The 57,671-nt window shown below is 56.5% G+C and carries 49 protein-coding genes and 1 tRNA gene (2 of these 50 running past the window's edge); 22 read left to right on the top strand and 28 right to left on the bottom strand.

Features of this window, described 5'->3' with window-relative positions:
- On the bottom strand, positions 1–233 hold the 5' portion of the coding sequence (locus ACWKXT_RS13800) for a YicS family protein (protein WP_454528164.1). The gene continues 64 nt to the left of window position 1, outside the view; only the first 233 of its 297 coding nucleotides appear in the window; it begins with the start codon at positions 231–233; the stop codon falls past the left edge of the window.
- A gap of 140 nt (positions 234–373) precedes the next feature.
- On the opposite strand from ACWKXT_RS13800, the gene ACWKXT_RS13795 reads away from it, so the two are divergent.
- From ACWKXT_RS13795 to ACWKXT_RS13755, 9 genes are all read left to right on the top strand, one after another.
- A complete protein-coding gene (locus ACWKXT_RS13795; protein WP_454532658.1) occupies positions 374–793 on the top strand; it encodes a GNAT family N-acetyltransferase in 420 nt (139 codons plus the stop codon).
- Between the two features lie 129 nt (positions 794–922).
- Positions 923–1,183 (top strand): antitoxin, encoded by a 261-nt coding sequence (locus ACWKXT_RS13790; protein WP_039260382.1) that lies wholly within the window; start codon positions 923–925, stop codon positions 1,181–1,183.
- 3 nt (positions 1,184–1,186) lie between these two features.
- Positions 1,187–1,585 carry a type II toxin-antitoxin system VapC family toxin gene (locus tag ACWKXT_RS13785; RefSeq protein ID WP_259386844.1) on the top strand — a complete coding sequence of 133 codons (399 nt, stop codon included), beginning with the start codon at positions 1,187–1,189 and terminating at the stop codon, positions 1,583–1,585.
- A 139-nt stretch (positions 1,586–1,724) separates the two neighbouring features.
- Positions 1,725–2,525 (top strand): lipoprotein NlpA, encoded by an 801-nt coding sequence (gene nlpA / locus ACWKXT_RS13780; protein ID WP_454532657.1) that lies wholly within the window; start codon positions 1,725–1,727, stop codon positions 2,523–2,525.
- 122 nt (positions 2,526–2,647) lie between these two features.
- Complete coding sequence (locus ACWKXT_RS13775; protein ID WP_454528168.1) at positions 2,648–3,427, top strand: MBL fold metallo-hydrolase; 780 nt, start codon at positions 2,648–2,650, stop codon at positions 3,425–3,427.
- A gap of 26 nt (positions 3,428–3,453) precedes the next feature.
- Positions 3,454–4,407 carry a GlxA family transcriptional regulator gene (locus ACWKXT_RS13770; RefSeq protein WP_454528169.1) on the top strand — a complete coding sequence of 318 codons (954 nt, stop codon included), beginning with the start codon at positions 3,454–3,456 and terminating at the stop codon, positions 4,405–4,407.
- A 236-nt stretch (positions 4,408–4,643) separates the two neighbouring features.
- Positions 4,644–6,284, top strand: coding sequence for a ShlB/FhaC/HecB family hemolysin secretion/activation protein (locus ACWKXT_RS13765; protein ID WP_454532656.1), 1,641 nt, complete (start codon positions 4,644–4,646; stop codon positions 6,282–6,284).
- Between the two features lie 14 nt (positions 6,285–6,298).
- Positions 6,299–18,340 carry a hemagglutinin repeat-containing protein gene (locus ACWKXT_RS13760; RefSeq protein WP_454532655.1) on the top strand — a complete coding sequence of 4,014 codons (12,042 nt, stop codon included), beginning with the start codon at positions 6,299–6,301 and terminating at the stop codon, positions 18,338–18,340.
- 11 nt (positions 18,341–18,351) lie between these two features.
- Positions 18,352–18,672, top strand: a complete 321-nt coding sequence (locus tag ACWKXT_RS13755) for a hypothetical protein (protein WP_447783231.1) — start codon at positions 18,352–18,354, stop codon at positions 18,670–18,672.
- 413 nt (positions 18,673–19,085) lie between these two features.
- On the opposite strand, the gene ACWKXT_RS13750 is transcribed toward ACWKXT_RS13755, so the two are convergent.
- From ACWKXT_RS13750 to ACWKXT_RS13735, 4 genes are all read right to left on the bottom strand, one after another.
- A complete protein-coding gene (locus ACWKXT_RS13750) occupies positions 19,086–20,174 on the bottom strand; it encodes an AAA family ATPase (protein ID WP_454532654.1) in 1,089 nt (362 codons plus the stop codon).
- Positions 20,175–20,320: 146 nt separating this feature from the next.
- Positions 20,321–21,280 (bottom strand): YbgA family protein, encoded by a 960-nt coding sequence (locus tag ACWKXT_RS13745; RefSeq protein ID WP_454532653.1) that lies wholly within the window; start codon positions 21,278–21,280, stop codon positions 20,321–20,323.
- 102 nt (positions 21,281–21,382) lie between these two features.
- Complete coding sequence (gene uraH / locus ACWKXT_RS13740; protein WP_454528180.1) at positions 21,383–21,793, bottom strand: hydroxyisourate hydrolase; 411 nt, start codon at positions 21,791–21,793, stop codon at positions 21,383–21,385.
- Positions 21,794–21,892: 99 nt separating this feature from the next.
- A complete protein-coding gene (locus ACWKXT_RS13735) occupies positions 21,893–22,618 on the bottom strand; it encodes a MerR family transcriptional regulator (RefSeq protein WP_454528181.1) in 726 nt (241 codons plus the stop codon).
- 117 nt (positions 22,619–22,735) lie between these two features.
- On the opposite strand from ACWKXT_RS13735, the gene ACWKXT_RS13730 reads away from it, so the two are divergent.
- Together ACWKXT_RS13730 and ACWKXT_RS13725 are read left to right on the top strand one after the other, a co-directional pair.
- Entirely contained in the window at positions 22,736–23,260 is a 525-nt protein-coding gene (locus ACWKXT_RS13730) for a lipocalin family protein (protein ID WP_454528182.1), read from the top strand.
- A 215-nt stretch (positions 23,261–23,475) separates the two neighbouring features.
- The gene (locus ACWKXT_RS13725) at positions 23,476–23,919 is read left to right on the top strand and encodes an acetyltransferase (protein WP_454532652.1); all 444 of its coding nucleotides are present in this window, start codon (positions 23,476–23,478) and stop codon (positions 23,917–23,919) included.
- Between the two features lie 32 nt (positions 23,920–23,951).
- Here ACWKXT_RS13725 and ACWKXT_RS13720 read toward each other — a convergent pair whose 3' ends face one another.
- The 4 genes from ACWKXT_RS13720 to ACWKXT_RS13705 all read right to left on the bottom strand — a co-directional run bounded on the left by ACWKXT_RS13720 (position 23,952) and on the right by ACWKXT_RS13705 (position 26,497).
- Positions 23,952–24,539, bottom strand: a complete 588-nt coding sequence (locus ACWKXT_RS13720; protein WP_454532651.1) for a hypothetical protein — start codon at positions 24,537–24,539, stop codon at positions 23,952–23,954.
- Positions 24,536–24,805 carry a hypothetical protein gene (locus ACWKXT_RS13715; RefSeq protein ID WP_454532650.1) on the bottom strand — a complete coding sequence of 90 codons (270 nt, stop codon included), beginning with the start codon at positions 24,803–24,805 and terminating at the stop codon, positions 24,536–24,538. The genes ACWKXT_RS13720 and ACWKXT_RS13715 overlap by 4 nt, the downstream gene beginning before the upstream one ends.
- Positions 24,806–25,068: 263 nt before the next feature.
- On the bottom strand, positions 25,069–26,097 hold the full coding sequence (locus ACWKXT_RS13710; RefSeq protein ID WP_454532649.1) for a virulence RhuM family protein: 1,029 nt from the start codon (positions 26,095–26,097) through the stop codon (positions 25,069–25,071).
- Between the two features lie 58 nt (positions 26,098–26,155).
- The gene (locus tag ACWKXT_RS13705) at positions 26,156–26,497 is read right to left on the bottom strand and encodes a SymE family type I addiction module toxin (protein ID WP_454532648.1); all 342 of its coding nucleotides are present in this window, start codon (positions 26,495–26,497) and stop codon (positions 26,156–26,158) included.
- A gap of 128 nt (positions 26,498–26,625) precedes the next feature.
- Here ACWKXT_RS13705 and ACWKXT_RS13700 point away from each other — a divergent pair, with 128 nt between their 5' ends.
- Entirely contained in the window at positions 26,626–26,787 is a 162-nt protein-coding gene (locus ACWKXT_RS13700; protein ID WP_205924953.1) for a YlcI/YnfO family protein, read from the top strand.
- Positions 26,788–27,267: 480 nt separating this feature from the next.
- Here the strand turns inward: ACWKXT_RS13700 and ACWKXT_RS13695 are convergent.
- Positions 27,268–27,362: transfer RNA gene (locus tag ACWKXT_RS13695), tRNA-Sec, on the bottom strand.
- A gap of 289 nt (positions 27,363–27,651) precedes the next feature.
- On the opposite strand from ACWKXT_RS13695, the gene ACWKXT_RS13690 reads away from it, so the two are divergent.
- Together ACWKXT_RS13690 and yicI are read left to right on the top strand one after the other, a co-directional pair.
- The gene (locus tag ACWKXT_RS13690) at positions 27,652–29,043 is read left to right on the top strand and encodes a glycoside-pentoside-hexuronide family transporter (RefSeq protein WP_454532647.1); all 1,392 of its coding nucleotides are present in this window, start codon (positions 27,652–27,654) and stop codon (positions 29,041–29,043) included.
- A gap of 12 nt (positions 29,044–29,055) precedes the next feature.
- Positions 29,056–31,374, top strand: coding sequence for an alpha-xylosidase (gene yicI, locus ACWKXT_RS13685; protein WP_454532646.1), 2,319 nt, complete (start codon positions 29,056–29,058; stop codon positions 31,372–31,374).
- 60 nt (positions 31,375–31,434) lie between these two features.
- Here the strand turns inward: yicI and ACWKXT_RS13680 are convergent, their stop codons facing one another.
- The gene (locus ACWKXT_RS13680) at positions 31,435–33,138 is read right to left on the bottom strand and encodes an AsmA family protein (RefSeq protein ID WP_454528191.1); all 1,704 of its coding nucleotides are present in this window, start codon (positions 33,136–33,138) and stop codon (positions 31,435–31,437) included.
- 119 nt (positions 33,139–33,257) lie between these two features.
- Complete coding sequence (xanP, locus tag ACWKXT_RS13675; protein WP_014881972.1) at positions 33,258–34,649, bottom strand: xanthine/proton symporter XanP; 1,392 nt, start codon at positions 34,647–34,649, stop codon at positions 33,258–33,260.
- Between the two features lie 225 nt (positions 34,650–34,874).
- Between xanP and gltS the strand changes: the two genes are divergently transcribed.
- A complete protein-coding gene (gltS, locus tag ACWKXT_RS13670) occupies positions 34,875–36,077 on the top strand; it encodes a sodium/glutamate symporter (RefSeq protein ID WP_454528192.1) in 1,203 nt (400 codons plus the stop codon).
- 2 nt (positions 36,078–36,079) lie between these two features.
- On the opposite strand, the gene recG is transcribed toward gltS, so the two are convergent.
- From recG to gmk, 5 genes are read right to left on the bottom strand one after another with little or no spacing between them, the layout of a single operon-like run.
- Positions 36,080–38,161: an ATP-dependent DNA helicase RecG gene (gene recG, locus ACWKXT_RS13665; RefSeq protein WP_454528193.1), complete on the bottom strand. Its 2,082-nt coding sequence runs from the start codon at positions 38,159–38,161 to the stop codon at positions 36,080–36,082.
- 3 nt (positions 38,162–38,164) lie between these two features.
- Complete coding sequence (gene trmH, locus ACWKXT_RS13660; RefSeq protein WP_454532645.1) at positions 38,165–38,854, bottom strand: tRNA (guanosine(18)-2'-O)-methyltransferase TrmH; 690 nt, start codon at positions 38,852–38,854, stop codon at positions 38,165–38,167.
- Positions 38,855–38,858: 4 nt separating this feature from the next.
- Positions 38,859–40,973: a bifunctional GTP diphosphokinase/guanosine-3',5'-bis pyrophosphate 3'-pyrophosphohydrolase gene (gene spoT / locus ACWKXT_RS13655; protein ID WP_028015011.1), complete on the bottom strand. Its 2,115-nt coding sequence runs from the start codon at positions 40,971–40,973 to the stop codon at positions 38,859–38,861.
- Between the two features lie 19 nt (positions 40,974–40,992).
- The gene (gene rpoZ, locus ACWKXT_RS13650; RefSeq protein WP_000135058.1) at positions 40,993–41,268 is read right to left on the bottom strand and encodes a DNA-directed RNA polymerase subunit omega; all 276 of its coding nucleotides are present in this window, start codon (positions 41,266–41,268) and stop codon (positions 40,993–40,995) included.
- Between the two features lie 54 nt (positions 41,269–41,322).
- Positions 41,323–41,946 carry a guanylate kinase gene (gmk, locus tag ACWKXT_RS13645; RefSeq protein WP_080329821.1) on the bottom strand — a complete coding sequence of 208 codons (624 nt, stop codon included), beginning with the start codon at positions 41,944–41,946 and terminating at the stop codon, positions 41,323–41,325.
- 251 nt (positions 41,947–42,197) lie between these two features.
- Here gmk and ligB point away from each other — a divergent pair, with 251 nt between their 5' ends.
- Positions 42,198–43,877: an NAD-dependent DNA ligase LigB gene (gene ligB / locus ACWKXT_RS13640; RefSeq protein WP_454532644.1), complete on the top strand. Its 1,680-nt coding sequence runs from the start codon at positions 42,198–42,200 to the stop codon at positions 43,875–43,877.
- Here ligB and ACWKXT_RS13635 read toward each other — a convergent pair.
- Both ACWKXT_RS13635 and ACWKXT_RS13630 read right to left on the bottom strand, forming a co-directional pair.
- Positions 43,871–44,488, bottom strand: a complete 618-nt coding sequence (locus ACWKXT_RS13635; protein ID WP_454532643.1) for a trimeric intracellular cation channel family protein — start codon at positions 44,486–44,488, stop codon at positions 43,871–43,873. The two genes, ligB and ACWKXT_RS13635, sit on opposite strands and share 7 nt — an antisense overlap.
- A gap of 205 nt (positions 44,489–44,693) precedes the next feature.
- The gene (locus ACWKXT_RS13630) at positions 44,694–45,557 is read right to left on the bottom strand and encodes a YicC/YloC family endoribonuclease (RefSeq protein ID WP_454528197.1); all 864 of its coding nucleotides are present in this window, start codon (positions 45,555–45,557) and stop codon (positions 44,694–44,696) included.
- 125 nt (positions 45,558–45,682) lie between these two features.
- Between ACWKXT_RS13630 and rph the strand changes: the two genes are divergently transcribed.
- The gene (gene rph / locus ACWKXT_RS13625) at positions 45,683–46,399 is read left to right on the top strand and encodes a ribonuclease PH (RefSeq protein WP_010426431.1); all 717 of its coding nucleotides are present in this window, start codon (positions 45,683–45,685) and stop codon (positions 46,397–46,399) included.
- A 68-nt stretch (positions 46,400–46,467) separates the two neighbouring features.
- Positions 46,468–47,109: an orotate phosphoribosyltransferase gene (gene pyrE, locus ACWKXT_RS13620; protein ID WP_080329823.1), complete on the top strand. Its 642-nt coding sequence runs from the start codon at positions 46,468–46,470 to the stop codon at positions 47,107–47,109.
- 40 nt (positions 47,110–47,149) lie between these two features.
- Here the strand turns inward: pyrE and slmA are convergent, their stop codons facing one another.
- The 3 genes from slmA to coaBC all read right to left on the bottom strand — a co-directional run bounded on the left by slmA (position 47,150) and on the right by coaBC (position 49,514).
- Positions 47,150–47,746 (bottom strand): nucleoid occlusion factor SlmA, encoded by a 597-nt coding sequence (slmA, locus tag ACWKXT_RS13615; RefSeq protein ID WP_152082716.1) that lies wholly within the window; start codon positions 47,744–47,746, stop codon positions 47,150–47,152.
- 120 nt (positions 47,747–47,866) lie between these two features.
- Complete coding sequence (gene dut, locus ACWKXT_RS13610) at positions 47,867–48,325, bottom strand: dUTP diphosphatase (RefSeq protein ID WP_015570042.1); 459 nt, start codon at positions 48,323–48,325, stop codon at positions 47,867–47,869.
- A complete protein-coding gene (gene coaBC / locus ACWKXT_RS13605; RefSeq protein WP_454528281.1) occupies positions 48,303–49,514 on the bottom strand; it encodes a bifunctional phosphopantothenoylcysteine decarboxylase/phosphopantothenate--cysteine ligase CoaBC in 1,212 nt (403 codons plus the stop codon). Before coaBC ends, dut begins: the two co-directional genes overlap by 23 nt.
- Before the next feature lie 173 nt (positions 49,515–49,687).
- On the opposite strand from coaBC, the gene radC reads away from it, so the two are divergent.
- The 4 genes from radC (at position 49,688) to mutM (ending at position 51,883) form a co-directional block, all read left to right on the top strand.
- Positions 49,688–50,356 (top strand): RadC family protein, encoded by a 669-nt coding sequence (gene radC, locus ACWKXT_RS13600; protein WP_218728003.1) that lies wholly within the window; start codon positions 49,688–49,690, stop codon positions 50,354–50,356.
- A 218-nt stretch (positions 50,357–50,574) separates the two neighbouring features.
- On the top strand, positions 50,575–50,811 hold the full coding sequence (gene rpmB, locus ACWKXT_RS13595) for a 50S ribosomal protein L28 (protein WP_002436699.1): 237 nt from the start codon (positions 50,575–50,577) through the stop codon (positions 50,809–50,811).
- A gap of 22 nt (positions 50,812–50,833) precedes the next feature.
- Positions 50,834–51,001 carry a 50S ribosomal protein L33 gene (gene rpmG, locus ACWKXT_RS13590; RefSeq protein ID WP_003024094.1) on the top strand — a complete coding sequence of 56 codons (168 nt, stop codon included), beginning with the start codon at positions 50,834–50,836 and terminating at the stop codon, positions 50,999–51,001.
- Positions 51,002–51,073: 72 nt separating this feature from the next.
- Positions 51,074–51,883: a bifunctional DNA-formamidopyrimidine glycosylase/DNA-(apurinic or apyrimidinic site) lyase gene (mutM, locus tag ACWKXT_RS13585; RefSeq protein ID WP_454528199.1), complete on the top strand. Its 810-nt coding sequence runs from the start codon at positions 51,074–51,076 to the stop codon at positions 51,881–51,883.
- A gap of 2 nt (positions 51,884–51,885) precedes the next feature.
- Here mutM and coaD read toward each other — a convergent pair whose 3' ends face one another.
- The 6 genes from coaD to ACWKXT_RS13555 form a co-directional block, all read right to left on the bottom strand.
- Positions 51,886–52,365, bottom strand: coding sequence for a pantetheine-phosphate adenylyltransferase (gene coaD / locus ACWKXT_RS13580; protein ID WP_454532642.1), 480 nt, complete (start codon positions 52,363–52,365; stop codon positions 51,886–51,888).
- A gap of 3 nt (positions 52,366–52,368) precedes the next feature.
- On the bottom strand, positions 52,369–53,139 hold the full coding sequence (locus ACWKXT_RS13575; protein ID WP_454528200.1) for a glycosyltransferase family 2 protein: 771 nt from the start codon (positions 53,137–53,139) through the stop codon (positions 52,369–52,371).
- A complete protein-coding gene (gene waaA, locus ACWKXT_RS13570; protein WP_080329829.1) occupies positions 53,139–54,413 on the bottom strand; it encodes a lipid IV(A) 3-deoxy-D-manno-octulosonic acid transferase in 1,275 nt (424 codons plus the stop codon). The genes ACWKXT_RS13575 and waaA overlap by 1 nt, the downstream gene beginning before the upstream one ends.
- A gap of 66 nt (positions 54,414–54,479) precedes the next feature.
- Positions 54,480–55,469, bottom strand: a complete 990-nt coding sequence (locus ACWKXT_RS13565; RefSeq protein ID WP_454528201.1) for a glycosyltransferase — start codon at positions 55,467–55,469, stop codon at positions 54,480–54,482.
- Positions 55,470–55,480: 11 nt separating this feature from the next.
- Positions 55,481–56,581 carry a glycosyltransferase gene (locus tag ACWKXT_RS13560; RefSeq protein WP_454528202.1) on the bottom strand — a complete coding sequence of 367 codons (1,101 nt, stop codon included), beginning with the start codon at positions 56,579–56,581 and terminating at the stop codon, positions 55,481–55,483.
- Positions 56,582–56,583: 2 nt separating this feature from the next.
- On the bottom strand, positions 56,584–57,671 hold the 3' portion of the coding sequence (locus ACWKXT_RS13555) for a glycosyltransferase family 4 protein (protein ID WP_454532641.1). 40 nt of this gene lie beyond the right edge of the window; only the last 1,088 of its 1,128 coding nucleotides appear in the window; its start codon lies off the right edge, out of view — the gene reads right to left on this strand; its stop codon occupies positions 56,584–56,586.

The raw sequence follows: 57,671 nt of genomic DNA, 5'->3' as shown, positions 1-57,671 counted from the left end.
TTCACGGCGGTAACGGCGTTTTTGATCAGCAGCTGGTTGGCCTCCGACGACAAAATCATCGCCTGCCAGGCCTTATCGCTCTGTTTTTTCTGTGGCGTACAGGCTTTCTTAATATCTTTAAGGACCTGCTGTTTTATTTGCGCCTCTTTCGCCGGGTCGTCCTTTTCCTGTGCATGGACAAATGCGGCGAAGAGCAGACAAACCAGCAGGCAGACCAGGTGCGCAGCTTTCATCAACAACCCCCTGTAGAAGTCACATGCTTCCCATGAAATATATCGTTACATTCAGTGTCGCGACGCCAGCCGAAAGTATGAATTTTCTCCAGGGTGTGGGTATGCGATAGTGAAACGGCAGAAAAAATAAGGAGAAAAATATGCATCTGAGCATTACTGATAACGTCACGACGCAGGAGAAAGAGGAGTTACTGACAGGACTGAGGGCTTTTAACGGGCAGTTTCTCGATCTGACAAACTTTAGCGGCGATATTGGCGTTTACGTGAGGGACGATAAAGGCGTCATGCTCGGCGGGCTAATCGGGGTGCGAAAAGGCGACTGGCTGAATATCGACTATCTCTGGGTAAGCGACACCGTGCGGGGTACCGGCGTGGGTAGCCAGCTCATCAGAACGGCCGAAGAGGAAGCCAGACGCAAAGGCTGCAAGCACGCGCTGGTGGATACCGTCAGCTTCCAGGCGCGTCCGTTCTATGAAAAACAGGGGTACCAGCTGCAGATGTCTTTGCAGGATTATCCTTATCCGGGCATGCAGCGGCATTATCTGGCGAAAGCGCTTTAAGTCCGCTGCGGTGATTATGGATTCTGCTATTTATTGCGAGTCGCTTTCCTAATTTGAAGCGTGCTGCTTGTCTTCTTTTCAGGCCCTGGCGCATGCTTTGACCTGGTCAAGTAAACCATGGAGATGGCAATGGAACGCACAGCAAAACTCTTCAAAAAGGGGCGGAATCAGGCCGTGATGCTGCCTGCTGAATTCGCGTTTGATACGGAAAGCGTCTACATCCGGCGGGATGAGGAGGGGAATGTCGTTTTGACAGCGAGATCGGAGAAAGAGCGGCATAGAGATAACTTCTTACGTTTATTGAAGCAGACCCATGTTCCTGATTCATTTCTGAGCAAAGAGGAACGTAATCAGAGCTATACAACAAGAGATCCATTTGAAGGGCTCTAGAATATGCTGCATATGTTGGATACAAACATGGTTAGCCATCTCGTTAGACAACATCCTGGGGTGTTGGAACAATATTCTCGCACCCCAACCGAAAAAATGTGTATTTCAAGCGTAACGGAGGCTGAATTGCTTTATGGGATAGCCAAAAAGCAAAACGACACATTACAAAAAACCATACTGGAATTTCTTAAAACCATCACGATTTGCGACTGGGACAGTGACGCCGCCGCAACGTACGGTGAACTCCGTGCTGCAATGGAGAAAAAAGGGAAAGTGATGGGCGATCTCGATCAGCTGATCGCTGCACATGCTATCAGTCGGGGGACAACGATTGTCACTAACGATCGTGCATTCAGAATGGTGCAGGAGCTTGCCGTCGAGGACTGGACGACAACGTTGTGATCCCTGATGCCCGGTGGCGCAGCGCCACCCGGCAATACCCGCATATAACTTATCCTTCTTATTGATTCTTTTTCGTTTTTTATTTCACCGCCTCGTTGTCGATATAGTCACTACAACATTCAGCAAAAGGAACTGTCTCGTGAAACGTCGATTGGGTGCTCTGATACTCGCTGGCCTGCTGCTGGCAGGGTGCGATCAAAGTGGCAGCGATGCCAAACACATTAAAGTGGGCGTCATCAACGGCGCTGAACAGGACGTGGCGGAAGTCGCCAAAAAGGTGGCAAAAGAGAAATATGGCCTGGACGTGGAACTGGTCGGCTTCAGCGGCTCGCTGTTGCCCAACGATGCCACAAATCAGGGAGAGCTGGATGCCAACGTCTTCCAGCATCGCCCGTTCCTCGCAGAAGATAACAAGGCGCATGGCTACAAGCTGGTGGCTGTGGCGAACACTTTTGTTTTCCCGATGGCCGGCTATTCCCGCAAAATCAAATCCGTGTCTGACCTGAAGGACGGGGCGACCATTGCCATTCCAAACGACCCGACCAACCTTGGCCGCGCGCTGTTGCTGCTGCAAAAAGAGAAGCTCATTACCCTGAAGCCGGACACCGGCCTGCTGCCGACGGCGCTGGATATCACCGCCAACCCAAAACAGCTGAAAATCATGGAACTGGAAGGGGCACAGCTGCCGCGCGTGCTGGACGATCCGAAAGTGGATGTCGCCATCATCAGCACCACCTATATTCAGCAAACCGGGCTGTCGCCGGTGCATGACAGCGTCTTTATTGAAGATAAAAATTCGCCGTACGTGAACATCGTGGTGACGCGGGAAGACAACAAAGACGCGGAGAACGTGAAGGCGTTTATCCAGTCCTATCAATCACCGGAAGTGGCGAAAACGGCGGAGACGATCTTTAACGGCGGGGCGGTGCCGGGGTGGTAAAGGCACCGGCAGAAAATGCGGTGATGAAATTGGCCCGATTCCATCAGTAATCGCCCTTTAACCCACAGCGTTACGCGCGGCGGCTGGCTATCCTCCTTATCACACCAACCGGAGGATAGCCCATGAACATTACCCAAATTCGCAACGCCACCCTGCTGATTACCTACGCCGGAAAACGCCTTTTAATCGACCCGATGCTGGCCCCGAAAGGCGCTTATCCGGGCTTTCCCGGCACGGCGCATGCCGATATCCGCAACCCGACGGTCGAACTCCCCGTTGACGTCAACACGCTGCTGGACGCCGACGCGGTGATCGTCACCCATACCCATGACGATCACTGGGATCGCACCGCGGCAGAGCTGATCGCCAAAGACAAACCGATCTACGTACAAAACGATCGTGACGCCGCGCTGCTGCGCAGCCAGGGGTTTAACAACCTGACGGTCATGACCGATGCGACCACCTTCGGCGATATCCAGATTACCAAAACGGACGGCGGCCAGCACGGTACCGACCGCGCTTACGCCGTGCCGGAGCTGGCGGAGCGGCTGGGCGAGGCCTGTGGCGTGGTGCTGCGTCATCCTGAAGAGAAGACGCTTTATCTTGCGGGGGATACCATCTGGCGCGAAGAGGTGGCAGCCGATCTGCAAAAGCACCAGCCGGATGTGGTGGTGCTGAACGCGGGCTATGCCCATGTCATCGGCTTTGGGCCGATTATTATGGGGCAGGAGGACGTGCTCAACGTTCATTTCCTGCTGCCGCAGGCCAGCATTGTGGCGAGCCATATGGAGGCGATTAACCACTGCCTGTTGACCCGTAGCGCGCTGCGTGAGTATGTTGAAGCCAACCAGGTGAGCGATGTGGTGAGCATTCCCCAGGATGGCGAAACCGTTATATTCTGAGTGTGTTTACGGGAAAGGAGAGACAGATGTCGCTAATCAACGTCGCGATTGTCGCGGTAGACGGGTTCAGCCCGTTCCACTACTCCGTTCCCTGCATTCTGTTTGGCGATTCGGTCTCCGGCGAAAAGCGCTTTAACGTGACGATCTGCGCCGAAACGCCGGGGTTCCTCACCTCAAAAGACGGGTTCGCCCTCAACGCCACGCAGGACTACACCGCCATCGGGCAGGCCGATATTGTCGTCGTTCCCTACTGGCAGCACGTCCTTGAACGGCCGCCTCAGTCGCTGCTCGACAGCCTGGTACAGGCGAGAGACAACGGCGCAGAAATTGTCGGGCTATGTCTGGGGTCGTTTGTGCTGGCTTATGCGGGCATCCTCGACGGTAAACGGGCCGCCACTCACTGGGAGTTTGAACACCAGTTTCAATCGCTCTTTCCGAACGTCCAGCTGGATATCAATGCCCTCTACGTGGATGACGGCAATATCATCACTTCTGCCGGAACCGCGGCCGCGCTGGACTGCTGCCTGTATATCATTCGCCAGCGCTTTGGCAGCGTGGTCGCCAACCAGATTGCCCGTCGGATGATTGTACCGCCCCACCGCGAGGGCGGGCAGGCGCAGTTCATCGCCCAGCCGGTACCTAAAGATACCCGTGACGGACGCATTAACTGTCTGATCGACTATCTGCAGCAGCACATCACCGAACCGCATAGCCTGGACTCGCTGGCAGAGGTGGTTTCGATGAGCCGCCGCACGCTGACCCGTCATTTTATTAAAGCCACGGGGATGAGCGTCGCCGACTGGCTTACCGCCGAGCGCCTGCGGCGCAGCCAGATTTTACTTGAAGCCGGAAATATGCCCGTTGAGAGCGTGGCGGAGCTGGTAGGATTTAATTCCGCCGTCACCTGGCGACAGCAGTTTAAGGCGCGCTTTGGGGTCAGTCCGGCGGAGTGGCGAAAAACGTTTCGTCTGCATATTTAATGTATTACAGCTAACTTAAGATTTAAGGGATAGTTAAATATTTCTGATTTTTGTTAAGCGACTTATTACGTTTCTAAAATAATCTTTTTTAAGATGCCATAACTTAAATTAGATATACTCGCCTTAAGAATGCTCTTATATTGTACAAATTATAATTGCGTCTTAATTTTGTGGCATGGATGAACACGTCTAAAATAAAAAACAAAATAATTTCATTTAGAAATTATGCTACTGCTATGTTCCTGGGGGCGCTATTTTCAGCGAGCGCTCACGCTGCGCCGCTATCGCCAGCCGATCGCGATGCCATTCAGCAGCAACAGCAACAGCTTTTACTCCAAAACCAGCAACAGCGTGAAGAGCTGGAGCGGAGTATTCCCCTGCCTGCACCCGCCAGACCACGGCCTGTTACCGGCTCCGGGCCTTGTTTCACCATTAACAGCATTACGCTTTCCGGCGCGACCTTAATCTCCCCAAAAACCCAGCATAGCCTTGTTGCGCCGTGGCAGGGCCAGTGTCTGGATATGGCGAAAATAACGGAACTTCTCGCCCATATTTCTGACTGGTATATCAGCCGGGGATATATTACCAGCCGCGCTTTTCTCACCGAGCAGGATCTCTCCGGCGGTCAGCTGAATATTGTTGTGCTGGAAGGGCGGCTGGAAGCGATCCGTCTGGAAGGCGAAACGCCGCGAATGCTGAAAATGGCGTTTCCGGGACGCGTGGGGCGTATCCTTAATTTACGTGACATCGAACAAGGCATGGAGCAAATAAACCGTTTGCGCACCGAGCCGGTTCAGATTGAAATTCTGCCGGGGACGCAGGCCGGATATTCGATTGTTAATCTCACGGCAAAACCGGAATTTCCCTTAAGTGCATCCGTAAGCCTGGATAATAGCGGCCAGAAGAGCACCGGTGAAGACCAGCTGAATGGCGTGCTCACCGCGAATAATATGCTGGGGCTGGCGGATAAATGGTTTGTCAGCGGCGGGCGCAGCAGTGATTTTGCCAGCGCGTACGATGCGCAGAATTTCCAGGCGGGCGTCAGCGTGCCGTTTGGCTATGGCTTGCTGGACTACAGCTACGCCTGGAGTAACTACCGCACCACCATCAATAACCAGGGGTTCAACTGGCTCTCTACAGGCGATACAAAAACCCACCGCGTCAACGCGTCGTGGGTGGTTTTCCGTAACGGGGATGTGAAAACCGGCATTGCGGCAGGCGTGGTTCAGCGCTCCAGCCGCAACTGGCTGAACGACGCGCCGCTTCAGAGCAGCACGCGTAACCTCTCCAGCTTGGTCCTGGGGATTACGCACACGCAAAAAATGCTGGGCGGCGTGGCGACCTTCAACCCGACCTGGAGCCACGGCATGCCGTGGTTCAATGCCGAAACCGATGAAAATAAATCCGGGGATATGCCGCGCGCAGAGTTCCGTAAATGGAGCCTGAACGCCAGTTTCCAGCGTCCTGTCGCCCGTAACGCGTGGTGGCTGACCAGCGCCTACGGCCAGTGGTCGCCTGACCGGCTGTACGGCGCCGAGCGGCTGACGCTCGGCGGCGAAAGCTCTGTGCGCGGTTTTAAAGAACAGTACCTGTCCGGGGATAACGGCGGCTACTGGCGTAACGAGCTGGGTTACTCCCTCTTCACCCTCCCGGTGATTGGCGCGGTGAGCGCCACGGTCGCCGTTGACGGCGGCTGGCTGGAAAAAGATCGCCAGGACCGCTTTGCCTCCGGCACGTTGTGGGGAGGCTCGGTGGGGCTGAGCAGCGCAGGGCGCTGGTACAGCAGCCAGATTTCGGTCGGTACGCCGTTGCACTACCCCGACTGGCTCGGCCCGGATCATGTGAGCGTTAACTGGCGCATTGCCTTCACGCTTTAAGAGACTCTACGACTATGGATACCCGTCACCCACCCGTTCGTTTCTCGCAGCGTCTGATCAGCTGGATTGTCTGCGGCCTGATGATCTGGCAGCCGATGGCGCCTGCCGTCGCGGCGACGCTTACGCCGACCGGGCAGACCACGGTGGATCAGGCGGGGAACGGGGTTCCGGTCGTCAATATCGCCACGCCGAACGGGGCGGGCATTTCGCATAACCAGTTCGGTGAGTATAACGTCGGCAAAGAGGGGCTTATCCTCAATAACGGCACGGACCGTTTAACCCAGACCCAGCTGGGCGGGCTTATCCAGAACAACCCCAACCTGCAGGCCGGGCGGGAAGCGAAAGGCATCATCAACGAAGTCACGGGCGCCAGCCGCTCGCAGCTGCAGGGCTACACGGAAGTTGCCGGTAAGGCGGCAAACGTCATGGTGGCCAACCCGTACGGGATCACCTGTAACGGTTGCGGATTTATCAACATCCCCAACGCCACGCTGACCACGGGTAAACCGCAGTTTGACGCTAACGGTAACCTGCTGGCGCTGGATGTAACGAAAGGCGCCATTACGGTTGAAGGTCAGGGGCTGGATGCCAGCAAGAGCGACGCGCTGTCGATTATTGCGCGCGCAACGGAAGTGAACGCCGCGATCCACGCGAACGACCTGACGGTGACGGCAGGGGCGAACCGCGTGGGCGCAGACGGCAGCGTTAAGCCGATTATCGGTGAGGGCGCCGCGCCCGTGGTGGCGGTGGATACCGGCGCGCTCGGCGGGATGTATGCCAACCGTATCCGCCTGGTCTCCAGCGAGACGGGCGTGGGGGTGAACCTCGGCAACCTGAATGCGCGCCAGGGCGATATTCAGCTTGATGCGGGCGGGAAACTGACGGTCACGAACACCCTGGCCAGCGGCTCGATTAGCGCGAATGGCGCGGGGGTGGCCCTCAGCGGCAGCCATCAGGCCGGTGGCGCGCTGAATGTGGCCAGCTCGCAGGATGTGGCACTCAATAACAGCACGCTCGCCAGCAGCGGCGAGATGCGCCTTTCTGGTGAGGGGAAAGTGCAGATCGCGGGCGGCAGTGTGACCAGTAAAGGTGCGTTCAGCGTGGCGGCCGGAAAGGATATCGCGCTGACCCATACCCGCAGTGGAAGCGATACCCGCACGACGCTGACCAGCGGCGGCACGCTGTCAGCCACGGGCAGTGCGATCTCGGCAGGGGAGAACCTGGCGCTGAGCGGCGGACAGCTGGTGCTGGACGGCCAGAGCCGGGCCGATGCCACGGATGATATCCGCCTGACGGGCAGCACTGTCAGTAACCAGGGACAGGTGAATGCGGGGCGCGACCTTATGCTCTCCGGCGACAGGGTGTCAAACGGCGGGCAGCTGGCGGCGAAAGGCCATCTGGATGTGAACGCCGGAGACCTGACGAACGGCGGCACGGCGCAGGGTAACGACGTCACCCTGAAGGGGCAGACGGTGACCAACAACGGCACCCTGCAGAGCGGCGGCAACCTGGCGTTTAGCGCGGGAACCCTGGAGCAACAGGGCACGCTGAGTGCGAAAGGCGATGCGAACGTTACGGCGCAGCAGACCCTGCGTAACCGTGGCAGCCTGCTGGCTGACGGCGCGATGAACGTGACCGCAGGCACCCTTGAACAGAACGGCACCCTGTCCGGCGCGACGGCGCTGACGGCGCAGGCCGATACCCTGACCAGCGGTCAGGCATCCCGTACCACCAGCCAGGGCGATGTCCAGCTTACCGCGACCCGCAGCGCCAGCCTCAACGGGCAGACGGACGCGGCGGGGGCATTAACCGTTTCCACCAGCGATCTGACCACCGGCCTGGATGCCCACCTGCAGAGCGGGCAGGCGCTCACGCTGCAGGCGCAGAATGCCGCGCTGAACGGCACCCAGGCGGCGAAAGGCGCCCTGTCGGTGACGGCGGGCACGATTGCGCACGCCGGGAAATCTACCGGTGACACGCTGAGCTTTAACGCGACCGGCGACCTGACCAGCGGCGGGGAGCTTACCGCCAGCGCCATCACGATCGGCGGACAGAACATCCTCCAGTCCGGCGTCGCAAAAGCGGACCGCATGACCCTGACGGCCTCCGGGCGCATTACCAGCAGCGGCTCTCTGGTTGCCGGTACGCTGGCGCTGGACGCTGCCTCGGTGGAGAACGGCGGGCTGCTGCAGGGAACCACCCTGTTCAATCTGAAAACCGGATCGCTTGCGAATCTGACCGGGGGCTCGGTCTACAGCGCGCAGGATTTAACGCTGAACATACCTGTTCTGGCTAACAGCGGGCTTATCACCACCGACGGCACGCTGCGCGTTAAAGGCGATGCGCTGACAAACCAGGGTGAAATCAACGGCGTCAATCTGAGCAGCGATTACCTCATCCTGACCAACAGCGGAGGCCTGCTGGCGGACGAGCAGGTCACGCTGAACGGCACCACGCTTGTTAACGCGGGCAATATTGCGGCCAGCGACCTGCACGTGACGGCGAACAGCCTGCAAAACCAGGGCACCGTTCAGGGGGAAGATACCCTGACGCTCAGCGTAGCAGACATCACTAACCGCGGCGCGCTGCGCAGCAGCGGAACGCTGACGCTTAACGGCGACGCGCTTGCCAACAGCGGCGAGCTCAGCGCCACCGCGCTGCTGCTGAACCTGACCCGCCAGGCCAGCAACGATGCCGACGGGCGGGTGATTGCCCGGGACGGCCTGACCCTGACCGCCGCCAGCCTGACGAACAACGGGCTGATGGCCGGTACCGACGCCCGGTTCAACAGCGCGTCGGTCATCAACGGCGGCACGTTGCAGGGAACTCATTCCCTGACGGCGACGGGGGCGCAGCTTAGCAACCAGCAGTCGGGCATGCTGCTCTCCGGCGGCGCGCTCGATCTGCACCACGCCACCCTGAACAACGCCGGGCTGCTGCAGGGCAAAACGCTAAACCTGGCCACCGGCGAGTGGATTAACACTGGTAACGCGCTCGGGGAAGCGGGCGTGACGGCGGCGGTGAAGGGCGCACTGACCAACAGCGGTAAGGTGCTCAGCCAGCAGGCGCTCGACGTTCAGGCCGGCAATACCGATAACCGGGGCCAACTGCTGGCGAAAGTGCTGACCCTGCGGGGCGACCTGCAGAACAGCGGCCTGCTTCAGGGCAGCAGCGCGCTGGCCTGGTCCGGCGACACCTTCACGAACCAGACTCAGGGGCAGGTGGCGGGCGGTGAGACCCTGACCCTGAGCGGACAAACCCTCAGCAACGCGGGCAGCCTGCAGGGGCGCAGCGCGAAGCTTGGCGCAGAGAACCTGAGCAACCAGGGCAGCGTTCAGACGCTGGACGCCCTGACGCTTGCCGCAACCGGCAGGCTGGACAACAAAGGGGCTCTGCTCAGCCAGAACCTGTTTACGCTGACGGCGGCGCAGCTGTTTAACGACGGTCAGCTGGCCGGGAAAGCGCTGGCGGTGAACGCCGCGCAGCTGACCAACTCCGGCATTCTGCAGGGTAACGACGCGCTGTCGCTGACCACCCGCGCGCTAAGTAACAGGAATACCGGACAGCTGGTGAGCGGCAGAGACCTGGATTTAAACCTCGATACGCTTGATAACGCCGGTCTGCTGCTGGTGGACGGCGGGTTCACCCTCCGGGGAAGTGGCCTGACTAACCAGGGTGATATTCAGGCGCAGAGCCTGGATCTTAGCCTGAGCAACACCCTGACCAGTACAGGGAACCTCGTTGCCACTGACGATGCCGCGCTTAACGCGACGACGTTGACCAACAGCGGCACGGTGGCGGGCAAAACGCTGACCGCAGGCGCGGCGGAGTTGCGCAACAGCGGCCTGATGCAGGGCAGCAACGCTGTTAACGCCACCGCCGATCGCTTTATCAACGAGCTGAACGGCAAATGGCTCTCCGGCGGCGGCTTCACGCTGAAGGGCGGACAGCTGACGAACGCTGGTACGCTGCAGGGCGCGACGCTGGGCATGACGGGCAGCTCCCTCACCAACAGCGGCACGGTGAACGGGCAGACGGGGCTCGGCGGCACGCTCAGCGGGGCGTTAACGAATACCGGGCTGCTGCAGAGCGGCGGCGCAACCACCTTCACTGCGGACACCCTGGCGAACCCGGGGCGCATCATGGGCGGCACGCTGTCTCTCAACGCCCGCGATCTCAACAACGGCGGGCTGATGCAGGGAACGAACGGCCTGGCGCTCACCGGCACCACGCTGACCACGGGCACGAATTCGCGCACGCTTTCCGGCGGCATGCTGACGCTGGACGCAGGCCAGCTGACCACCCAGGGCACGCTGCAGGGGAACGGCGCAGAGATCAGCGCTACCGACTGGTCGCACGGCGGGTCACTGCTCAGCCAGGGGACGCTGACGGCAAACGCAGGCGGCACGCTGACCTCAACCGGCTCGCTGATGAGCCAGGGCGGGGCGGATATCACCGCACAGACGCTGGATAACCGCGGGCAGCTCCTCAGCGAGGGCGATGTGACGCTCGGCGGCAGCACCCTTACAAACAGCGGCACCGTGCAGGGGAACACCCTCGCGCTGCGTCAGGGCAGCATTAACAACCAGAGCACCCTGACCGGCCTGCAGAGCCTGACCGTTCAGGGGCAGCAGCGGCTGATGGCGCGCATGGCGATGGCCGCGCCGCAACAGAAACTTATTAACGGCGCAGGCGGCAAGCTGCTCACCCAGGGCACCCTGACGATAACGTCCGGTGCGGTGACCAACGCCGGAAGCTGGCAGGCACAGAACATTCTGCTTAACGCCCAGTCGCTCACCAACAGCGGCGCGGTGCAGAGCGCCGACGCGCTGCAGATGACGCTGGCCGACACGCTCACCGGCACCGCAGGTAGCAAGATCACCGCGCTGGGCAGCGCGACGCTGCAGGCCGCCACGCTGGCAAACCAGGGGCAGTGGGCGGCGAAAAACCTGATGCTGAAAAGCGGCACGCTCAGCAACAGCGGCGCCATCAGCGGCGTGAATGGTCTGACCCTCAGCCAGACCGGCGCGGTGAGCCAGCAATCAACCGGGACCCTGCTCTCCGGCGGGGCGCTGAATGTTACGGCGGCCTCCGTCACCAGCGACGGCAAAATCCAGGGGAGCACGCTCGGCATTACCACCGGGACGCTCACCAACGGCGGACGTCTGCAGGGCGATAACGGCGCGACGCTGGCGCTCAGCGGCACGCTGACCAACAACGGCGGGGGCGAAATCGTCAGCCGCGATGGCCTGACGCTGACCACGCCCACATTATTTAACTACGGCCTGATTCAGGGCGGTGGCGAGACGCGCGTGACCGCCTCCTCGCAGGCGCGTAACGACGGCAGGCTGCTTTCCGGCGCCCGCCTGACGCTCGGTACGCCGCAGTTCACCAGCACCGGCTGGCTGCAGGCCACCGACCTTATTCTTAATGCGGCGAACGCCACTAACGGCGGTACGTGGGTGGCCGATCGCGCCACGCTGACCGGCACCACGCTTGCCAGCCAGGGCACCACCCAGGCGGGAGAGTTAACAGTTAACTACGGTCAGTTGAACAACAGCGGCACGCTGCTCGGCAACGCGCAGCTGAACATTAATGCTGACCAGGTGACCCAGAGCGCGGGCGGTAAGCTACTGAGCGGCGGCAACCTGTGGCTGCAGAGCCGGGGGCTGGACCTCACCGGCCAGCTGGTGTCCCTGGGGGATTTAACGCTGCAGCTGACGAACGCGTTTACCAGCCGGACCGCCGTGGCGGCAGGCAGAACCCTGACCATCAGCAGCAGTGGCGACATCGATAACCGCAGCGTGCTGCAGGGGCAGGCGGTGAACCTCAGCGCGGGCGGGCAGCTCAGCAACAACGGACAAATCACCACCGGCGGCGGTACCAGCACGCTCTCCGGCAGCAGCGTGGCGCTGAACGCCGCGGGCGCGGTGCAGGGCGGGGGCGACATCACCGTGGCCAGCCGGAGCAACATTACCGTCGACGGCTTCACCGGCACGCGCGGCTCGCTGACCCTCAGCGCGCCGGGTACCATCGTTAATACCGCTCTGCTGTACGCGGCGAATAACCTGGCGCTGTTTGCCGACAGCATCACCAACCAGCGCGGCGACATCATGGCGGGGAACAACCTGTGGATGCAGCGGGATGCAGCGGGGAATGCCAACAGCCAGGTGGTGAACACGTCGGGGAATATTGAGACGCAGGGTGGCGATATTGGGATTAAGACCGCCAGTTTGTTAAATCGCAGAGATGGTTTAACTGCTTCGACGACGACAAACACTGTGACTTCTACGGCGGAACCAACGCTTGTCGTTAATATTGATGATATGCCTGAAGGTAGTGTCGGCGTCTATTACGACTATCGGTATGTCCATGGCGGAGGGGGGTGTGCTGAGGGACTCTGTGAATCACATTATAAATTTTATTATGCGCCATTTAAGGATTATCTCTCCCGAAAAATTATACTTTCTGAGTCGTTAACAAGTGTAACCAGCCAGGGTGAAGCAGGCCGAATTGCATCCGGACGCGATATAACCATAATTGCTGGTTCATTGAATAATGAAGCCAGCAATGTTCTTGCTAATCGGGATATCAATCTTTCCGGAGGAAGCTTCAATAATCAATCCTGGCAGGATGGGGCAAGCACAGAGTATTTAACTTATACCTTTACGGGTAAGGTGGCTACCGACCCCGTTAGTTATATGGATCAACCATCCGGCGGTGGTGGTGTCGATGTATATATCACTCGTCCTGTCAACAATAACCTTACCTTTGCTTTGACGGGCCATAATACTGAATCTCGGGCTGGTGCAATCTATCGCGCCGTCATCCAGGCAGGTGGCAACGTCACCGCAAACTTCACCAGCAACATCAGCAACACCAATACCACAGCCAATGCAGGTGGCGTCAGCAACGTTATCTCCACGCCGTCCCTGAACACCCTCAGCAACCAGACCATCGGCAGCGGCGTTCAAAAGCAGGGGCTCAACGCTACCGGTACCGTGGCGGTGAACTCGCCGCAGTGGAACGATCAGCTCCAGGGTGCGCTGCAGCAGCTTAACGGCGGTGGCGCGCTGGAAAACAGCGGCGCGTCGGGCACCTCTCTCAGCAACATTGCCACCACGCAGAAAGGCAACGCCAATCTCGGACAGCTGGACGCACTGGCGAACGCCGGAGCCACCACCGCCGATCTCAACACCGCTCAGGGCGGGGCCGTCGGGCACTATCAGGGCCAGCGCGTCGATACCAGCGCTTACCCGCTGCCGTCGGGCAACAACGGCTATTTTGTCTTCTCCGACAACCCGAAAAGCCCGTACCTGATCAACATCAACCCGAAACTGAACGGCCTCGGGCAGCTCGATCCCGCCCTGTTTGCCGACCTGAACGCCATGCTCGGGGTCAAGCCATCGTCCACTGTCCCGCAGGAGACGCGGCTGGCGTTTACCGATGAGAAGCAGTTCCTCGGCTCGTCTTATATGCTGGGCCGCCTCAACCTGAACCCGGACTACGATTACCGTTTCCTGGGCGATGCGGCATTTGATACCCGCTATGTCTCCAACGTGGTGCTCAACCAGACCGGTAACCGCTACCTGAACGGCATCGGCTCCGATCTGGATCAGATGCGCTATCTGATGGATAACGCCGCGGCGGCGCAGCAGTCGCTGGGCCTGCAGTTTGGCGTTTCGCTGACTGCGGATCAGATTGCCGCGCTCGACCACAGCCTGCTGTGGTGGGAGAAAGCCACCGTCAACGGCGAAACGGTGATGGTGCCGAAACTCTACCTGTCGCCGAAGGACGTCACCGTCAATAACGGCAGCGTAATCGCGGGTAACAACGTCACCCTGAAGGGCGGCAGCATCACCAACAGCGGCAGCTCAATGCTGGCGAATAACAGCCTGACGCTCGACAGCCAGAACAGCATCAGCAACCTCAACAACGGCCTGATGAAAGCGGGCGGCGACCTGAACCTGAGCGCCATCGGCGATATCAATAACATCAGCTCCACCATAAGCGGCAAAACGGTCGCGCTGGAGAGCCTGGACGGCAGCATCAACAACCTGACCCAGGTTGAGCAGATTGATATCAACGCCGGAGGGAAGTACGGCAACATCAGCCTGAAAGACACGCTTCTGGGCAACACGGCGTCCATTACCGCGCAGGATGGCCTGTCGCTTGAGGCGGGGAAAAACATCACCGTGACCGGGGCGAACCTGGCCTCTGGCGGCGATATGCTGCTGAACGCGTGGGGCGATATTGCCGTCAACGCGAATCAGATCAACGACGCATACAGTTCCAGCCGGGAGAAAACCGGCCGCTCATCCGTCACGTATCAGGGAAGTAACGTCACCGCGGGCGGCAACCTGCTGGTGAATGCCGGGCACAACCTTGACGTGACCGCCAGCGACCTGAAGGCGGGCGGCAGCGCGGGGCTGAGCGCGGGCAACGATCTCAACCTGAACGCGGCACAGACGAGCGAAAGCAGCCGTAAAGGGAAAAGCGAATCCCACAGCACCGGGCTCGACCGCACCACGATTTCCGCAGGCGATAACCTGGTGCTGAAGGCCGGGCAGGATATCAACGCGCAGGCCGCCGCGCTGGCGGCGGAGAAAAACGTCGGGCTGCAGGCGGGTCGCGACGTGAATCTGGCTGCGGAAGAGACCACGCAGGGCGACAGCTACAGGTCAGGCAAGAAAACCGTTATTAACGAGTCCGTGCGTCAGCAGGGAACCGAGATCGCCAGCGGGGCGAATACGCAGATCCTCGCCGGGCGCGATGTCACCACCGAAGCTGCGCAGGTGACGGCGAAGGGCGATATCGGCGTGGCGGCAGGCCGCGACGTCAGTCTCGATACCGCAACCGAAAGCGATTATCACTACAAAGAGCAGACCAAAACCAAGAAAGGTTTCCTGAGCAAGAAAACCACCCACACCATCGAGGAGGACAGCGCGACGCGTGAATCCGGCTCATTGCTGAGCGGCGACAACGTGCAGGTGGTGGCGGGCAATAACCTGCGGGTGTCAGGCTCCGCCGTGGCGGGCGATGGCGACGTGCAGCTTAAGGCGGGCAACAACGTCGATATCGTGGCGGCCACCAACACCGACACCTCCTGGCGCTTTAAGGAAGAGAAAAAATCTGGCCTGATGGGCTCGGGCGGGATTGGTTTCACCATCGGCAGCAGTAAAAGCACGCACGATCTTCGTGAGAAGGGCACCACCCAGAGCCAGAGCTTCAGTACGGTGGGCTCGACGGGGGGTAACGTCGCGATTTCTGCCGGAAACCAGACCCACATCGGCGGGGCGGATCTTATCGCCGGGAAGGATTTAAGCCTCAGCGGCGACAGCGTCATCATCGAGCCGGGGCACGACAAGCGCACCCGGGATGAAACCTTCGAGCAGAAGAAAAGCGGGCTTACCGTGGCGCTCTCCGGCACCGTCGGTAGCGCTATTAACAATGCCGTGAGCGCGGCGCAGGAGACCAAAGAGCAAAGTGATGGCCGTCTGAAAGCCCTTCAGGCCACCAAAACGGTGCTGTCCGGCGTGCAGGCCGGGCAGGCAGCGGATATGGCGGCAACCACCGGCGACCCGAACGCAATGGGTGTGAGCCTCTCGCTGACGACCCAGAAGTCGAAATCACAGCAGCATGCTGAGAGTGATGCGGTGGCAGGCAGTACGCTGAACGCAGGCAACAATCTCGCCATCACCGCGAACGGCAAAAACAACGGCGTGAACAGCGGCGACATCGTGATTGCGGGCAGCCAGCTGAAAGCCGGGGGCGACACCACGCTGGATGCACAGAACGACATTCTGCTGTCCGGCGCGGCGAATACCCAAAAAACCAGCGGCAAGAACAGCAGCAGCGGTGGCGGCATTGGCGTGAGCATCGGTGCCGGAGGCAACGGCGCGGGTATCAGCGTGTTTGCCAACGTCAACGCCGCGCACGGCAAGGATAAAGGCAACGGTACCGACTGGACCGAAACCACAATCGACAGCGGCAAAAACGTCACCCTAAAAAGCGGGCACGACACCGTGCTTGATGGCGCTCAGGTTAACGGCAATAAAATCGTGGCGGACGTTGGTCACGATCTGCTGATGCGCAGCCAGCAGAACAACAGCGACTACGACAGCAAGCAGACCAGCGTTGCGGCGGGGGGCAGCTTCACCTTCGGCACTATGTCCGGTTCAGGCTATATCAACGCCAGCCAGGACAAGATGAAGAGCCGCTTTGATTCGGTGGCCGAACAGACCGGGCTGTATGCCGGGGACGGCGGATTCGACATCACCGTGGGGCATCACACCCAGCTTGATGGCGCGGTTATCGCCTCTACCGCCACGCCGGACAAAAACAGCCTCGATACCGGGACGCTGGGCTTCAGCGATATCCACAATGAAGCGGACTTTAAAACCTCGCACTCCGGTATCAGCCTGAGCGGCGGCGGCAGCTTCGGGGATAAATTCCAGGGCAACCTGCCGGGCGGCATGATCTCCGCTGCGGGTAATAAAGGTCATAAGGAGGGTACCACACAGGCCGCCGTGGCTGAGGGCTCCCTCACCATCCGCGACAAGGCAAACCAGAAGCAGGACGTGGCCGATCTGAGCCGCGATACCGAACATGCCAACGACAGCATCAGCCCAATCTTCGACAAGGAGAAAGAGCAGAACCGCCTGAACGCAGTCGGGATGATCAGCGACATTGGCAGCCAGGTGGCGGATATTGCCAGGACGCAGGGTGACCTGAACGGGTTGAAGGCGGCAAAGGATAAATACGGTGATATTCCGGCTAACGCGACAGAAAAAGAGCGCCAGGATTATCTGGCGAAACTGCGTGCTACGCCGGAATATAAAGAGACGCAGGAAAAATATGGTACCGGCAGCGATCTGCAGCGCGGCATCCAGGCGGCTACGGCAGCGCTGCAGGGACTGGCGGGCGGCAATATCGGCGGGGCGCTGGCGGGCGCGTCAGCGCCAGAACTGGCGTACATTATCGGTCACCGTGCAGGCATTAATGACAACACGGCGGCAAAAGCGATTGCCCATGCCATCCTCGGCGGCGTAACCGCAGCGCTTCAGGGCAACAGTGCCGCAGCGGGCGCTGCGGGGGCTGCATCCGGCGAACTGGTTGCGACAGCAATTGCCAGACAGCTCTATTCGGTCACAGACCCGTCGAAACTGACGGAAGACCAGAAGCAAACCGTGAGTACGCTGGCGTCTGTTTCAGCGGGTATGGCTGGCGGAATTGCCGGGGGAAATACGGCTGGTGCGGCGGCTGGAGCCAGTGCCGGGAAGAATACTGCGGAGAATAACTATCTTAGCGTGTCTGAAAAGACAGAGCTTGAGCTGGCGAAACAGACTCTCCAGAACAGCAAAGACCCAAAAGAGCGTGAGTTAGCGAAACAGAAATATGACGCTCTGCGCGAGAAAGACATTGCCAGTGATAAAGACGTTATTGATGCCTGCGGTAATGGTAATGCGGGTAGCTCAGCGTGTGCAGGTGCAAGACTAAAAGTCATTGCAACAAAAGAGGGATATGAAGATGGCCCTTATAACTCGAAATATAGCCAACAGTACGCTGATGCGTATGGGCAGATAGTCAATCTCCTTGATATCACCAGTGTTGATGCACAGAATCAGCAGCAGGTGAAAGATGCCATGATTAACTATTTCATGGTCACCAAAGGAGTTGATCGTCAGACCGCAGAAAGCTATACCGAAACTAAGCAGGGTCTGGAGATCATTGCAGCTTCGGTAACGCCTCTGATAGGGCAAGCTGCTTCAAATAAATTAAGCTACCTTGGTGTTGGGAAAAAGATAAACTTTGATGGTGAGTTTTACGCTGTTGAAGGCATGAAATTCAGCAAAAGCTATTATGAGAAGTTATGGTCAGAAGGCAGACCTGCTCCCTTCCTACAAGCAAGAGAAGTTTTGAATAGTAATCCGAAAGTTGAACCAGATCCGAGAGGCGCACCTGGTTACTTAAGATATGAAGGTGCAGGGCTTGAAATGATTTACAACCCGAAAACTGGACAAGTTGGTCACATTCAACCAGTTAAGATTAAATAATGGGAGACGGGATGGATAATTGGCCTGAGTTGCAACGGGATCTTGAGAAATACAGGGATGCTGTTTTATCAATAAAACGTTACATTCGGTTGTATGAAGAGCGTATCGCATCGCTAATTCATCAGATCGGCTGCTCTGATTTTGAAAGCGCTCAATCTCTTTTTGACGAACTTTTCGGTATGCAATCCGAACTTGCCACTATGTTGTATAAATATGAATACGAACCTGAGAAAAGAATTCGAGATTTAATTTATCAACTAGATCGGGATGATCTTTACTCAAGAAAGTATTGGTATGAAAAGTTTAGCGATGGTTTGACATGGCCTGAATAATCTTAATTAGCCGTCTCACCCACCAATCGATGGATGTTGTACTGCGCATCTTTCAGGGGTGTAGTTGAACTACTGTCACCCTCATTGCTGGCTTTTGAAGAGATTAGTGGGGCAAGAGATACTGTTGATTATGTGTTGTTCGTCGTTAAGAACTGTACATAATCCTTATTTGCTATGTCTGCATAGGCCACTTACCCAGAGTTATCGTTGCTAGGGGGGAGCGTGTTCGGTCTAAAAAGGCGCGTTAGGAACAACTGTCAGCAATCTTAGAAAGCTTTAGCATTAATAACTTTTAACTATCTCATTGTAATAGAAAAAATTCATTCGCTCTCAATAACTGTGCCGGATCGAGTTGTTGCTGGTAATAGCTATCTGAGCGAGATGCGGAAAAACAGTCTCCGTACTTCTGGAGACTACCCCAGCCTCTCCACCCGCGTCTCCCCCTCCACCATCGACAGCTGATACAGCGAAAACGATCTGTGCTTCTCAATCAGCTTCGCCAGCTCCGGCGAGTGGCTGGTGAGCCAGATCTGCGAGTAGCGGCTGGCCTCGGCGATTAAGCTCGCCAGCGCGGGCAGCATCTGCGGGTGCAGGCTGTTTTCCGGTTCGTTCAACGCGATAAACGCCGGTGGGCGCGGGCTTAACAGCGCTACCGCCAGGCACAGAAAGCGCAGGGTGCCGTCGGAGAACTCCGCCGGTTCCAGCGGCCTGCTCAGCCCCTCGCGCTGCATCATCATGCGAAAACGTCCGCCGGTGTTGTCGCTGTAAAACACGCAGCCGGGGAAGGCTTGGTCAAGGATGCGCATCAGCAGCAGCTCGTCGCCAATCTCGACGATGGTCTGAAACGCGGCCGCCAGGTTGGCACCGTCGCTGGCCAGCACCGGAGAGCGGAAACCGACCTGCGGGGCGCGCATTGCCGAGCCGATTGATACAGAAAACTCATGATAAAATCGCCAGTTACGCAGGGACTCGCGCATCTGCGACACTTCCGGGTAAAGATGCGGCTCGCCGAGCTGCCCGAACACCGATTCATTCTCATACAGCGTGCCGCTGTGGGTCACTTTCTCGTGATGCACGTTATTCAGAAACACCGCCTGATTCCTGCGCTTCATCAGCTGTGACGACGGTCGGCGGTGCTGGCCGCTCAGCCAGATGGACTCCTCTTTGATCACCGGGTCGAGCTGAAACTGCGAGGGATAGGGCAGCTTCTCCACAAACCCGACCTGCAGCTCGTATTCGTAGGTCTCTGTTTCCACCGCCAGATTCATCCGCCGCAGCTGGTCGCTACGGGTTTTACCTGCCCAGAACACCTTCAGAATGCCGCCCTCGTTCGCCAGCGCCTGGGAAAACAGCCCCTGGGCGGCGCTGTGCATCAGGTGTATCGCCTTGTAAATATTGGATTTACCGGTACCGTTCGGCCCGAAGACGATGTTGAGCTGCTCCAGCTCCAGCGACATATCGCGAATGGAGCGGTAGTTTTGAATGTGCAGGGTGTTGATCACAGGCAGGCCCCTTTTTGCAGAATAAGCCTGTATATAATCACAGTATTTAAGATGAAATGCAAAAAAGAGACGACAGTGAGGATGTCGTCTAAACGGGGTACTGCTTTGGGCCTCTGTGGGTCAAACGGGCCTTCGCATTTTTATCGTCAGGTTACTGCCAGACGCAGACCCAAATCATCAGGATAGGGATCAAAGTAGTTTTGCGTCATCAGATACCGGTCGGGGTATTCGGCCAGGTAGTGCTTCAGCAGCGTGATCGGGGCGAGAATAGGTAACTGTCCGTTGCGATAGTTCAGGATCACGTCGCGCAGCTCGCCGCGCTGGCGGGTGTTCAGCTGGTTACGAAAATACCCCTGAATATGCATCAGCACGTTGGTGTGATTTTTCCGCGAGGCGGGTTTTTTCAGGATGGTCATCAGCTTTTCCCGGTACGCCACGAAGAAGGCGTCCAGGTCTTCCCACTCGTGCAGCGAGGCGACGAACGGGCCGATTTCACGGTAGCCTGCCTGATGGTGCGCCAGCAGCTGGAGCTTGTAGCGGCTGTGGAAGTCCAGCAGCGCGCGGCGGGTGAGGCCATTTTTACGCAGCGTGTTCAGTTCGTGCAGCGCAAAAACGCGCTCGACGAAGTTTTCCCGCAGCACAGGATCGTGCAGGCGTCCGTCTTCTTCCACAGGCAGCCACGGACAGGTTTCAAGGAGGGCAGCGGTGAACAGCCCGACACCCTCCTTGCGGCCCCGGTTGCCGTTTTCATCGTACAGCCGCACGCGTTCTAGGCCGCAGCTTGGGGATTTTGCGCAGACGATAAATCCCGACAGATCGCCGATTTTTGGCAGATAGTCCGCCGTAAAGTCGGCCATTTTCTGCGTGAGGTCATCATGAGGCGGCTTGCTGAAACGGAGCTGCGTTTCGCCGCTGTCCGTCAGCGTCAGGCGTATGGCCGGGCGAGGCGTCGGCAGGCCGATCGCCATTTCCGGGCAGACGGGCCTGAAGCTCACCCACTGGGCCAGCTCATCCATGACGAAGCCCATACGCTTGTGTCCGCCGTCAAAGCGAACGGCGGAGCCGGTCAAACATCCGCTAATACCGAGCACAGGTTTCGTTGTCATGATGTGGTCCTCCCGTTCATACAACTAAAACTTACACAACATGACTAATTTGTCCAAGTATTCGCGGAACTATTTTTTATAATCCTTTAAAATCAATGCGTCTTAACTGCCCTTATAGGTCGAGTAACCGTACTGGCTCAGCAGAAGCGGGATGTGCAGCTTTTCGTTGGTGCGGGTGACGGTAAACAGCACCGGGATCTCCGGGAAGAAGGAGTCCAGCTTTTTGCCGTGGAAGTAATCAGCGGTTTTGAAGGTCACTTTATACACGCCGGGCTGCATATCCTGATCCTGCGGATAGAGCGATTTGATGCGGCCGTCGTGGTCGGTTTTGCCGCTGGCAATTTGAGTCCATTTGTCCTGCTGTTGCTTTTCGAGAGTCACCGTCACATCCGACGGCGGCATCCCGGTTTGCTGGTCGAGAATATGGACGCTCAGCGTGCCAGCAGGGGCGCTAAAGGCAGCAGGGGCAAAGGCCATCGAGGCCAGGATCAGCAGAGGGGCAGTTTTTTTCATGTTGTTTTCCTGTGAAGTTGTCAGTCACAGGAAAACGTTAGCATCTGTCGCGCGGAAAAATATTCAACTTTTCGTGAAGATTCCCGCAGGAGAAAATTATCAGAGGATAATCACTTCAAGCGATACCTGCTGCTGCCACTGCTCCACCTGCTTTTTCCGCCCGGCGGTGAGTTTGCCACTGGTGACCAGAAGCCATTTGCGCTCCGGGAAAATTTCCGGTGCCAGCGCGTCAGGGGGAACCGGCAGGATGTCGATGCGGTGGCCTTGACCGGTGCGCATCAGGGCTTCGAGCCAGATCTCGCACGGGTCGTTCAGGTGCCAGCCGCTGAGCAGAATGTTATCGCCCGGCGCTTTTTTATCGCCTTCGAGGCAAAACGAGGTGTAGGCGATGATGATGCCGTCGAGGATCGCGCGCAGGGTCATGGCGGCGGCGACGTTGGCCGAGACCTGGCTGCGCAGCGGGCGCAACACGTTCGTGACCAGCTCCGGCCTTGGATACTCGCGTCCGGCGTCGTAAATCATCTGGCGCAGGGACTCGACTTTGCCGTCCTGCAGGCGTTGCAGCATGTTCTGCTGCAGGGTTTGCCAGTTGTTGGTCCGCCCCGGCGTCGGGCGTTCCAGCAGCGGTTTGACCTGGCCGATCGGGACGCCTTTTTTTACCCAGTCGAGAATTTTTAGCGCCTGCTGGACGTCCTCGTCGCTGTACTGGCGGTGGCCGCCTTCCGTGCGCTGTGGCTTGAGTAAACCGTAGCGACGCTGCCACGCCCGCAGGGTGGTGGCGGTGATGCCGCTGAGTCTGGCGAATTCGCCGATGGAGTAAGCCATATCCGTGTCCAGAGTGGAGGAATACTCTCAATATACTACGAATTTTCCCGAACGGGATGAAGCGCCGAAACGGTGCACTACACTTAACATCCAACCGTGCAAATGAAAGGAATTCTCATGAAGCTATGGCCTGTTGTGACCGGTGTTGCGATTGCCCTGACGCTGGTCGCCTGTAAATCCCCCACGCCGCCGAAGGGCGTGCAGCCGATTTCCGGTTTTGACGCCAGCCGCTATCTCGGCAAATGGTACGAGGTCGCCCGTCTGGAAAACCGCTTTGAACGCGGGCTGGAGCAGGTGACGGCGACCTACGGCGAGCGCAGCGACGGCGGCATCAGCGTGCTCAACCGGGGTTTTGATCCGGTGAAGAACAAGTGGAACGAGAGCGAGGGGAAAGCGTACTTTACCGGCGAGCCGACCACCGCCGCGCTGAAGGTGTCGTTCTTCGGACCGTTCTACGGCGGGTATAACGTGATTAGGCTGGACGATAAGTACCAGTATGCGCTGGTGAGCGGCCCGAACCGCGACTACCTGTGGATCCTGTCGCGCACGCCGACCATCCCGGATGCGGTGAAGCAGGATTACCTGAACACCGCGCGCAGCCTGGGCTTCCGAACCGATCAGCTGGTGTGGGTGAAGCAGTAAAAATCGTGCTTTCTTCCTGGGGCATTACTGGCTCGCCTGTATAGACTTCCGTTAAAAGCCCAACGGAGAAAGACGACATGAACGGGCGAGCGGAGCCGCCATCCCGGTGCTGGCGGCGCAGGAAGGTATTGTGGTGGTACCGAGGGATGGGGTGATGGGGAACAGATCGCAAAGAGTGGATTGAAATAGTTCGGTTTTCTAATCATGATCCCCCCATGAAAATAGAAACCGCACTCCCCAAACACTTTGAACGTCTGGTCGCGATCTGGGAATCCTCCGTCCGCGCCACCCATCACTTTTTACTGGAAAGCGATATTGCGGCGCTGCGCCCGTTATTGTTCAACGCCTATCTGCCGAACCTCAAGGTTGTGATTGCTCGCGATGACGCAGGCGTTATTCACGGCTTTTTAGGCGTGGATGAAAACTGCATTGAAATGCTGTTTGTTGATGATGCGAGCCGGGGGAAGGGCGTTGGGAAATTGCTGCTGAAACACGCCATCGCAGAGTTTGGTGTAAACGAAGTGGACGTGAATGAGCAGAATCCGCAGGGCGTCGCATTTTATCGCCATATGGGGTTTGAGCAGGTCGGACGCTCGGAACTGGACGGGCAGGGGAATCCGTTTCCACTGTTGCATATGCGGTTGGGTGGGCAGGCTTAACGCCCTCTCCCTCTGGAGAGGGCGTCTGCAAGCTAGTTACTGGTAATTTGCCCGATGATTACGCCACGCACTTTTTCGCCATCGAAGTAATACGAGACCGTATTACTCTGGATGAATCCATTCTGTACTGGCGTCTCCTGATAAAAAAGTATCGCTTTCTTTTTGGCGATCCCTTTCTTGCCGAACAATTCAATTAGATTCCTGTGAGTAGCATTCAACAATGGAACATTCGCGACGGAGACGCTGACAGGTTCCGTTGTTTTAGCACACTCTTTATGAATGCCATCCCTGGCTATAACTAGTGCAGTTAACAATCCTGCACCCATTTCGTTATCAGAAATGAACCAGTAATTGGTGTCATCGTTATCATGAAGGCAGACCCAGCGTGCGGAACTGTCTTTGTTAACTGGTGTGCTGGTGATATCTGACAGGTGAGTAACCTCCATTCGTACGGCTTGCTTGCCTATAGAGATGGTCGGTGAAAGGGGCACTGTTGTAGAAATTTCCGTCAGTGATCCGTCTTCATCGTAATACTCGGTCGCGAAGCCGGTCATTTGCGTTGCTGAGACGTGCGAACTGACTGCAACGAGTAATGGCAATAAACAAAATAAACGCTTCATTTGACTATCAATACCGTATCGTTGCTTTTCCAGATACTCCTTCTGGCACTCAGAGGAGCAAAGATGCAGCCCTCTGAAGAGTCGTCAGGGTGCAAACTGCTTTTACCATTTGCTGCGATTTTTCCGGAGAATTTATCGATTAGTTGTTCTATAGAGTGCATAAACTCAATCATCTCTATTGAACCTTCGCGATTTTTTACATCGACAGATCCTTTACTCCTCCGGCCTGAATTATCCTCAAGCCATAAGTAAACTGATATAGCCATCTCAATCTCCTTTTACAGACTGAGTGAAACTACTCTTCATTAATCATTTAAATTGTGACTTACATTTCAAAACATGAACGCTAAAAAACGTTGGCTGGTTAAACAGAAAGTTATCTTTGTGAAATATGAGTGGCTTGAATTGATGTTAAAAAATTATAAGGTTGATTTATGGCTACTCTTCCATCGCAAGAAAAATGATAACTAGAAAATAGCATCAAATATTGAAATGATGAATATCATTAAATACTGAGCCAGCACCGGGATTAGCGCTTAACCTGTTTATCCCATTTTAATAAGCCGACGATATCTTTCTCACCTTCGGCTTCTTTCAGCAGGCGATGCTTTTTTTCAAACTCAATGTATTCTGAGCACGCCTTTTCATCAGCCGCTTTCTTGCTGATTTTGCCTGCTCCTTCTAAAACGTCCCGGTCGTTAAATTGCAGGAATTGATCGAGCTTGGTTTGCCAGTCTCGTAAAAATACCTGCTTGCGGCGTTTGGCCTGATCTTCAGCAAAATCGAGCCACATATTCACGACGCGATTAAGCTCGCTCACCTCATTCTGAGAAAGATAATTTTTTGCAGTGGTGACATCGCTTTTACGGACTTCTTCGCCTTTATAGCTGGTCAGCCCCATATGCGGTTGAGTGGCGTCCGCACGTTGGTGAATCAACTCAGCAGCGGTGTGGCCCGTGCAGGCAAAATGCAGTTTATTCTGGATAGTCTGGAAGAATTGCGTGGTTTCTTTGAGCGATGGCTGATAGTCAGCGGCTAATGCAAAAATCTCCCTCACGCGAAGATAGACCCGACGTTCGCTGGCCCGTATATCGCGAATGCGTTCCAGCATTTCATCGAAATAGTCAGGTACGGCGGAAGATCCGACAGGCGGGTTTTTCAGGCGCTCGTCGTCCATAACGAAGCCTTTTACCAGATATTCCTGCAGCGTTTGGGTGGCCCACTGGCGGAACTGTGTACCTCGCGTGGAGCGGACGCGATAGCCGATAGCGAGAATGACGGGCAGGCTAAAATATTGAACGTTATATACTTTACCATCGCTGGCAGTTGTTCGGTAAAACCGAACAACTGAATTTTCGACCAGCTCATCCTCATCAAAAATATTCTTGATATGCCCGCTGATCGTTGCTTTGGCTTTGCCGTATAACTCACAGATCGTAGCCTGTGAAAGCCACAACGTATCGCTTTCGAAGCGGCATTCAATGCGAATTTTTCCATCCTTGCTGGCAAACATGACAAACTCACCAGCTGGTGAATTGATTAATTCTTCATATGTCATGCTGCCTCCGCTTCATAAGGTTGATGTCTGTAAGTTCGTAGTATGCCAGATACAGCCGCTAAGCCAGGTGGTTTGTATTTGATTTTGCGAGGCGCTTTCCAGGATGCTGAGTTTTAATCGCTGCAAGCGCGTCCTCAATCTCAATGAGCTTTGCCTTCGTCCGCTTATAATCATCCTGCAACCTCTGCTCCTGCTCGTTATACGCCACCAGAACGATGCACCCTTTCATCACCTTTATCGTGACCTGCTGTCCGGTATCAAATCCCGCGGTGCGCAGCCATTTGCCGGAAAGGATGATTTTAGGTGTGGATTTGTCGAAAACATTCGGGCGGTATCCCACAATTAACGATCGCTCGGTTCCGGATTGGTCGGTGTGTGGGGTAGAATGCGAATCAGCCATAATCAACTCCTTGATAGTTGGTGAGGTTAGACGCCCTTTAGTGCTCCAACACTGCTGGGCGTTGTCAGAATTCCGAATCCATGTGGTAGGTACCACATGCAGATAAATTAACCGAAGTGGTACCTACCATGCAAGAAAAAAAGAAACCAAATTTTGACCGCACAAAGAGCACGATGAAGAACATCCGGTTCGAGGATGAGCTTTTGGAACAGATTGAGAAGGCGGCAGGAAAGGGGAATTTTAGTAAGTGGGTGAAAGAGGCTTGTAGGCTTAGGCTTTTGAGTGAGTAGTCATCAAAGCTTTATAGGTAGTGTGAACGATGAAATAGATGATAAGTTCGGAATATATGTTCCAAACTTATCATTGATGATGATTTTATATTTATCAATTATATGCTTGAAATGAATTAGTCGTTTTTAACCGAATCTGCTTTTAAATTTTTGCGAACTGATTCGTCGTTGCATTTTACCATTACAATTGGGACATAAATGTTGTTTCTTCCCTTCAATTTCCCATGTGTAGTATTTCTTCTTAAAGGGATTATGACAGATATCACACTGTCTGGGCTTCAATATAGCACCAATAATGACCATTAAAATTACAGCACCTATAATCCATTCCATTACAGCTTCCCTTGGTGATATTTTTGAAATGGGGGAAAGAATAACACTCAATATTTAAATGAATAAGTGATCATGTTCACATAAGGTGACTGGAATGGGTGAATCTATTTATAAATGAAGTTTTTTTATTAAAGTGGATGGCATTTTTGGCGGAAGATCACAGGAGTCGAACCTGCCCGGGAACGCTGGCGCCCCCAACTGGATTTGAAGTCCAGCCACCTCACCGGAGATGACGATCTTCCGCGCCTGCATTGCTACATGGAGGCGGGGCGCATTATAGCTACTTTCAGGCATTTACCACATCCCCCCGCACACTTTTTTCACCTCTCTTTTGACCTGTACACCCCTGTTTCAGTTAATTCTTAAGAAAATCCTCAGGTTAGCCTTTTGTGCTGCCAACATTTACCCCGATCACAAAAAACAAGAAACGTAATCTGCTAACCAGAAAACGCAATACCCGCCTTTGAAACAATGGTTTAAAACCAATGCAACCGGTCTCAGCGCCCCCTACAGCGTGAAGGATAAAAAAAGATGAGCGAAGTATTGTCAGTAAAAGAGAAGATTGGCTACGGCATGGGAGACGCCGCCAGCCACATCATTTTTGATAACGTCATGTTGTATATGATGTTTTTCTACACCGATATTTTCGGTATTCCCGCCGGGTTTGTCGGCACCATGTTCCTGCTGGCCCGCGCGCTGGATGCGATCTCCGACCCGTGCATGGGGCTGATTGCCGACCGCACCCGCAGCCGCTGGGGCAAGTTCCGGCCGTGGATTTTGTTCGGCGCGATCCCGTTCGGCATCGTCTGCGTGCTGGCGTATACCACGCCGGACCTGAGCCTCAACGGTAAAATGGTTTACGCCGCCATCACCTACACCCTGCTGACCCTGCTCTATACCGTGGTCAACATCCCGTACTGCGCGCTGGGCGGCGTGATCACCGACGACCCGACGCAGCGTATCTCCCTGCAGTCCTGGCGCTTTGTGCTGGCGACGGCGGGCGGCATGCTCTCCACGGTGCTGATGATGCCGCTGGTGAACCTGATTGGCGGCGACGATAAGGCGTTCGGCTTCCAGGGCGGCATCGCCGTGCTGTCGGTGGTCGCGTTCCTGATGCTGGCGTTCTGCTTCTTCACCACCAAAGAGCGCATCCAGGTGCCGCCGAGCACCACCTCCATGCGTGAAGATCTGCGTGATATCTGGCAAAACGACCAGTGGCGCATCGTCGGCGTGCTGACCATCCTCAACATCCTCGCCGTCTGCGTGCGCGGCGGGGCGATGATGTACTACTGCACCTGGATCATGGGCTCGCCGGAGGTGTTCGTCGCGTTCCTCACCACCTACTGCGTCGGCAACCTGATCGGCTCCGCGCTGGCGAAACCGCTCACCGACTGGAAATGCAAGGTCAGCATCTTCTGGTGGACCAACGCCGCGCTGGCGGTGGTCAGCGTGGCGATGTTCTTCGTGCCGATGCACGCCACCGTGCTGATGTTCGCCTTTATCTTCGTTATCGGTGTGCTGCACCAGCTGGTGACGCCGATCCAGTGGGTGATGATGTCCGATACCGTCGACTACGGCGAATGGACCAACGGCAAACGTCTGACCGGCATCAGCTTTGCGGGCACGCTGTTCGTGCTGAAACTCGGTCTGGCGCTGGGCGGGGCGATGATCGGCTGGATGCTGGCAGGCGGCGGCTATGACGCGGCAGCCAAAACTCAGAACAGCGCGACCATCAGCATCATTATCGGCCTGTTTACCCTGGCCCCAGCGGTCTGTTACGTACTGAGCGCCATTATCGCCAAACGCTATTACACGCTGAAAACTCCCTTCCTGACCAAAATCCTGCGCGAGCTGGCGCAGGGCGCGCGCCGCAATCAGCAGGAGTTTGACACCCTGCCGGTCAGCAAAGAATTGCAGAACTAAGAGGACGTAAGTATGAAAATCAGTGATGGAAACTGGCTTATTCAACCGGGTCTGAACGTGACCTATCCGGTGCAGGTGTTCGACGTGGAGCAGCAGGGCAGTGACCTGGTGGTGTATGTGGCGCCGCGCGACGTGCGCGAACGCACCTGGCAGCTCGACACGTTGATGTTCACGGTGCGCCTGTTTGCCCCACAGGAAGGGATCGTTGGGGTGCGCATCGAACACTTCCAGGGCGCGCTGAATAATGGCCCGCACTATCCGCTGAACGTTCTGAAAGACGTGAAGGTAGAGATTGAAAACAACGCCGAATTTGCCGAGCTGAAAAGCGGCAGCGTCAGCGTGCGCGTTACCAAAGGCGAGTTCTGGGCGCTGGATTTCCTGCGCAACGGCCAGCGTATTACCGGCAGCCAGCTGAAAAACAACGGCTACGTGCAGGATACCAACGCCGACCGCAATTACGTGTTCGAACGTCTGGATCTGGGCGTGGGGGAAACGGTCTACGGCCTCGGCGAGCGCTTTACCGCGCTGGTGCGCAACGGCCAGACGGTCGAAACCTGGAACCGCGACGGCGGCACCAGCACCGAGCAGTCCTACAAAAACATCCCGTTCTACCTGACCAACCGCGGCTACGGCGTGCTGGTGAATCACCCGGAAAACGTCTCGTTTGAAGTCGGCTCCGAGAAGGTCTCCAAAGTGCAGTTCAGCGTCGAAGGCGAGTATCTGGAGTACTTCGTGATCGACGGCCCGACGCCGAAAGCGGTGCTGAACCGCTATACGCAGTTCACCGGGCGTCCGGCGCTGCCGCCTGCCTGGTCGTTCGGCCTGTGGCTGACCACTTCGTTTACCACCAACTACGACGAAGCGACGGTAAACAGCTTTATCGACGGCATGGCCGAACGCGACCTGCCGCTGCACGTGTTCCACTTCGACTGCTTCTGGATGAAGGCCTTCCAGTGGTGCGATTTCGAGTGGGACCCGGTGACCTTCCCGGATCCGGAAGGCATGATCCGCCGCCTGAAAGAGAAAGGGCTGAAGGTCTGCGTGTGGATTAACCCGTATATCGGCCAGAAATCGCCAATCTTCCGGGAGCTGAAAGAGAAGGGCTACCTGCTCAAGCGCCCGGACGGCTCCCTGTGGCAGTGGGACAAATGGCAGCCGGGGCTGGCGATTTACGACTTCACCAACCCGGACGCGTGCCGGTGGTATGCCGACAAGCTGAAAGGCTTTGTCGAGATCGGCGTTGACTGCTTCAAGACCGACTTCGGCGAGCGTATCCCGACCGACGTTCAGTGGTTCGACGGGTCCGATCCGCAGAAGATGCACAACCACTTCGCCTACATCTATAACGAGCTGGTGTGGAACGTGCTGAAAGAGACGGTGGGGGAAAAAGAGGCCGTGCTGTTTGCCCGCTCCGCGTCCGTCGGTGCACAGCAGTTCCCGGTGCACTGGGGCGGCGACTGCTACGCCAACTATGAGTCGATGGCCGAAAGCCTGCGCGGCGGGCTGTCGATTGGCCTGTCCGGCTTCGGTTTCTGGAGCCACGATATCGGCGGGTTCGAAAACACCGCTCCGGCGCACGTCTATAAACGCTGGTGCGCGTTCGGGCTGTTCTCCAGCCACAGCCGCCTGCATGGCAGCAAATCCTACCGCGTGCCGTGGGCGTACGATGACGAGTCCTGCGACGTGGTGCGCCACTTCACCCAGCTGAAATGTCAGCTGATGCCGTATCTGTATCGTCAGGCGGCGCTGGCGCGCGAGTTCGGCACGCCGATGCTGCGGGCGATGATGCTGGAGTTCCCGGACGATCCGGCGTGCGATTACCTCGATCGCCAGTACATGCTGGGGGATGCAATGATGGTGGCACCGGTGTTCTCCGAGGCGGGGGACGTGCAGTTCTATCTGCCGGAAGGCCGCTGGACGCACCTGTGGCACAACGACGAAATTCAGGGCAGCCGCTGGTATAAGCAGCAGCACGATTTCATGAGCCTGCCGGTCTACGTGCGCGACAACACGCTGCTGGCACTGGGCAACAATAACCAGAAGCCGGACTACGCCTGGCACGAGGAGACGGCCTTCCAGCTCTTCAACCTGAGCGATGGCGCAACGGCAGTGAGCGAAGTGCCTGCGGCGGATGGTTCTGTGGTGTTTACGCTGAAGGCGTCACGTCAGGGCGAGGTCGTGACCTTTACCGGCGCGGGAGGCGCGCAAAACTGGTCGGTGTGCTTGCGCAACGTGCAGAAGGTGAGTGGCGTGAAGGGCGGTTCTCACTCAGGCAGCGAGTGGGGCGTGGTGGTGAAAGCGGAGGGGGATGAGGTGGTGGTTCACCTTTAATTCCCCTCACCCTAACCCTCTCCCCAAAGGGGTGAGGGAATGGTTTGCTCCCTCTCCCTTTCAGGGAGAGGGCTGGGGTGAGGGTGGTGTTGAAACCACACCGCCCGTCATGGTCTGCTGCACCTGCTGTTTATCCATATTCACCGCGTTCAGCTTGCCGTTCACCGTCGGCTTAAGCGGGGCATTCGCCTGCACACTGCCGCTGGCGGTCATCTGAATATTGCCGTCGCCCGTAATCGGCAGCGCAGGCCAGCCCCACTGCTGCAGCACGTTGAGCGGCACGCCGCGCCCGTTCAGGCTCACCGTGGTCTGCCGCTGTGGCAGTTGCGAAACCGTCGCTGTGGCTTCCAGAATGCCTTTCTCGGTAAACGCGCTCAGGTCGGTAATGTTCACCGTGGCGGCGTTTGCATTCAGCGCCAGCGACGGACGGCGCACGTCGACGCGGTTAAAGGTTGCCGCCGCGCCGTTCAGGGTTGCGCTGCCGCCCCAGACGCCCCACTGGCGATCTTTGGCCAGCTGCAGGTTTGCGCCATAGCCGTCCAGAGAGGTGATCTGCCACGGGAAGGCGGGATCGATGTCGATCACCAGGTTGCGGCTCAGGCCGAATTTTTGCAGCGTGACGCTGTTAAGCCATTCCGGCAGCGGCTCCATCCACAGCGTTTTCCAGTTTTCAGGCAGGGTGTACTCCAGCCCGGCGATGGCAACATCGTCCAGCACCAGCGCTTTGCCGTCGCGCAGCCAGTTGCCGGACGTGCGCACCATGCCGCCCTCCCAGCGGGAAGTGAACTGGCGCAGCGCCATACCCTGCGGGGAAAACTCCGCATTCAAAATCGGGTCAAACAGATGCAGCGAGCCGTAGATAAACTCGCTGGCGTTCATGGACAGGCGGCCTTCCTGGCTCTGCCAGTCGCCTTTGCTGAGAGTCAGGTTGCGCAGGCTTAAATCGAGGTCGGTCACCGCCCAGTCCGGGCCCTGCAGGCGGGCATCGGTGACCTCCAGACGGCCAATTTGCAGGGAAGGAATGGTGGCCAGCGGTGCAAAGAATGCTTTCAGCGTTTTATCGCTCTGCAGGCGGATCTCGTTCAGGCGCATGGTGTCGATTATCCAGCTTCCGTCGGCGTTACGCAGGGCGGAGCCGGTGAGCGAGCCACGGGCCATATCGGCACCGATGGTGTTCAGCACTACCTCTTTGCCGTTCAACTGGCCGTCAATCAGCACGTTGGTAGCCGGGACGCCGTTCAGGGTCAGCGAACCGGCGCTCATCTGGATCTTCGCGTTTTTACCCAGCACGTTGCCCGCTTCTGGCTGCCATGGGCTGACGCCGCCCGTGACCTTCTGCGCGCTCAGATCCCATTCGGTATTCGGGCTGTTAAAGGCCATATTGTTCAGCTGCAAACGATCGGCCTGGAAAGGCATCGGTGCCGTCTGAGGCGAGAGATTCAGCGTGCCGTCGAACAGGGTGATGGTGTCCATGTGCAGCGGATCGGTAACCTGACGGCTGCTCAGACCGATATCGACTTTTTTCGCCACCAGCGTGGCGGGTTTACCGTCCCGCCCAAAGGTGACATTTTCCAGAATGAGGTGGGAAGGCGATGAAAAGCGGTGATTCATCTTGTCGAAACTGAGTTCGTAGTCGGTATTCACCGTAATCCAGCTGCTGACCTGCGCCGCTCCCCATCGGGTCTGGAGCAGAATATACAGCGCCAGCACGACGATAAGCAGGGCTATCAGCAGATAGACGAGTAGCTTTCCAATAAATTTCATGGTCTTCCATCCCGCAAAACGAACATAAGGGAGTTATGCACGATTTGAGCGCAATGCTCAAGGCGGGAATGGTGTAATTAGATGTCACGGCAGGCATTGACTGCCTGCCGTGAGGGAGATCAGTTCTTTTCAGGCGGGAAAACGAGGTTCAACACGATCGCAGTGATACCGCCCGCGGCGATGCCGGAAGAGAGCAGGTTTTTCACCCAGTCAGGCGCAAACTGCAGGATCAGCGGCTGCTGGGAAACACCCAGACCGACGGCCAGCGACAGCGCGATAATCATGATCGCGCGGCGGTTCAGCGGCTCGCGGGAGACAATGCGTACGCCGGAGGCCGCGATAGTCCCGAACATCACCAGCGTAGCGCCGCCCAGTACCGGTTCAGGGATGTGCTGCACAAAGCCGCTTACCGCCGGGAACAGGCCGAGGACAATCAGCATCAGTGCCACCACAAAACCAACGTAGCGGCTGGCCACGCCGGTCAACTGGATCACGCCGTTGTTCTGGCCGAAGCAGGAGTTCGGAAAGGTGTTGAATACCGCAGAGACAAACGAGTTCAGGCCGTTCGCCAGCACGCCGCCTTTCAGGCGCTTCATGTACAGCGGGCCGGACACTGGCTGCTCGGAGACGTCGGAGGTGGCGGTGATATCACCGATGGTCTCCAGAGAGGTGATCATAAAGACCAGCATCAGCGGCAGGAGCAGACCCCAGTCAATGCCCAGACCGTAGTAGAGCGGCGTGGGGACGGTGATCAGCGCGCTGTTGGTCGGCGCGGTGTTCTCCGGCAGCATCCCCAGCGCCCACGCCAGCAGATAACCCGCCGCCATGGCGATCACCAGTGAGGCGACGCGCAGGTAAGGGTTACGCTGGCGGTTAAGCAGAATGATGATCGCCAGCACCACGCCCGCCAGCAGCAGGTTTTTCGGCGCGCCGAAGGTATGGTCGCTCATTGCCGCGTAGCCGCCGCCGATGGAGGTGAGGCCCACCTGAATCAGCGACAGGCCGATAATCATCACCACCACGCCGGAAACCAGCGGGGTGATCACACGGCGAGCCAGATGCAGCACGCGGGAGATGACCATCTCCGTGCAGCTGGCCAGCATCAGGGTGCCGAACAGCGCCGCCATCATCGTTGGAACATCCGCACCGCCGGTTTTCAGCGCCGTGCCGCCCATGATCAGCGGCGCCACGAAGTTAAAGCTGGTGCCCTGAATCGACAGTAACCCAGACCCAACCGGCCCCCATGCTTTAATTTGAATAATGGAGGCCACGCCGGAGGCGAAGAGGGACATGCTGATGATGTGCTGCGTGTCCTGCGCCGGTAAACCGAGCGCCTGACAAATCAGCAGCGCCGGGGTGATCACCGCAACAAACATTGCCAGAAGATGCTGGCAGGCGGCGAAAAGCGTCTGCGGCAGCGGCGGTCGGTCTTCAAGGCGGTAAATCAGTTCGCTATTTTGCTTCTGCGCAATCGGTTGCGCATCAGGCGACTCTATAGTGTTAACGGACATCGGCGGCAATTCCACGGTGGAAAAGCGGGCATTTTATCTGACCACCTGGTAAAAGCAAACGATTGCCAGCAAAAAAAGGGAAGAAAATCTGCCGCCGTGAGCAGGTTTTCTACAACCCATCGGAAAAAAAAATTACACTTTTTGCGCCGGGGGCTCATGACGAGCGCAAACCGGCCCAGGATAACGCCGCGTGTGTATGGAACACGCGCATAACAGGAGCCTTTTATGATTCATCTCGATACGTTGTCGACCCTTGTTGCCGCAACGCTGGTTCTTCTGCTTGGTCGCAAGCTGGTACACAGTGTTTCCTTTCTGAAAAAGTACACCATTCCTGAACCTGTCGCCGGTGGTCTGCTGGTGGCGCTGGCCCTGCTGATACTGAAAAAAAGCATGGGCTGGGAAATTGATTTTGATATGTCCCTGAAAGACCCGCTGATGCTGGCTTTCTTTGCCACCATCGGCCTGAACGCCAACCTGGCGAGCCTGCGCTCGGGCGGTAAGGTGCTCGGCGTATTTCTGATTGTGGTGGTGGGGCTGCTGCTGATGCAAAACGCGATTGGCATCGGCATGGCAACGCTGCTGGGGCTGGATCCGCTGATGGGGCTGCTGGCGGGGTCAATTACCCTTTCGGGCGGTCACGGCACCGGCGCGGCGTGGAGCAAGCTGTTCATCGAGCGCTACGGTTTTGAAAACGCGACGGAAGTGGCGATGGCCTGCGCCACCTTTGGCCTGGTGCTGGGCGGCCTGATTGGCGGCCCGGTAGCGCGTTATCTGGTGAAGCATTCCACCACGCCGAACGGCAGACCGGACGATGAAATGGTGCCGACCGCGTTCGAAAAGCCGGACGTTGGCCGCAGCATCACTTCACTGGTGATGATTGAAACCATCGCGATGATTGCCATCTGCCTGACCGCGGGCAAAGTGGTTGCGCAATGGCTGGCGGGTTCCGCATTTGAACTGCCGACGTTTGTCTGCGTGCTGTTTATCGGTGTGATCCTGAGCAACGGTCTGGCGCTGATGGGCTTCTACCGCGTGTTTGAACGGGCGGTATCGGTGCTCGGCAACGTCTGCCTGTCGCTGTTCCTGGCGATGGCGCTGATGAGCCTGAAACTGTGGGAGCTGGCCTCGCTGGCGCTGCCGATGGTGGCGATTCTGGCGGTGCAGGCGCTGTTTATGGCGCTCTATGCCATGTTTGTCACCTGGCGCATGATGGGCAAAAACTACGATGCGGCGGTGCTGGCGGCGGGTCACTGCGGGTTTGGCCTGGGGGCTACCCCAACGGCTATCGCCAACATGCAGGCGATCACCGAACGGTTCGGGCCATCGCACATGGCGTTTCTGGTGGTCCCGATGGTTGGCGCATTCTTCATTGATATCGTTAACGCGCTGGTGATCAAGCTGTACCTGATGCTGCCGATATTTGCCTGAGATCAGGCGTTGGAATACCGTTCGGTTTCCGGCATCCAGCGCTCTATTAACGCTGCCGCCTGTTCGGGGTAGCGTTCATGAATATGGCGTGCAAGGCGCTGAACTTCGGGGATCATGGCCTGATCGCGCAGTAAATCCGCCACTTTGAATTCAGCATTACCCGTCTGGCGCGTGCCCAGCAGTTCGCCAGGGCCGCGTATCTCAAGGTCTTTTTGCGCAATCACAAATCCGTCGTTGCTGTCGCGCAGCACCTGCAACCGCATCTGGGCGGTTTTTGAAAGCGGTGCTTTGTAGAGCAGTACGCAGTGGGAAGCCACCGCGCCACGACCAACGCGCCCGCGCAGCTGGTGGAGCTGGGCAAGCCCCAGACGCTCCGGGTTTTCGATGATCATCAGGCTGGAATTTGGCACGTCCACCCCCACTTCGATGACCGTCGTCGCGACCAGCAAATGCAGTTCCCCCTGTTTGAAGGATTGCATCACCGCCTGCTTCTCGGCAGGCTTCATGCGGCCATGCACCAGGCCAACGTTCAGTTCAGGCAGTGCCAGCTTTAGCTCTTCCCACGTCGCTTCGGCAGCCTGCGCTTCCAGCAACTCAGACTCTTCAATCAGGGTGCAGACCCAGTACGCCTGACGCCCTTCCTGCGTACAGGCGTTGCGCACGCGGTCAATGATGTCGCTGCGGCGTGTATCCGGTATCGCAACCGTCGTCACCGGCGTTCGGCCTGGAGGCAGTTCGTCGATGGTGGAGGTATCCAGATCGGCGTAGGCGGTCATCGCCAGGGTGCGCGGGATCGGCGTGGCGGTCATGATCAACTGATGCGGGTGGAAGCCCTGCTGCAGCCCCTTCTCCCACAGCGCCAGACGCTGATGCACGCCAAAGCGGTGCTGTTCGTCGATAATCACCAGCGCGAGGCCGTTAAACTGCACCTGCTCCTGGAAGATAGCGTGCGTGCCGACAATCATCTGCACCTGACCGCTGGCGATGGCTTCCTGCTGCGCAAGACGCGCTTTGCCTTTTTGCTTCCCGGCAAGCCAGCCCACCTCAATCCCGAGCGGTGCGAACCAGGCTCGGAAATTATTGGCGTGCTGCTCGGCCAGCAGCTCGGTCGGCGCCATCAGCGCCACCTGCTTACCGTGGGCGATCGCGCGCAGGGCCGCCAGTGCGGCAACCAGCGTTTTGCCGGAGCCAACGTCGCCCTGCACCAGGCGCATCATCGGCACGTCGAGCGCCATATCGCGTTCGATTTCGGCAGTAACACGCGCCTGCGCGCCAGTCGGTTTAAACGGCAGCGAGGCCAGCAGCTTATCTTTGAGCGCATCATTCTGGCTTAACGGCTGAGCGTGAAAACGCTGCGCGCCCGCGCGAAGCGCCAGCATGCTCAGGTTATGCGCCAGTAATTCCTCAAGGATAAGACGCCGTTGGGCGGGGTGTTTGCCGCTTTCTAAATCGCTGAGCTGCAGCGTTGGTGGCGGGCGATGCAGGGTACGCAGGGCCTCGGGCAGGCTCATCATACCCTGCGCCAGTTCTGGCGGCAGCAGCTCGGCAATGGCGCAGGTATCCAGCAGCTCCAGCGCCTGATCGGTGAGCTTACGCAGCGTCGCCTGCTTGATGCCTTCGGTCGTCGGGTAAACCGGCGTGAGCGTCTCCTGCAGCTCCGGCGTGCTGAGATCGCCCTGTACGCGGTATTCCGGGTGGATCATCTCCGCACCGTATTTTCCGCGTTTGGCTTCGCCATAGGCCAGCACCCTGCGGCCTGTCGCGAGGCTGTTTTTCATCGCCGCGCTGAAGTTGAAAAAACGCATCGTGAGAATGCCGGTGCCGTCGCTGATCTGACAGGTCATCATCCGGCGGCCACCGAAAGTGATGTTGCAGTTCAGGACTTCGCCTTCAACGGTGGCGTAAATGGCGGGAAGAAGATCGCCAATTTTGTAGAGCTGAGTGCGGTCTTCGTAACGCAGGGGGAGGTGAAGCAGGAGATCCTGCACGGTGTGCAGACCAATTTTTGCCAGCTTATTGCTTTGCACCGCGCCCACGCCCGTCAGGCTGTTGAGCGGGATAGCATCCAGCAGGCGGCCTTTCATCGATTATCCGGCGTACTGCATGGTGGCCCACCACTCGGCATCGGCTTCAATCTCGCCCTGCGCGTTGACGTGGGGGTAAGGCAATTTTTTCTGCTTCGCAACGCGAGCCAGCACCGGATAGCCACCTTCAAACAGCAGGCGCTGCTGTTCATCTTCCGGGAGCATACTGTTACTGCGCTCGTACATCCCGGCGTTCTGACGCTGGCGCTGCGCTTCATAGAGAATGAGCGCGGACGCCACGGAGACGTTGAGAGACTGGACCATGCCGATCATCGGAATGATGATGTCACGATCCGCCAGATCCAGCGCTTCCTGGGTGATCCCGGTTTTTTCCTGACCCATCAAAATGCAGGTCGGGCGGGTGTAGTCGATCTCGCGGAAATCTACGGCTTTTGCGGACAGATTAGTGGCAAGGATCTGCATCCCGCGCCCTTTCAGGTGCGTTACGGCATCGCCAATCGTCTGGTGAGATTTGACGGACACCCAGCTGTTACTACCTGCAGCCGCAGAGACCATGATTCGCATCCGGTGACCCGGCCAGACGGCGTGCACTTCATGCACGCCGACGGCGTCTGCGGTACGGACGATGGCAGAGACATTATGCGGTTTATGCACCTGCTCCATGCAAACCGTCAGGTCAGGCTGACGCCTGGCGAGCATTTCGCAGATACGGGCATAACGTTGTGAATTCATAACCCTAGTTTCGGTTTCGGGTGACTTTAATCACGTCCGGCATGACGCGGATCTTGCGCATAATGTTCGCCAGATGCACGCGGTCGCGGGCGGTCAGACGAATAAAGGCGCTATAGACGCGACCATCTTTTTCTTCCGTGTTCAGGCTCTGAATGTTGGAAGAAGCCGTGTTGATGGCTGCCGTCAGGTTCGCCAGCGCACCCTGGTGGTTGAACATATCCACCTTAATTTCGGTGATAAACTCCTGCGCCGTCTCTTTATCCCACTCGACCGCCATAAATTTCTCGGCTTCTTTCTGGTAGCCGCGAATGTTACGACAGGATTCATGATGGATAACCAGCCCTTTGCCCGGGCTGACGTGCGCAATAATCGGGTCGCCAGGGATTGGACGGCAACATTTTGCGAAGGTGATCAGCACCCCGTCCGCGCCTTTGATCGGCAGATGGGCATGGCCGGAAGCCCCTGGAGCCGAAGGCGTCGCTTCGCCCTGCTGCAGGTTTTTCGCTACCACGACGCTCATCGCGTTACCCAGACCAATTTCCGCCAGCAGATCGTCCAGAGACGTGAGCTTCATTCGGTCGAGTTCGCGCTGAATATGCTCCGGTGGGATCTCAGCCAGCTTACGGCTGCCGCCCAGCGCGTGGTTGAGCAGACGACGCCCCAGGCTGACGGAATCATCACGCTTGAGGTTCTTCAACAGCTGACGAATTTTAGCGCGCGCTTTGGAGCTCACGACAAAGTTCAGCCAGGCCGCGTTCGGACGTGCGCCCGGCGCGGTAATAATTTCGACCGTCTGGCCGCTGGAGAGCGGCTGAGACAGCGGGTAAGGCTGTCTGTCGACGCGTGCGCCAACGCAGGCATGCCCGATATCGGTATGCACGGCGTAAGCGAAGTCGACCGGCGTTGCGCCCGCAGGCAGTTCGACAATGCGACCTTCTGGGGTGAAAACGTAAATCTCATCCGGGAAGAGATCGGATTTAACGCTTTCGATAAATTCGAACGAGCTACCCGCACTCTGCTGAAGTTCCAGCAGGCTCTGCATCCAGCGCTGGGCGCGAATTTGTGCGGTCGTGCTGCTTTCGCCACCGTGTTCTTTGTAAGCCCAGTGTGCGGCTACACCCATCTCTGCCATCTGGTCCATGTCTTCGGTGCGGATCTGCACTTCAACAGGCACGCCGTGCGGACCGATCATCGAGGTATGCAATGATTGATAGCCGTTCGCTTTTGGAATAGCGATGTAATCTTTCATGCGCCCCGGACGCGGTTTGTAGAGGCTGTGCATCTGCCCCAGCACGCGATAGCAGGTGTCTGAATCATGAACAATGACGCGGAAGGCGTAGATATCCATGATCGAGTGAAAACGCTGCTCTTTGAGCACCATTTTGCAGTAGATGGAGTAAAGATGTTTTTCGCGACCGCTGACGCGGCACGGAATTCCCGCTTCCTGTAAACGCCCTTCAATTTCCGAGAGGATCTTTTGAATCATCTCTTTACGGTTACCGCGTGCGGCTTTCACCACCTCTTTAATCACGCGATAGCGGTTCGGGTACAACGCTTCAAAACCCAGCTCTTCCAGCTCGGTTTTGATGTGATGAATACCTAAACGGTGCGCCAGCGGACTGTAAATTTCGAGGGTTTCACGGGCAATGCGGCGACGTTTATCCGGGCGAAGTGAGCCCAGCGTGCGCATGTTGTGGGTACGGTCAGCGAGTTTGATGAGAATGACGCGGATATCCTGCACCATCGCCATAATCATCTTGCGGAAGTTTTCGGCTTGCGCCTCTTTCTTGTCGCGGAATTTCAGCTTATCAAGCTTTGAAACCCCTTCCACCAGCTCGGCAACGCTTTTGCCAAACAGCTGTTCCATATCCTGGTAGGTGGCAGGGGTATCTTCGATCACGTCGTGCAGCAGGGCGGCCATTAGCGTTTCGTAGTCGAGTTTCATCTCGGCCAGAATACAGGCTACCGCAACCGGGTGCGTGATGTAGGGTTCACCGCTTGAACGTGTCTGGCCCTCGTGAGCGTCACGTGCAACGAGATACGCCTGCTGAAGACGCTTAATCTGGTCTTCAGGCAGGTAGGTTTGAATCAGTTGATTCAGGCTTTCAAACAGATACAAGGGCGACCCGCAGGTTTAATTAACGACGACCTTCAGCAATGGCGGTTACGGCCTGCAGTTCTGCGGCTTCCTGCTCTTGCTGCTCCTGGCGCTCACGCACGTCGAGGATCTGGTTGTTGATCAGACCTTCTTCGATTTCGCGAAGTGCAATAACGGTGGTTTTATCGTTTTCTTCCGGTACCAGCGGATCTTTACCGCCTACCTGCATCTGACGAGCGCGACGCGCGGCGACCAGCACCAGGTCAAAACGGTTACCAATTTTCTCTACAGCGTCCTGAACAGTTACGCGTGCCATACTTAAAATGCTCCACAGGTGAAGAAATGACTGGGCATGATACTGAAAGTGGGTTCAGTCTGCCAACAGTTTGGTGATTAATGCGTCATGTCGCTGCTTCTGGCGGCTCATACGCAGACGTTCTGCGCGAAGAATGGTTTTGAGATCGCTCAGCGCGGCATCAAAATCATCATTCACAATAAGGTAATCATATTCCGCGTAATGGCTCATTTCTGCAACTGCCTGTTCCATACGCTTTGCGATCACTTCTTCGCTATCCTGACCGCGGCCACGCAGGCGGCGATCCAGTTCATCTTTCGACGGCGGTAAAATAAAGATACTGCGCGAGTCAGGCATTTTCTTGCGAATTTGCTGTGCGCCCTGCCAGTCGATGTCGAGGAACACATTCACACCCGTCGCCAGAACCTGCTCAATGGTTTCACGCGAGGTGCCGTAGTAGTTACCAAACACTTCTGCGTGTTCAAGAAACGCGTCTCTGGCGATCATCGCTCTGAACTCATCGTGATCCACAAAGAAATAGTGTTCACCGTGCACTTCACCCGGACGCGGCGCGCGCGTGGTGTGAGAAACAGAAACCTGTGTATCGTACAACGGTTGGGTTTTTAACAGTGCCTGAATAAGGCTGGATTTACCCGCGCCACTAGGGGCAGAAACAATATAAAGCGTGCCTTGAGCCATGAGAGTCTTTTGTATGTGTTAGCGAAGAAGTCCTACATACGGGCTTATTATACACGTCGCCGCTGTGTGACGTAGCCTTTGTCACACTTTTTCCCCTGGATTATTGAATTTTGCGTACCGTTTTCAGGTTTTACCTGCGGTTTGCAGCAATAAAAATTAATGCTGGATAGCGCCTCGCAAGATGAGAGGTTGCCATTAGCGTCGTTTCTCATGCCAGGTTATACCTCCTGCATTGCAAAGGAGGGGTAGCGATGTGGCGATGGATAAGCGGATTCATGTTGTTGTGGTGTGGTTACGGGATGGCGGTATGTCCGGTGTGGTCGCCGGCAAAAGCCGCGAAAGAGATTGCGTCATTAAGCGCACAAATCAAACGCTGGGATGATGCCTACTGGAAGCAGGGGGTGAGCGAGGTCAGTGACGACGTGTATGACCAGCTCAACGGGCGCTTAACCCAGTGGCAGCGCTGTTTTGGCAACGAACTTGCTGAGAATCCCCTTCCTGTGCTGACAGGAAGCGTAAAGCACCCTGTCGCCCATACGGGGGTACGTAAAGTCGTCAGCAAAGAAGCGCTGGGCCAGTGGATGCAAGGGCGGAGCCAGTTATGGATGCAGCCAAAAGTCGACGGCGTGGCGGTAACGCTGGTGTATCGCAACGGAAAGTTAGCCCAGGCCATTAGCCGTGGTAACGGCCTTAAAGGCGAGGACTGGACGGCACAAGTGCGTTTAATTCCGTCCGTGCCTAAGGACGTGTCCGGCGCGCTGGCAAACAGCGTCTTACAGGGTGAGCTGTTCTGGTTGCGCGAGAATCACGTTCAGCGACTGATGGGCGGAATGAATGCGCGCGCAAAAATTGCGGGTGCGATGATGCGGCAGAAGGACAGCGCACTTCTGAACCAGACGGGAATATTTATCTGGGCCTGGCCGGATGGACCGATAGGAATGGAAAACAGGCTGTCTGAGCTGTCCAGAGCAGGCTTTTCCCTGACGGCGCGCTATACGCTGCCCGTACAGACTGTTGATGCTGTTGAAAAGCAGCGTTTGGCCTGGCAAAACACGGCATTACCCTTTGCCACGGATGGCATTGTGGTTCGGTCTGCGGAGTCCCCTTCAGGGGAGCGCTGGCTACCTGGCGAAGGCAACTGGGTCATCGCGTGGAAATATTCGCCTGCGGCACAGGTTGCAGAGGTCAGGAATATTCATTTTTCCGTGGGGCGCACGGGCAAAATTTCTGTCGTGGCGGCACTGGAGCCTGTCCAACTGGACGATAAACAGGTGCAGCGGGTGAGCCTGGGGTCGGTCGGGCGTTGGCAGAGACTGGATATTGCGCCGGGCGATCAGGTCCAGGTGAGCCTGGCCGGGCAGGGTATCCCCCGGTTTGATAAGGTTGTCTGGCGAGGGACGGACAGGCAAAAACCTGAGCCACCGGCCTCGCGTTATCACTCCCTGAGCTGCTTTTATGCCTCGCCGGAATGTATGGAACAGTTCTTTGCCCGGCTGACGTGGCTCAGTTCGAAGCAGGTTTTCAACATTGAAGGACTGGGTGAGTCAGGCTGGCGGACGCTCTGGCAGGCGCATCATTTTGAACATCTCTTTTCATGGCTGCTATTAACGCAGACGCAGCTGCAGGCTACGCCGGGGTTCTCAGCCGCACGCGGGCTGGCGCTCTGGCATCGCTTCAATCAGGTGCGCGAGCAACCTTTTATCCGCTGGATTATGGCGCTCGGTGTTCCGCTGCCACAGGCCTCGCTGAAGGCGTTGGGGGATGTGTCGTGGCAGAAGATGAGCGAACGTAGCGAAAAGGCCTGGCAGGCCTTGCCGGGAACGGGAGAGGAGAAGGCGCGGCAAATCGTTAGCTGGCTACACGCGCCAGAGATTGACGTGCTGGTCAGGTGGCTAGCTCAGCAGCACATCAACGGGTTCAGAGATCAGTGAGAGCCGTGCTTATAGTGAAAAACGGGCAGCCCGAGCTTCAGACGCAGCGCCAGCATGCGGGCCGTAAAGCCAAACAACAGCGTGGAGATGACCACCACATCGTGGTTAGAAACGTAGTGCTGCAGGGCAATATAGAGAACCGCTGCGGCGAAGGAGATGCCGGCATACAGCTCTTTTTGAAAGACCAGTGGAATGCGTTTGCAGAACATATCGCGCAGCACGCCGCCGAAAACGCCCGTCACCACGGCAGCAATGGTGGCGATAACCGGGCCTTCACCCATATCGAGTGCGATTTGTGCGCCGATGATGGAAAAGACGATCAGCCCCAGAGCATCAAGCACCAGGAACAGACGGCGAAGATGAGGCATAACGGGTGCCACTATGGTGGTTAATACGGCGGCCGTCGCCACGATAATCACGTATTCAGGGTGTTTAACCCAGCCGAGCGGGTAATGGCCCAGCAGGATATCGCGCACGGAACCGCCGCCCAGCGCGGTTGCTGTGGCAATAATGATCACGCCGAAGGTGTCCATCCGGCGACGCCCGGCAGCGAGCGCCCCAGTCATGGCTTCTGCGGTGATACCAATGAGATAAAGAACGTGAAGCAGCATATACCCTCCGGTGTGAACGCGGGGAGATTAGCGATTTGTGCGCAAGATCACGATTGAGATTTTCTAAGGTGAGCCACTTTGCCCTATAAAATTTTATCAACTTACCGGTTATAGTGCTGATGAGTGGCGGTGAAGAAAGTAAATCAGTCAAAGAAAGGATTAGAAATAGTAATGGGTGGCGCTGGCTGACACCACCCGAAAGACATTACTCGATATTCTGGATCTGCTCGCGCATCTGCTCAATCAGAACCTTGAGTTCAATTGCTGAGTTGGTCACTTCAGCATTGATAGACTTAGACGCCAGGGTATTCGACTCGCGGTTGAACTCCTGCATCATAAAGTCCAGACGGCGGCCTACAGCTTCCTTCTTCTTCAGGATGTTGTAGGTTTCTTTCACGTGCGCTTCCAGACGATCCAGCTCTTCGGCGACGTCAATACGCTGCGCCATCAGCACCAGCTCTTGTTCCAGACGGGTATTTTCCAGCTGAACTTCCGCTTCTTCCAGTTTGGCGACAAGACGTTCGCGCTGCCATTGCAGCACTTCTGGCATATGGGTGCGGACTTTGGCCACTTCGGTGCTCACGCCTTCAAGACGCTGCTCAATCATCGCTTTCAGCGCCTGGCCTTCGGTTTCACGAGCAACGATAAAATCATCCAGCGTGCCGTCGAGGGCTGCCAGGATTTCAGCGGTAATGGCATCCAGATCCTGTTCACCGGCGGCCATGACGCCAGGCCAGCGCAAAATATCAACCGGGTTGATTTCGCCTTCATCGCTCTGCATTTTGACCCAGTTCGCCGCATTCACGAGCTGTTTCGCCAGTTTTTCGTTGAGGATGAGCTCGCCCTGTGCGCTGGCATCTGGCTCAAAGCGCAGGTTGCATTCCACTTTCCCGCGAGTCAGACGCGTACGGATACGCTCGCGCACCACAGGTTCAAGGCTGCGGAACTGTTCCGGCATACGGAAATATGTTTCCAGATAGCGCTGGTTTACCGAACGCATTTCCCAGGTAGCGCTACCCCAGCTACCCTTGATTTCACGCCGGGCGTAGGCGGTCATACTGCGGATCATAGACATTCCCGTTTTTAAAGGAGAGATGGGGGGATTATAGCTTTCGGGGGCTTCTCAGGATAGGAATAAGCGTCCTTTATCCGTATAATGCGCAGCCACATTCGTTTCAAGCCGGAGAATCCATCATGCGTCCATCAGGTCGTAGCGCCAACCAGGTGCGTCCCGTCACCCTGACCCGTAACTATACAAAACACGCTGAAGGCTCCGTGCTGGTTGAGTTTGGTGATACTAAAGTACTGTGCACCGCCTCCATCGAAGAGGGTGTTCCGCGCTTCCTGAAAGGTCAGGGCCAGGGCTGGATCACTGCCGAGTACGGCATGTTGCCACGCGCAACGCATACCCGTAACGCCCGTGAAGCGGCAAAGGGTAAGCAGGGCGGTCGTACTATGGAAATTCAGCGTCTGATCGCGCGTGCGCTGCGCGCCGCCGTTGACCTGAAAATCCTCGGCGAATTCACCATCACTCTCGATTGCGACGTCATTCAGGCTGATGGCGGCACGCGTACCGCGTCCATTACCGGTGCCTGCGTAGCGCTGGCCGATGCCCTGAACAAGCTGGTTGCAGCCGGTAAGCTGAAAACCAACCCGATGAAGGGGATGGTCGCGGCAGTCTCCGTAGGGATCGTTAACGGTGAGGCGCTTTGCGATCTGGAATACGTTGAAGATTCCGCAGCCGAAACCGACATGAACGTGGTGATGACCGAAGACGGTCGCATCATTGAGGTGCAGGGCACGGCGGAAGGCGAGCCGTTCACCCATGAAGAACTTCTCTCCCTGCTGGCGTTGGCCCGAGGGGGAATCGAATCCATTGTAACGACGCAGAAAGCGGCGTTAGAAAATTGATTTTAAAGGCGACCAATGAGTCGCCTTTTTTTTGCCTGTAAGACAGAAAAAACCAAAGGAGCGAATCCATGAAATCGTATCAGCGCCAGTTTATTGAGTTTGCAATTAATAAACAGGTACTTAAGTTTGGCGAGTTTACGCTGAAATCCGGGCGTAAGAGCCCCTATTTCTTCAACGCCGGGCTGTTTAATACCGGGCGCGATCTGGCACTGTTAGGCCGTTTCTATGCCGAAGCGCTGGTGGATTCCGGGATTGATTTTGACCTGCTGTTTGGCCCGGCCTACAAAGGCATTCCAATTGCGACCACTACTGCGGTGGCGCTGGCGGAACATCACGACCGCGACGTGCCGTACTGCTTCAACCGCAAAGAGGCCAAAACCCACGGTGAAGGCGGGAATCTGGTCGGCAGCGCGCTGCAGGGCCGCGTCATGCTGGTGGACGATGTGATTACCGCGGGCACCGCGATCCGTGAGTCGATGGAGATTATCCAGGCCAACGGTGCGACGCTTGCCGGTGTGTTGATTTCTCTGGATCGTCAGGAGCGTGGTCGCGGTGACATTTCCGCGATTCAGGAAGTTGAGCGAGATTACGCCTGCAAAGTGACTTCCATCATTACCCTGAAAGACCTGATTGCGTATCTGGAAGAGAAGCCAGAGATGGCGGATCACCTGGCGGCCGTGCGGGCGTATCGCGAAGAGTTTGGCGTATAATTCAATTGCCCGGTGGCGCGACGCTTACCGGGCTTACGGATTACTGCAACTGAGCAGCCACTAGCGGCCAGCGGGCGTCAAAATCGTCCGTTGGTCGGTATTTAAATTCGCTGCGCACGAAGCGGGAGAGCATGCCTTCACAAAACGCCAGTATCTGGCTTGCCAGCAGCGTTTCATCTGTGACATAGCCTTCGCCTTCACGCATTTTCTTCTCGCGCAGTACCTGGCGCAGCTGCGCTTCAATACGTTCGAAAAGCTGGTTAATGCGGCCCTGCAGTCTGTCCTGCTCAAACATCAGCGCGTGGCCGGTCAGGATACGAGTTAAGCCCGGATTGCGTTCACCAAAGCCCAGAATCAGCAGCACAATCAGACGCAAACGCGCGGTGGTGTCTTTTTCGTCTTTCAAAATCAGGTTGATGCGCGTGATCAGGCTGTCTTCAATAAACTCGATCAGGCTGTCGAACATCCGGGTTTTGCTCGGAAAATGACGGTACAGCGCCGCCTCAGACACGCCCACAGAGGCGGCCAGTTTAGCGGTGGTGATGCGTTGACTGCCATCGCTGGATTCAAGCATCAGAGCCAGAGACTGAAGTATTTCTTCGCGACGATTCCTTTTCGCGGTTTGTTTTTCTGCCATGTTACAAAATACCCCTGAAAATAAGCACTTGCCAGGCTGGCATCCACACAGCGACCGCAAACTAACGTTTGCGGTTTGTTATTGCATTATGGCGCTGCGAGATACGTGTATGTGGGGCGGTTATTTGCGCCCGGAATGGCCGAAGCCGCCTTCGCCACGGTCGGTGGCATCAAAGTCTGCCACCAGGTTAAATTCTGCCTGAACCACCGGTACAAAGACCATCTGTGCGATACGCTCGCCGGGTTCAATGGTGAAACTGTCCTGACCACGGTTCCAGACGGACACCATAAGCTGACCCTGATAGTCCGAGTCGATCAGGCCGACCAGGTTACCCAGTACAACGCCGTGCTTATGGCCCAGGCCAGAGCGCGGCAGGATCACTGCCGCCAGAGACGGGTCAGCAATGTGGATCGCAAGGCCAGTCGGGATCAGGGTGGTGGCACCCGGAGCCAGTTCTACGGCGTCATCGAGACAGGCGCGCAGGTCAAGTCCAGCAGAGCCGGAGGTGGCATAGGTTGGCAGCGGGAATTGCTCGCCAACACGCGGGTCCAGAATCTTAACGTCGATTTTTTTCATCATAACGGGTAACGATCTCGTCCAGTAATTGTTGGCCCAGGAGTTCCTTGCGCTCAAGCGGTAAGATTTTATCTCCATCCTGCCAGAAAAGGTGCAGTGCGTTGCTGTCGCTGTTAAATCCTTGCGTGGCCAGCGATACGTCGTTCGCGCAAATTAAATCGAGGTTTTTGCGGGTACGTTTTTGCCGGGCATATTCTTCCACATTATTCGTTTCTGCGGCAAACCCAACAACGTAAGGACGATGGCTTTTTAATGCGGCGACACCGGCAACGATGTCCGGGTTTTTCACCATTTTCAGTGTTAATTCATCGCCTTGCTTTTTAATTTTCGACTCGGCGATGGTCTCGGCGCGATAGTCTGCCACAGCCGCACAGCCGATAAAAATCTGTTGGCTTTGCGCATGGGCCTGCACGGCTGCTTCCATCTCCAGTGCGGTGGTCACATTAATACGCTGCACAAAAGGTGGCGTAGGTAACGAGACCGGGCCGCTTACCAGCGTGACGTTGGCACCGCGTTTTGCCGCTGCGGCAGCAATCGCAAAGCCCATTTTACCGGAACTGTGGTTGGTGATGTAACGCACCGGGTCCAGCGGCTCGCGCGTCGGGCCCGCGGTAATCATGATGTTGAGATGTTGCAGGTCGTTGACAGGTGAGAAATGGGCGGCGGCCATATCGACAATCGTCAGCGGGTCGAGCATACGCCCCGGGCCAACATCACCGCAGGCCTGGCTGCCGCTGTCCGGGCCCCAGATAAGCAGACCGCGTGAAGCCAGCGTCTCCAGGTTGTGCTGGGTGGCGGCGTTGCGGTACATCTGCTGGTTCATGGCCGGCACGACGGCGACGGGCGCAGGCGTCGCGAGACAAATGGTCGAAACCAGATCGTTCGCCATCCCGGCCGCCACGCGGGCAATTAAATCTGCCGTGGCAGGGGCAAGAATAACCAGGTCTGCCCATTTACCCAGCTCAATGTGGCCCATTGCGGCTTCGGCTGCGGGATCGAGCAGGCTGTCAGATACCGGGTAACCTGAAACCGCCTGCAGGCTCAGAGGGGTGATAAAGGCTTTACCGCCTTCCGTTATCGCGACCCGCACATCCGCCCCGCGCTCGCGCAGACGACGCACCAGCTCCGGCGCTTTATAGGCGGCAATACCGCCACTCACACCAAGAACGATTTTTTTACCGGCCAGGCTCATCATGATTCTTTCCTGTTGGGTTTCACCAGAGAGCGGGCATTTTATCACAATCCCTAAAACGGGGTGATGATGTCCTTTGGTCACTTTGCGAGGCGCCACGCAAGAACGTAACGTAGCCGTCGAGTCCCCGATCCTGCTGTGGCAGCATGTGAATAAACACAGGGAGAAAGAGCATGGAAGAAGAGGATGAACTGCTGTTGCCGCGTGAAAAAATGCTGCGCTATGGCGTCACGTTGTTAAAAGATGACGAGTTGCTTGCGCTCTTTTTGCGGACCGGGACACCGGGGAAAACGGTCTTTACGCTGGCAAAAGAGCTGATTGCGCATTTCGGTTCACTGTATGGTTTGCTGACCGCCGAACTGGCGCAATTTAAAAACGTTGAAGGCATTGGCGTGGCGAAATATGCCCAGTTGAGGGGCATTGCTGAACTTGCCCGCCGTTTTTACAACGTCCGCATGGAAATGGAAGATCCTATCCTGACGCCCGCGATGACGCGCGAATTCCTGCAAAGCCAGTTAACCGATGTCGAACGCGAGATCTTTATGGTGATCTTTCTCGACAACAGGAACCGGGTACTGAAGCACAGCCGCCTGTTTTCGGGTACACTGAGCCACGTTGAGGTACATCCGCGTGAAATTGTGCGTGAAGCGATAAAAGTGAATGCAGCGGGGGTGATCCTCGCGCATAATCACCCCTCTGGCTGTGCAGAACCGAGCAGAGCTGACAAAGAAATCACCGAACGCATTATCAAATGCTGTCAATTCATGGACATTCGTGTGCTGGACCATTTGATAATTGGCCGCGGAGAGTACATTTCTTTTGCCGAACATGGCTGGATTTAGGCTATTTCTGGCGATCCATCGGGATCTTTGTCTGTTCGGGACTTGAGCACACCGCCGAGTCAGCGTATACTACGCCACCTTTGAGAATCTCGGGTTTGGCATTTGGGCCTGGCAATCGAGAGTTCACTTAGAACTATGCGATGACCGGGCTGTAAAGCCTGACGAGGCGCCGATACCCCATACGAAGCTCGAGCTAATTTGATTTTTGGAGAATAGACATGTCCCGAGTCTGCCAAGTTACTGGCAAGCGTCCGGTGACCGGTAACAACCGTTCCCACGCACTGAACGCGACTAAACGCCGTTTCCTGCCGAACCTGCACTCTCACCGTTTCTGGGTTGAGAGCGAGAAGCGTTTTGTCACCCTGCGTGTATCTGCTAAAGGTATGCGTGTAATTGATAAGAAAGGCATCGATACAGTTCTGTCTGAACTGCGTGCCCGTGGCGAAAAGTACTAAGTACTTAAAGAGGAAATAAATCATGGCTAAAGGTATTCGCGAGAAAATCAAGCTGGTTTCTTCTGCTGGTACAGGTCACTTCTACACCACCACGAAGAACAAACGTACTAAGCCGGAAAAACTGGAACTGAAAAAATTCGATCCAGTTGTACGCCAGCACGTACTGTACAAAGAAGCTAAAATCAAATAATTTTAGCCTCCTTGTATTGAAAAACCCCGCAACTGCGGGGTTTTTTGCATTCTGCATCTCAACGGAGGAACCATGCCTGAATTACCTGAGGTAGAGACCAGCCGTCGCGGCATTGAGCCCCATCTGGTCGGCGCGACTATTCTTCATGCTGTCGTTCGCAATGGGCGATTGCGCTGGCCGGTGTCCGATGAGATCCACGCGTTAAGCGACAAACCCGTCATTAGCGTGCAGCGCCGCGCGAAATACCTGCTGCTGGAGCTTCCTGACGGCTGGATTATTATCCATCTGGGGATGTCCGGGAGCCTGCGCATCCTCACCGAAGAACTGCCTGCGGAAAAGCACGATCACGTTGACCTGGTGATGAGCAACGGCAAAGTGTTGCGTTACACCGATCCAAGGCGTTTTGGCGCGTGGCTGTGGACGAAGGAGCTCGAAGGACACAACGTCCTGGCGCATCTCGGGCCTGAACCGCTTTCAGATGCGTTCAACGCCGAATACCTGAAAGAGAAGTGCGCGAAGAAAAAGACCCCGATTAAGCCCTGGCTGATGGATAACAAGCTGGTGGTCGGCGTGGGGAATATTTACGCCAGTGAATCGTTGTTTGCGGCCGGGATCCATCCCGATCGGCTGGCCTCCTCGCTGTCGGCGCAGGAGTGTGAGCTGCTGGTCCGGGTGATTAAAGCGGTACTGCTGCGCTCAATTGAGCAGGGCGGGACGACGCTGAAGGATTTCCTGCAAAGCGACGGGAAGCCGGGCTATTTTGCACAGGAGTTGCAGGTTTATGGTCGTAAGGGTGAGCCGTGCAGAGCCTGCGGGACGCCGATTATTGCCACGAAGCACGCCCAGCGCGCCACGTTTTACTGCCGTCAGTGTCAGAAATAGCGCTACTTTAGCTTTTCCATCAGCGCCTGGTGGACGTTATCCGGCAGGAAATGGGTAACGTCCCCGTGATGGCGCGCCACCTCTTTCACCAGCGTGGACGAGATAAACGACCACTCTTTCGATGGCATCAGGAATACGCTTTCCAGCTCCGGCATCAAATGGCGGTTCATGTGCGCCAGCTGCATTTCATATTCGAAATCTGCCACCGCGCGGAGACCACGAATCAGGATATTGGCCTGCTGGGCGCGGGCGAAATTGGCCATCAGGTCGCTGAACCCGACGACTTCAATATTCGGCAGGTGCGCAATCGCATCGGTGGCAAGCGCCACGCGCTCGTTGAGATCAAACATCGGTTTCTTGCTGGGACTGGCGGCAATCGCCAGAATCACCTTGTCGAACATGCTCGCCGCGCGGGTGATGATATCAAGATGACCGTTGGTGATCGGATCGAAGGTACCCGGATAAATCGCTTTTGTGCTCATGGCTCACGTTTTCTCTGAGTAGCCGCGGCAGAGCGCCCACAGCTCGGTGTATTTATTGAAAGTATACTGGGCATTCACTACCGCGAGTAACCAGCCCTGCTTACCGTCCAGCACGCCACCACGCAGCAGCAGCGTTTTCAGGAACGCGCCCAGCGTGTGGGTGAAGATACCCGTCAGCGAGGCTTTCTTGCCGTGCTGGTGACGCTCCTGTGCCCATGCGGTGGCATAGTTGAGCTGCTTTTGCTGGAAGCTCGCGAAATCACGGCAGGTCAGGTGCAGCAAATCGCCCGTCAGGGGGATGACCCGGGCGCTGTCGCAGCTCAGGGATTCATGCACCAGATTGTCGTTGTACTGATACCGCTTACGCTCGTAGAGGCGCATCACGCGGTCGGGATACCAGCCGCTGTGGCGCATGAAGCGGCCAAGGAAGTAGTTACGACGCGCAATGCTGTAGACCGCACCAGGCTGAGGAGTGGCGAGTACGGCCTGAATGGCCTGCTGAAGTTCCGGCGTGATGCGTTCGTCGGTGTCGAGCATCAGCACATAATCACCGGTGGCATACCCCTGCGCGCGCTGGCGCTGGATGCCATAGCCTTGCCAGTCGGTATCGGTAAAGACTTTTGCACCCGCAGCCCGGGCGATGTCCACCGTGTTGTCCGTGCTTCCGGAGTCAAGGATAACAATTTCGTCAGCCCAGGCGACGGAGGCCAGGCAGTCCGGAAGCAGGTCGGCGGCGTTTTTGGCGATCATCACGACCGACAGACGCGTTGACATTAGTGGCTCCGCTGAGGCAGATAAGGTTGCAGAAGTTGCAGCAGACGGGTAAGTGCACCCTGGTTCTGATGCAAGACTTCGACGGCGTGGCGACCGTACCACAGACGGTAATCTTCATCCGTCAGAAGGGTCGATACCTCTTTGACCACCGAGTCCGCGTCAGTCACGGTAATTAAACCATCGGCCTGCTGCAATTTCGCGCAGATATCTTTGAAGTTAAAGGTGTGTGGGCCCATCAGCACCGGAATGGCGTGCGCTGCCGGCTCCAGAGGGTTATGGCCTCCGCGCTCCACCAGGCTGCCGCCAACAAAGGCGAGGTCAGCAATGCCGTAGAGCAACATCAGTTCGCCCATCGTATCGCCAATCACCACCTGGGTGCTGCCGGAAGGGATCTCTCCGCTGCTGCGCAGGGTAAAGCTGAAGCCGCCTTTCTGCACCATTTCACGGGCATCTTTAAAGCGCTCGGGATGCCGGGGAACCAGAATCAGCAGTAAATCGGGGAATGTTTCCAGCAGCTTACGGTGAGCCTGGAGGATAATCGCTTCTTCGCCGTCATGAGTACTGGTCGCAATCCAGACCTGACGACGCGGCGCCCACTGGCGACGCAGCGTGATGGCGCGGGCAGCCAGTTCAGGGGTCACGGAAATATCGAATTTCAGGCTGCCGGTCACGGCAAGCTGATTGCGCTTCAGGCCCAGCGCGATAAAACGTGCCGCGTCTTCTTCATTCTGCGCGGCAATCAGCGTGATTTTGCTCAGCAGGCGACGCATAAATTTGCCCAGCTTGCCGTAGCCCTTCGCCGAACGCTCCGACAGGCGCGCGTTAGCAATAACCAACGGGATCTTGCGGGCATGCAGAGCGGAAATCATATTTGGCCACAGCTCGGTTTCCATCACGATCACCAGCTTCGGGCGAACGGTGTTCAGGAAACGATTCATGGCGCAGGGCAGATCGTATGGAAGATAGACGTGATGCACGTCTTTACCAAATGCGGATAACGCGCGCTCTGAGCCGGTTGGCGTCATGGTGGTGACGGTAATCGGCAGAGACGGGTAGCGGTGACGCAGGGCGCGAACCAGCGGGATTGCCGCCAGCGTTTCACCGACAGAAACGGAATGAAGCAAAATACCGTCCGGGGCGACTTTATTGCGGCAAAAGCCATAGCGTTCAGCCCAGCGTTTACGATACGCAGGCGCTTTACGGCTACGAAGCAACAGTCTCAGCCACACCAGTGGCTGAATGATATAGAGCAGGGCGGTATACAACAATTCCAAGCGATTATCCGTCTTTTTAGTTTCGGCGGGCAAATTCTAAGCATTTAAGCCAGGTAAAGCTATCTCTTATGCCAGATACCGTTTTAAACGGAAGTAGCGCCGGCCCAGGCGCCAGCGCAAACGCGGGCTTTTGGCACTTTTCCAGATAAGCTTCCAGATCCCGGTATCGAAGAACTCTTTGATAATCATTGTTTTCTTCGTCTCATCCTTCATGTTGTCGAAGGTATGAATGATCCCGAGCCCCTCTTTGGCGATTTGCCAGTGGCAGGCGGGGATATTTTTCACTTTATCCGGGTAACGCTGGTTAATAGCATCAAGCATCTGCAGGATTTTCATGTAATGGCGCGCGGAGCGAATCAGCGTGTCGTCATTATCCGGCATGTGCGATACCGAGGCAGAGTGAATGTAGTAGTCATAAAAGCGTTCGCTGGTGTACTGAACGCGCTCTGCGGCAAGCAACACTTCGGTGGTCCACGGGATATCCTGATGGCGCAGGCCGGGTTCGAAATGGAAACTGTGTTTACGGATAAAATCGTGGCGATAGATATTAAGCCAGGTCACGTGCAGGAACTTACGCGAATCCAGCGCCATTTTTAGCCATGCCGGGCCCGTCATCACGCCCGTCGAGGCGAGTTTATCCTCAGGGAAGATAGGACGAGAAGGTTTCTTATCATTTTCCCAGACGTAGTTGCCGTTGCAGGTGGCGACATCCAGATCCTGCGTAACGGCCATATCCAGCAGACGCTGGTACATGCCTGGTTTGAAGACGTCATCAATATCCGGGAAAGAGAGATACTGACCGGTTGCAACGGCCAGGCCGGTATTACGCGCGATGGAAACGCCCTGGTTTTGCTGTTCAATCACCTGCAGCTGCGGCAGTTTTTCACGCCAGCTTTCGACGATCTGCATCGAGCGGTCAGTCGAGCCGTCATTAACAATGATGACTTCCATGCTGTCGATGCGTTGATTCACAAGGCAGGTAAAGAACTGATCCAGAAAAGTTTCGCCGTTATATACGGCAACCACCACGCTTAACAATGGCGCTGAATTTTGCATAAGAAACCTGATTATTTTTGATTGTCGACCAAAGCAATGTATTGCTGGCAAATGGCATTAATACCGAACGACGCAATCGTTGCATCGCCAACGACCGGCGGGGCGGTATAAATGTCCACCAGCGTTTTTGCCAGTGACTCGTCATTTAACGCTGCCAGCCCGCGCGCCAGGGATCCGGTGAGGATTTCTGCAGGACCGCCGGGGCAATTGGTACTGACCGGTGGCGTCTGGCAGATAATGGCTTCAACCAGCACATTACCAAAACCTTCGCAGTCAGAACTTAACACTAAGAGGCGTGCCCCCTTAATCCAGGGATAGGGGTTAGCGTCGAACGGGCGGAAAATCGTTTTGTTTTCAATACCCAATTCGCGGGCAAGCTGCTTGAGCTTTTGAATTTTGGCGTCGGAACCATTGCCCATCATGACAAGCGTGGTGTCAAGCTGGCTCAGCGCGAACGCGCGTAAAAGGCGGTCGTGACGCTTGTGTTCATGGAAGCGGCCTACGTGGATGATGTAATCCTCGCCTTGCATTTCAAAGGGGGCATCCGCCAGGCGCTGAATTTCAGGAATATCGAAAGGATTGTGGATAACCGCCTGGCGCCGAAGCTTGAGGGCCAGCGTCTCTGATAGATCTTTCAACACGGCGCCTGAAACGGCGACAACGTTTCGGTTTTCGTAGGTGTGACGAATTTTTAGATGTTTAAACCAGCGTGAAAGCCCGCTGCGATGGCGAAGATAAGAGAACGAGAACATGCCATGCACGCAGAACCAGACTTTATCACGCTCCAGCGCGCGGCAGTGCGCCACAATGCGGTCTGTTTTGTGCAGGTGAGAGAACACCACGTCAAATTTTCCGCTGCGTTCAGCCCGCTCAATTGCCTGATCCAGCAGACGGGCGCGGCGTGGGATCTCCGTCAGCTTTCGCCACGGTTTTTTGCAGGTATCCTGAACGACCTGATAATCGATGCCTTCCGGGATGGCGTAGTCGCACACTTTCCGCAGAGAGAAGAGAGAGACCTGATGCCCCATCTCTGTTAATCCGCTGGAAAGTGTAAGAACCGTTTTTTCAGCTCCCCCACCGGGTAAACCATCAATAATCATTAGGATGCGCATTTTTAATCCAGTAATTTTTGATAAAGCGTAATAAGCTGACTTGACAGTTTTTCAGGGGTGGCATCTTTAACACGTTCACGTGCCGCTTGCCCCATATCGTTATTTTTTCCCAGAGAAGGGGTAGCAGCAATCGCCTCCTTCAACGTGTGGATATCAAGTGCGTCACAATAAAATCCGTTCTGGCCTTGCTGAATAAATTCGGCACCTCCACAACTTTCTGAAGTAATGACGGGCAATCCGCAGGCCATCGCTTCAAGAATGACGTTTGGAAAGGGATCATACAGCGTTGGCAGTAGTAAACCATCGGATAGCTGATAAAAAGGCAGCGTCTCTTTTTGCATCCCCAGGAAACGGATTTGACCTTCGCAGCCTAATGAGCGGGCGAGGTCGCGATAACGACTTTCTGCTTTATCCTGTCCCACCACAATCAGCCAGGCTGCTGTGCCTGCGATAGCGCGTATAGCGCTGGCCAGGCCTTTTCGTTCAAAACCTGACCCAACGAAGCAAAATATTACGGCATCGGCTGGCAAGCCAAACTGCTGACGTAGTGTAATACGCTGTGCCTCTTCAACCGGAACGAAACGGGTGGAATCTATTGAATTATAAATCACATGTATTTTTTTTGCGTCAATATCAAAGTCTTCAACGATTTCGCGTTTGATCATCTCCGCATTACAAATTACCGCTTTCAACTCGGGCGCCTGGTACATTTCACGTTCGGCATGCATCACGTAGCGGTGATAGCGGTCGATCATCAGCATTTTCGCGCGCCAGGCGGGCAGAATGCGCGCGCGCTGCAGCAGCCAGCGTCGATGGACGCCATCGCCAGCGCGGTAAATGTCGCAGCCCGGAATTCGCTCGTGGCTTTGCACAATATCAAACTGCTGTTGTTGCCAGAGCGCACGGGCAGCACGGGCAAACCCGCGTTCGCGGCTAATTCGGCCCCATTTACGCGGGTCGCAAATATGGATATGCCAGTCGTCCTGCTTCTCGCCCTGCCACTCACGCGTAATGACGTTGAGTTCAAGATTCTGGTTGCTCAACGCGGTGAGCGCACGCGAAACGAAGCGCTCCGCTCCGCCATCGGGGC

Source organism: Enterobacter sp. UPMP701, from assembly GCF_053709515.1.
This window is presented reverse-complemented; position numbering and strand designations above follow the sequence as displayed.

Bases quoted from the DNA above. Each gene is read 5' to 3' on its own strand.
- ACWKXT_RS13795 (WP_454532658.1), top strand. From the start codon at position 374: ATGCATCTGAGCATTACTGATAACGTCACGACGCAGGAGAAAGAGGAG.
- ACWKXT_RS13790 (WP_039260382.1), top strand. From the start codon at position 923: ATGGAACGCACAGCAAAACTCTTCAAAAAGGGGCGGAATCAGGCCGTG.
- ACWKXT_RS13785 (WP_259386844.1), top strand. From the start codon at position 1,187: ATGCTGCATATGTTGGATACAAACATGGTTAGCCATCTCGTTAGACAA.
- ACWKXT_RS13775 (WP_454528168.1), top strand. From the start codon at position 2,648: ATGAACATTACCCAAATTCGCAACGCCACCCTGCTGATTACCTACGCC.
- ACWKXT_RS13770 (WP_454528169.1), top strand. From the start codon at position 3,454: ATGTCGCTAATCAACGTCGCGATTGTCGCGGTAGACGGGTTCAGCCCG.
- ACWKXT_RS13765 (WP_454532656.1), top strand. From the start codon at position 4,644: ATGTTCCTGGGGGCGCTATTTTCAGCGAGCGCTCACGCTGCGCCGCTA.
- ACWKXT_RS13760 (WP_454532655.1), top strand. From the start codon at position 6,299: ATGGATACCCGTCACCCACCCGTTCGTTTCTCGCAGCGTCTGATCAGC.
- ACWKXT_RS13755 (WP_447783231.1), top strand. From the start codon at position 18,352: ATGGATAATTGGCCTGAGTTGCAACGGGATCTTGAGAAATACAGGGAT.
- ACWKXT_RS13745 (WP_454532653.1), bottom strand. From the start codon at position 21,280: ATGACAACGAAACCTGTGCTCGGTATTAGCGGATGTTTGACCGGCTCC.
- uraH (WP_454528180.1), bottom strand. From the start codon at position 21,793: ATGAAAAAAACTGCCCCTCTGCTGATCCTGGCCTCGATGGCCTTTGCC.
- ACWKXT_RS13735 (WP_454528181.1), bottom strand. From the start codon at position 22,618: ATGGCTTACTCCATCGGCGAATTCGCCAGACTCAGCGGCATCACCGCC.
- ACWKXT_RS13730 (WP_454528182.1), top strand. From the start codon at position 22,736: ATGAAGCTATGGCCTGTTGTGACCGGTGTTGCGATTGCCCTGACGCTG.
- ACWKXT_RS13725 (WP_454532652.1), top strand. From the start codon at position 23,476: ATGAAAATAGAAACCGCACTCCCCAAACACTTTGAACGTCTGGTCGCG.
- ACWKXT_RS13720 (WP_454532651.1), bottom strand. From the start codon at position 24,539: ATGAAGCGTTTATTTTGTTTATTGCCATTACTCGTTGCAGTCAGTTCG.
- ACWKXT_RS13715 (WP_454532650.1), bottom strand. From the start codon at position 24,805: ATGGCTATATCAGTTTACTTATGGCTTGAGGATAATTCAGGCCGGAGG.
- ACWKXT_RS13710 (WP_454532649.1), bottom strand. From the start codon at position 26,097: ATGACATATGAAGAATTAATCAATTCACCAGCTGGTGAGTTTGTCATG.
- ACWKXT_RS13705 (WP_454532648.1), bottom strand. From the start codon at position 26,497: ATGGCTGATTCGCATTCTACCCCACACACCGACCAATCCGGAACCGAG.
- ACWKXT_RS13700 (WP_205924953.1), top strand. From the start codon at position 26,626: ATGCAAGAAAAAAAGAAACCAAATTTTGACCGCACAAAGAGCACGATG.
- ACWKXT_RS13690 (WP_454532647.1), top strand. From the start codon at position 27,652: ATGAGCGAAGTATTGTCAGTAAAAGAGAAGATTGGCTACGGCATGGGA.
- yicI (WP_454532646.1), top strand. From the start codon at position 29,056: ATGAAAATCAGTGATGGAAACTGGCTTATTCAACCGGGTCTGAACGTG.
- ACWKXT_RS13680 (WP_454528191.1), bottom strand. From the start codon at position 33,138: ATGAAATTTATTGGAAAGCTACTCGTCTATCTGCTGATAGCCCTGCTT.
- xanP (WP_014881972.1), bottom strand. From the start codon at position 34,649: ATGTCCGTTAACACTATAGAGTCGCCTGATGCGCAACCGATTGCGCAG.
- gltS (WP_454528192.1), top strand. From the start codon at position 34,875: ATGATTCATCTCGATACGTTGTCGACCCTTGTTGCCGCAACGCTGGTT.
- recG (WP_454528193.1), bottom strand. From the start codon at position 38,161: ATGAAAGGCCGCCTGCTGGATGCTATCCCGCTCAACAGCCTGACGGGC.
- trmH (WP_454532645.1), bottom strand. From the start codon at position 38,854: ATGAATTCACAACGTTATGCCCGTATCTGCGAAATGCTCGCCAGGCGT.
- rpoZ (WP_000135058.1), bottom strand. From the start codon at position 41,268: ATGGCACGCGTAACTGTTCAGGACGCTGTAGAGAAAATTGGTAACCGT.
- gmk (WP_080329821.1), bottom strand. From the start codon at position 41,946: ATGGCTCAAGGCACGCTTTATATTGTTTCTGCCCCTAGTGGCGCGGGT.
- ligB (WP_454532644.1), top strand. From the start codon at position 42,198: ATGTGGCGATGGATAAGCGGATTCATGTTGTTGTGGTGTGGTTACGGG.
- ACWKXT_RS13635 (WP_454532643.1), bottom strand. From the start codon at position 44,488: ATGCTGCTTCACGTTCTTTATCTCATTGGTATCACCGCAGAAGCCATG.
- ACWKXT_RS13630 (WP_454528197.1), bottom strand. From the start codon at position 45,557: ATGATCCGCAGTATGACCGCCTACGCCCGGCGTGAAATCAAGGGTAGC.
- rph (WP_010426431.1), top strand. From the start codon at position 45,683: ATGCGTCCATCAGGTCGTAGCGCCAACCAGGTGCGTCCCGTCACCCTG.
- pyrE (WP_080329823.1), top strand. From the start codon at position 46,468: ATGAAATCGTATCAGCGCCAGTTTATTGAGTTTGCAATTAATAAACAG.
- slmA (WP_152082716.1), bottom strand. From the start codon at position 47,746: ATGGCAGAAAAACAAACCGCGAAAAGGAATCGTCGCGAAGAAATACTT.
- dut (WP_015570042.1), bottom strand. From the start codon at position 48,325: ATGATGAAAAAAATCGACGTTAAGATTCTGGACCCGCGTGTTGGCGAG.
- coaBC (WP_454528281.1), bottom strand. From the start codon at position 49,514: ATGAGCCTGGCCGGTAAAAAAATCGTTCTTGGTGTGAGTGGCGGTATT.
- radC (WP_218728003.1), top strand. From the start codon at position 49,688: ATGGAAGAAGAGGATGAACTGCTGTTGCCGCGTGAAAAAATGCTGCGC.
- rpmB (WP_002436699.1), top strand. From the start codon at position 50,575: ATGTCCCGAGTCTGCCAAGTTACTGGCAAGCGTCCGGTGACCGGTAAC.
- rpmG (WP_003024094.1), top strand. From the start codon at position 50,834: ATGGCTAAAGGTATTCGCGAGAAAATCAAGCTGGTTTCTTCTGCTGGT.
- mutM (WP_454528199.1), top strand. From the start codon at position 51,074: ATGCCTGAATTACCTGAGGTAGAGACCAGCCGTCGCGGCATTGAGCCC.
- coaD (WP_454532642.1), bottom strand. From the start codon at position 52,365: ATGAGCACAAAAGCGATTTATCCGGGTACCTTCGATCCGATCACCAAC.
- ACWKXT_RS13575 (WP_454528200.1), bottom strand. From the start codon at position 53,139: ATGTCAACGCGTCTGTCGGTCGTGATGATCGCCAAAAACGCCGCCGAC.
- ACWKXT_RS13565 (WP_454528201.1), bottom strand. From the start codon at position 55,469: ATGCAAAATTCAGCGCCATTGTTAAGCGTGGTGGTTGCCGTATATAAC.
- ACWKXT_RS13560 (WP_454528202.1), bottom strand. From the start codon at position 56,581: ATGCGCATCCTAATGATTATTGATGGTTTACCCGGTGGGGGAGCTGAA.